A 54,177-nucleotide genomic window follows, 5' to 3' on the forward strand; every position below is an offset into this window, starting at 1 on the left:
ATGACTGGCTCTTGGAGCCCCCGAGCCTTGAGGAGGCTCGTTTGTTGTTTCCTCAGTTGGATGAGGAGAGGGCCTTGCTTCGCTATCAGCAACTCCGCCTGGAAATGCGGGAGCGAGACGGCCGCGGTTTTTGATCAGCCAGCCCACGGTGCAGCCGGTGCCCTGAGTCAATGCGCCAGTTAGCTCATGTATCGAGCTGAACATTTGAGCCATAACTGAGGTTCTACGGCACGGGCTAAGACCAGCTAGATCAAGGTGAATGCGTCAGCCGGGTTGCGATTGGAGACAGCACCCGGCTTTCTTATGCCGCAACGCTGCAGCCCGATCGAGCTCGCTTCTTGAGCCCAAAGCTTGCAGCGGGTCGGGCTACTCCTTGTCTTTCCTCAGCTTCTCGAAAGCTGCCATCACATTGGCAGTGGCTACCGCCTGCGTCTCTCCAGTGACCCGCATCCGCCTCTCAACCAGTTTCTCCACGAGCTTCTGGGTGGAGTCCATTCAGCGATGAACCAGAAGTGCCACGACGTAGCCGATCAGCAGACCTTTGACGAAGGTGATCCACAGCATTTGGTATTTGCTCAGACCAAAGCGTTGTCGAATCCGCTTGATGGCCGTCTTGTGCCACAGCAGGACAGAGCAGGTCTGCTTCGGCTTCTTCGCCTTCTTGGATTTCTTAGATGTCTTGCCCATCCATCCATCCTGCCCTCAACCAACCTCAGGTGCCCAGCCCAGCTCCTTTGGCCAGGTGGGCGCCCAGAGCTTGCAGCGCTTCATCTTTTTGAGCCAACACGGGGCACCGAGCGGAATCATCGCCGCGCATTGGCAATAAAAAAACCCAGCCAGAAGCTGGGCTTTTGTTGAATGGAGCCAAGGAGACTCGAACTCCTGACCCCCTGCATGCCATGAAAATACTGGCAAAGCTGAGATCGGTTGCGACGATTAGCTCTAACCCCTGTTGCACTAGCTCTTTTGGCGGAACACCCCCCTCACCTGAGACAAGTTGCTATGGCAAGGAAAGGCAGAAATCAGACTTGAAAATCAGACTCAATTTCGGCAAGCTCTGACCACCTGCAGGACAAGAAGGGGGGCATGGCTCAGGCACAGCTATGGCTGAAGACGCTGCGCCAGGCCGTGAAGGGTGACTACGGGCCGGGCTGGATCCTCAAAGAGCAGTACGACCGCTTCAAGATCGGCAGGGCTGAGGCTGGCAATGCCAGATACGGCAAAACCCAATTCGTCTCAACCGACCTGCCCTTTGCTCGTGGCAGCCACCGCAAGGTGCTGAACCTCATCGGCGAGATGGTCACCAAGATGCAGGACCCAGAATTGAACGTCGGCCTGGCCGAGGCTTACGAACTCGTCAGGGGCAGCACCGAAGACACCGGCGCCGCCATCAACTGGGAGGAAGTTCGCTCCCGATACAAGGCCAGCAGAGTTGATTCAGGCATTGTCAAAGCCAGCAACTACGCCGAGCACGAGGAATATCGAATCAACCGAGCCTTTGACCTGATCACGGCTCGCACTCGCGCAGCACACGATGGTGGCGGGCTCATGCGCCTTTATGCCCGCAAGCACCTAAAGGAGGTAGAGCCAGGCTCATCAGGCCGCAAACGCAACCTGCTGGATGTTGCACGGTTTTTGAGGTTTGCCGTCAACAAATGCGGCGCAGACAGGAAATGGCTGCCACTGGAGTGTGACGACATGAAGGAGCTGATTGGTCATCGTCAAACCGCCCCCAAACCAACGGCTCCGATCAAGCCAGAAGAGCTGATAACACTGTTGAACGGTCTTGAGTCAGACCCATCCCTCCGGCTTGCCGTCGGGCTTATTGCACTGTTCGGACTGAGGCCCGCAGAGCTGATGGTGCTCTCTGTTGACGATGGCAACTTGAAAATCGGCAACGTAAAACGCAACGCTCACAGCTCAGCAACACCCAAGCCACCGAGGACTGTTCAGGAGCTGCCCCTGAAGGAGCTTCAAGGTGAAGGAGCGCGGCTGGTGCAGCTCTTTCACTCCGGCTTGGTGAAGCTGCCAAAGAGCATCAGCAACCTTGAGGCTGGTGCGTTCAAGGCTTGCGGCCATGCCTTCCGGCAATATCTCGACCGCAATGCCACCTGGCAGTCGCTGAAGGCATCCAATCCTGAGCTGACGCCTTACTCACTGCGGCATGGCTACGCATGGCGAGCCGCCAAGTACTACCCACAACCGCTGCCCCTGCGAGACACCGCAAAGCTCATGGGCCACGATCTAAAAACTCACATTCGCCACTACGGGCAGTGGACAGACGATGCTTCTACAAAGTCGGCGGTAGAAGCCTCCATTCAGTCTTTGGCAGGCGCGAGCTAAGCAGGCCTCAGCAGCAATAAATGCAGCGTTAGTTCTGGATCATTTAGTCAATGCCCTTGCCTCATCTGCACGGCACTGCAACCCCAGCAGGGGTGATGGTGGCACTTGGAGTCCCCAAGACCTCCATCCCATGGTTTTTGTAGGAACCACTGGGCGCTGAGTGTCAGCGTTCGTTTCACGCCGACACAGCAAGCAACGGCCTGACTCCTCTTCTGAACGGGGGGGAGTCAGATCAGCGATTTCAGTTTCCAAAACCTTTCAGCGACTCATTTGGTCGCCGCTGTCGCCACATAAGGACGGCACTGCAGCAATGGCAGAGGCGATCGTTTCTTCGGAGGTTCCTTTGCTGGGCACTTCCACCCAATGGTTAGGCAATGCCATTGGGCGCTGATCAGAAGCTGACTCCCTTTCTTTCCGGTCGGGGAGTCAGTTCAGCGTTAGAAAACTCTCAACATCGCTTTGTTACCTGTGTCCACTCCAAAAGAACTTCAACGCGTTGAGCTTCTGAACTACACGAAAGCCAACGGAGACGAATTGGTTGGGCTCGCTGTGGAATTGGCTGAAGACTCCAGTGGCGGCGTACAGGTAAGGGTTCTTATGGATTCAAATGTCGTTAGCGGGGTAACAGTGGTCCCCCTGCAACAAGGCGGCTGCTGCGACTAATCAGCAGCAATCACAATTAGAGCAACATTGGTCATCACCGGCATGACCATCAGCACATGATTGGGAGCAATAAACTTTTCCTTCTTTCTCGACGGCTTTTTGAGGGGAAACAACGCAGCCGCAGGGCTCACACGCGCATTTCTGATTTGCAATTGGCATGGATTCGTCGATCAATTCCCTTCTTTTTAGGTCGAACAAACAACCAGTGCATCCAGTTGAACTTCACCTGACAGGCGGGGGACAGCGTCTCCAGCCCATCTTCTGCATCGTCTGCCAAGCCTCAATGGCGTTATGCCGCAGCAACCGTCGCCGAGTCATCGGCTCAGGGGGGCGGGGCGGAACGTAGCTATACGTCCTGATGGCCACCCATTGCGCGTGGACCGTCGCCGTGTCGGGCTTGAAGTGACAGAGCTTCTGTTGCTGCTCGGAATACAGCCACCCTTCACCACCAGCCTTCTGTAGCGACTCGTGGAAGCTGCGGTCCTTGTTGGGCATACCTGAAGTACTAGCCAGACTGGGTGGCGTACCGAGCCTTCTGCGATGAAACGGCTACTACTGATTTCGCTTCTCTGCCTGGCGCCTGGCTCTCAAGCTATGGATTACGTCCAATGCGAAGTCATACAAAGGGCTGCTGCACGCTTAAAGGCCGCCATGGATACCGAAGCTCTAGCGAGTCAAAACGCAATCGTCCTACCTGCAATGGAGAAAGCCAAGGAAAGATGCCATGCAGAATTTGTCAACGATGAAGTCCTTAACTGCATGGCGAGGAGAATGGCTCCCTTCGAGGCAGAAGGAGTATTAGCGAGAGAGTCAGTTGTCGAGAAATACGCCCCACGAGTAGATCGGGTACTAGACGATTATGAAGCCATGAGCTGCTACTGAAGATGAGCCCTCTTCTTCTGCTGTTTGGCTTAGGGCTTGGGGGTTATCTCGCCTTATGGCGCAACAAGCGCGCCTTAAAGGTCAAAGCAAGGCGCAGGCGTTAAAGAGGCTTCCTTAGGAACACGCTGTCCGAGCGCCACTGGCAGATGCACTGCAGCTTCTCCCTCAGCCCCTCTATGTCAACCAAACGCTGTCCCGTGTGCTGCTGCACATGGACATGCTCGTGCATGAAGCCGTCGTTGATAAGTCTGTAGAGCTGAGATCTGGACTTGTCTCCGAGGCGTCGTGCAGCCTTACTACTTAGGCAAAACACTGGCAACCTGAAGGGTCTTCAGGCAGCACTCGTTATCCCATCGGTCAGCAAATTCCAAGCACAGCCCACTCGACACACAGACAACAAAGCGTTTGTCGCCAAGCTGATGCACCATCGGCGGCGGCCGAGAAATCATGCTGAATTCTTGGATCATCTCTCTTCTGCTTTTCCTGATGGTCCGTTAATTCCTCGTCGTTAAATGCATGAAGTGCCACATATTGAAGACAACTAGCAGCCTCTGCGTCAATGCTGTCTACGGGGATATTGGCCATTGCTGTTTTTGCAGGAGCGTTCCCCTCGCTTCAACTTCATCCACATGGCCTTCTCAAGTGCGGTGAGCTTGGGGGAGGCTTCATTCAGCACTTCCAGCGCGCGAGCCTTTGCATCACGGATATACCTGGTTGTCCTGTCGAGTTCGTCGAATGCCAAAACCAGTAGCTAGGGGCATCACAAAACTAAAAACCCTTGAGGTTCAAAATTGCATCAAGTGGCACATACTGATCAAAACTGGCGGAAGCTTGATGAGATGTGTTATAGAAAACTTATGGACACCGAATTACTCAAACAATCCTGGGAGAAGTTGACCCAACGTGGCTACACGCTGAATAGCCCTGCCCCTGAAGTGGTGAACATCATCACACCGACGGGTTATTCGACTCAGATTCGATTGAAACGACTGCCCAGTTATGCCCGCTACGTGCGGTGAATTTCCACCAGCTTTTGAGCTGACGGCTTGGAATGGTGTGGGGAAGAGTCCATACGGTCCTCGATTCCCCGGTTAATAGGGAGGAGGCCAAGTGGTCCTCGACTCCCAAGTGCAGACCCCCTCGGGCTGCAGGTTCAAGATGCGCCTGCCACTTGAGCGCTCTACTTAAGCCCTCTGTTTTCTTCAGGCTGCCCCGCCGACTCACCAAACAAAGGCTTCAAGCCACACCAACGCCACTAGTGATGCTCCTGCAATCGCCATCGGTGCCCACTGGTCACGAAGAACTCGAGTCATCACCACAAAGCAGCTGACCCAATAAATCGCAACCAAACCAGATGGCAATCAGCACTCGGCTCTGCAGCCCCTTCCAACAGTCGGGCTGACTTCCAACAGCCTTACCGAATCAATGATGTGAGGCCACGGAACCGCGAGGAGAACGACGTTCTCCCCGAGCGATGCAGTATCCGCTGAAAACAAGTTCGTCGGTATACAAACCTTCGCCTCAAAAGGTACAAATTTCTTCCGATTTCTGAAAACCGCAGGAAGCGACCCCTGACAATCGCTCCTGCCAAGGGTTGCTTTGACTGCCAGCCGACGGGTCGCTCTCCCGTGCTGCCAAGACGGTGATAGGTGACACCATCTGGACACCAAATATGGGGGAAGTTCGGGAACCTTGCAGCAATTTTTCAATTCCCTGAAAAACCATTGAGCGACGTTCTTTTTGTATTGCCTACTACTGCGAGCGAACACTCATCACATCACTCCTAGAACGCCTAGATCGCGTTGCCTGGGTTCGACTGATACTGAGAGGCATCACCGAAAGCCAGTGTCGTGCTGAAGATCCTTGTCGGAGTAGGACTGGGGTTCCTGCTCTTCACCAACCCAGAGGCAAGACAGATCACCGCAGACCTCCTAAGGGCAACTGCCAGTGCGATTGCTCCTGAGCAAGACGACAAGACCTTTCAGGACAGGGTGAAGGATGCCGTGGTGGAGAAAATCATGGAGGAGCAATGAGAGCACTACTCATCCTGCTGCTCACAGCACACCCAGTAGCTGCAGTTCCAGTTCCATTGGTCTGCGAACTGACCAGTGAAGAGGTCCCTTCAATCATGGTGCTACTGACTGACAGAACTGCTCTCTCCCTAAAGGGTGAGTTGCTCCAGGGAAGCAGGCCCCTGGGAACCTTCCAAACAGGTCAATCCATCGGATACGGGAGTGTCTGGTGGTCCTTCCATGACCAGCACGACAAGAGTGATGGGACTTCAGTGCTCTTCAAGGACAATCAGCACTGGAATCCTCACCGACGTATTCCAAGACCCTCTGAGACAAACAGGGTGTTGTTCGTGGGGTTGGCTTCTGACCTCTGGTATTGGAAGAATCCCGAAACACCTGGTGTCTTCAGGGGGAACAGAGATCTCCTGAAGGCAGCTGCAGGGTTCTGGTCCATCTCTCCGCAATGCCTCGGTGGACGGATTTTACGTGGTTGAAACCACTCCTAACCAGTTCGGTATCGCATGGGTACTCAATTCAGAATTTATTCCGTGAATCTTCGGGGAGCATTTGCACAACAGGGATCTCAGCATCCCTAATTTGCAAAAAATACACCTCATACCTCATGTGCCCAACTGACATTTCCAGTCTCAAGTGGGGCGATGACGGTGACTTGTCTCCTAACGACACTCTGAATCTGGTGGAGAAATTGACCAGAGCAGAACAAGAGTCGAAAGAGGCAGGTGGAGCAAGCCTCAACTCCAGTTCTCTTTCTAAAGAGGATCCTTCTTATGGGTCGTAAGTGCTGGGCACCTCAAGGACATGGCAAGCGGGCAATTCCGAGTACAAGAACTGAACCCTTTCTTGGAATGGCACCTCCACACGACAGCAGCGACATTGGAGGTCGCCGCGGCAGAAGCAAAGAGGATCGCCAGAATGATCGGTAGGAAAACCAGGGTGCTCAGCGAGAGTGGATCAGTACTGTGTGAGGTGGATCCAATGAAGGTTCGTCGTACGGATTAATCGCCAAATGCTGCATGGTCAGCCCCTGAAGAAGAAGTGCAAGCTCTAGGCGCCAACGTGGCAGAAGGAGATGGGCTGGCCTCCGAAGCGGGCTAGCCCCAATGGGGAAGCCACTGGGGAAGAAGTCCAGCGCGAGCTAGCCCAATTACGACTGCCAGCGTCGCGAGCTTCATGCCCGTCAGGATGCCTGCCGTCTTCCAGGTGAACAGCGATTTCGACATGGCAATCACTGGGAATCCTTAGACAAAGGACATCATGTGCCATTGACGAGCACGGCTCGTAAGGCTGACTGAGTCCCTTGCTCAGTGGTTGCCAACTGAAGACATGATCCCGAAGCTCATTTGGAGATAGCAAGCGAGCAGCTCTGCCCTCTCCAAGCTGAGAACCTCAAGGGATACAGATGATGTTCTGCGTTCAACGAAACGATGGGCCCGACATTTGGGTTCAAGAGCAGTGCTTCGAGACTGAGTTCAAGGCTTTCACCAACGCCCGAGCCAAATCGCTGAATACTTTCGGGCTCTATCGAGTCATGTACGAAAGTCCCGGCAACTCAGGTGAGGTGCTGAGGATTTCAAAAGGGAAAGCGATCCTGGCTGAAGATGACCGACTCGTTGGATAAGTGCTGGTGCCTAAACAGCGGAAATTCCGTGCATTGGGCTGACGCATCAAAGGCATTGCTAGAGCAAGGGTCCAGGCAATAGCCGTGTACAACGTCGTCAAGCAAGAAGCTCCCGACCGTTGGGTCAAGGAGCTTTACTTCCAAACGGAATTCAGGGCTTACCTGTGTGCCCGCACAAAGTCGAAGGCGCTGATGTGCACTTACATGGTGGTTGACGCGACCACTAATGAAGTGACCTCGATCGTTCGTCACGGCAGACCCCTCATCGCATGAGTAATGCTGAGGGCGCCATCTGCCTGATCGACGATTACGACGATCAGAACCACACTCTTATCGAGGCTCGAAGAGGGCAGGAGGATTATGAGCGCAGCAGAGCCTGCTCCCCACTAGGAGTTGGTGGACTTGGCTAGCGCAAACTTCTTTTTACAAACAGGGGATCACCGCGTCTTCAAATAAGCTGGGTAGCCGTAGCGCATCGACCTTTCATAGCTAAAAAGTAACAAAACACGTATTGCCTTACCGAGAAAGAACGCGATCCTAAAGGGAAGCCTTGAGTCGCCACCTAATGTTCATCACTGTTTTTGGTCAGAAGGGTGGTGTCGCCAAAACATGTAGCAGTGTGCACATAGCAGCGTGCTGGAGCAACCAGAAAAAACGAGTAGTGCTTGTTGATGCCGACCGCAACCGCTCAGCAACTGCTTATGGTGCCAGAGGACTCTTACCTTGTCCTGTGGTGCCAATTGAGGCGGCAGCCAAAGCTACTCGATTAGCAGAGATCGTGATCACAGATGGGCAGGCAAGCAGCAACGAAGAAGAAATGAAAAACTTAGTGGAGGGGGCTGATTTCATACTGCTGCCTACGACTACGCAAAGCAGATCAATCGAATTGACGGTCGAGATGTCGCAAATGCTGAGACAATACAAAATCCCCTATGCAGCACTTTTGGTGAAAGTAGATTCACGCAAAGAAGCTGCAGCAAAGGAAGCCACAGAATTACTCCAGGAATTTGATATCAAAGTTCTTACAGCTCAAATCCCACTGCTTAGCGCCTTTGAACAGGCAGAAACAGAAGGAGTCACAGTTGATCAGGCTATTGACAAGCGTGGGCGCGCGAATCCTCGCAGAATGATGGGATGGACTGCATACAGTTCGGCCTGCAAAGAGATTGAAAGTCTGTTCGAGGAGCACCACAGACTGAGTCAGAGTCAGTCACCAATCGGATGGGACTTCACACCCATGGAGCAACGCAATGCGGCGTAAACACTATTATTGTTAAGTGTGATACTGATCTTGTACGGGCTAGCTATTCCTAAGAAAGACACTATCGACGCGCCACTGACATAAGCCCTGCAGAGTCTTCTGTAATCCATCAACGTCAAGTAAACGCTGCCCACTAGGCATCTGAACATGCACGTGGGCATCTAGCCAGCCGTCATTCATCAGCTTGTACAGCCGCGAACGGCTTTTATATCCGAGGTGCCTGGCAGCGGCACTCACACTCATGAGTTGCATTGGTATGTCTCCCGATGTCTCTAAGTGTCCAATGTTTTGACAACCACTGTCTAGAGGATCAACGCGCCTTCGAATGACCCACAGTGGTTGGCTTTAGAAGGACCCTGGCCTAATTAGATTTGCGTCAAAATCACTCGTCAATAAACTCTGTTGTTGGCATGCCTTCGACAGAAGCAACTGTCACCCAAACAATAGTTGGCTCTTCCCCAACATTTTCAACGTAATGAGGCTCGTTAGCGCCTTCAACAAACGCCTCACCAGGCTTGAACTCAGTTTTAATTTCAGTATCGTCAGGCTGAACTCGAGTATTAAGTAATGATCCAGATCTCACGCCTTGCACATATACCATCATTGGGGCCGGGTGAGTATGGAGAGGAATCTTTCCTCCAGCAGGAATTTCGACTCTATAAAGGCGCAACTCTGGCTTACCTGCCGGGTACTTAAGAGCAGTTCCATTCAAAGTCTCAGAACTGATGAAAACCTCTTGAATTGAAGGCTTTGTTGAAGCTGAAGATGTTTCAGATTTTTGATTTGGACTACATGCAACTAATGCCAAGGCAACCGTGCCAAATGCGAGAAGGCGCTTCATCCAAGTAGTGATGCTTGATTAATTCTGACCTACTCCCTCGAAACAAGCCATAGAAGAAAGCCCGAGGGTTCTGCATCCCCGCGTGCGCCATCTGCACCAGGCAGGTAACGGTCGTGGTTATGCGATCGCGTCCTGCATGGCTGCGAATGATTCAGCGTGACGAACAGCGATGTCGATCGGCTGCAGAGCACTTACACCAACGGTGCCCTTGGCGAAGTCGGTGTACGGGGCAACCAGGATCTCGAGCTGGCCGAACATGCCGATCAGCAGGTCTGCAAAGTTCCCGTAAATAACAGCCGAGAGGTTGGTCCCAGAACCCTTTGTGAGGTTTGAGGGGACGTTGTTGCTGACCTCAAAACGCCGCCCTGCAATCTGGCTACAATCAAGTTCAATTACATAAGGGCTGAGGAGGTACTTGCTCTGCGAGTCCTTGGCTTTGGCAAGAACGGACTCGACTTTTGCGTTCGTAAGGAAGCCACAGGTGGCAACGTCGGCGTTATCTACAGCGACCTCTTCTTTGAGGTCGAGGAGATGCTCGAGCGTCGGGGCAAATCCGTTTGTGCCGCCAGCTACCGCGCCAATACCTTTGGTGTTGAGGATGCCGGTTGGTTGGCTGCTGCTGCCCGATCGACCGAGTCGGCGCTGACGCTCGAGCCAATACTCAGATTTCGACTGGAAACTTTCAGGCAGTTGCTTTGACGACGAAAGTCATGACAAGGACTGCAATCGCGATGGTGCCACCGAAGTAGGCAACGTTCGTGTGGAGTCCCTTCATGCTGCATCTGCGGGTTGTAGGAGTCTGCTGTTTTTTCTCTGGCCGATGGCTAAGGCTTAATGCCTAAATCTCAGACACAGAGATGGCAGTCCTCCCTGACGGGAAGACGACCTGTCCCAAAAAGCGCATCAGTAGTGATTTAGGAGATTCACTTCTCCCCCGCCATTAGGGGGTGGCGATGGTCCACTGTGGAGAAGACCTTTGGTCCGAGGACCCAGCGAGAGAACTCAACAACCAAATCTCGGAACTTCAAGCGCGAGTCGCCTTCCCACAGCACTGGAGCAGCGGTGAGCATGAGCAGCACATCGAAAAGCTCCGTCAGCTCACCTACGAAAAAAGCCGTCTGACTGATCGATCAGGCTTCTCTCCTATGGAGCGAGCTCATCACTGAAGAACTCTCCTACAAGTCAGTTGGTGCATGGCTTGCCAACGAATCACAGCAGCTTTACTACCAATTCACCGCATCCAAGGATGGCTCTCAAGGCGAGTCGATCGTCATGCGCAGCTTCCATTGGCGACCACCTGACGACCCGATCCCTCAGGGGAGTCAACTGATGACACGACAAGAGGCGCTGGAGAAATGGAATGCACTCACATCCATGGGTTGGAGGAGATGCGCCGGTCCACTTCGATAGGGCAGTCAACGAGATAGCCAAGTCCGTGAAGGCAGTTGACAACAAAAGCAAAACCAGCAGTAGTCCAGAGTGCTGTCATGAAACAGCCGAACACTCAGCAACTCCGGGCTCTGCGGCTGTCTGGACTCGCGAGGGACAACAAGGTTGTCAATGCCATTCGCTGCTCGATCACTCAGGCCCCTGATGCTCTGGTTAAGGAGTTGATAGATGTTCATGGGTGGCCTGCGCATGTAGCTCTCTGTGCAGTTCAGCAGCTTCAGCAAGATGTCCTCGAGGACACGACGAAACAGGTATCTGCGTGAAGCAATCGCTCGCGGCAGCCAAAATTTGGTTGGGTGATTGCAGTCCTATTCACCTCTTGCCATCGCTTGAAGTGAGGGCTCACTGGCATTCGATGCACAAACGATTCGTATGTCTACGTTGCGAGTGTCGTCCTCTTCAGGGACATGGGATTCGACGGAGTAGACAAGACAGACCGTTTCATCATTGCCGCCAGGCGACGTGCCGAAGCTGCATTGCATGAAACTTCTCCAAAGCTGACAGCACTTGAGAAAGCGATGTGGCTCAAGTTGAAGCGAGGTGAACGCCCCTGCAAAAACAACAAGGCGTCCTAGGGAACTGCTCACCTGCACTTCAACAAAGGAGGAGGCCGCCCCTCCCAGGTGGAAGAGACGGCCTAGCTCGCTCGCTTGTGCATCTTTAAACCCGTAATGTGATCAGGGGTTGAGAGGCCAGCCCACCTACGAAAGGAATGGGGTGACCTCTCCTATTGCTCGCTTCCGACACCCCTGTAGTGGCAGAACAGGGGCCATGCCGTATGCCATTGCTGGGGTCGGGCGAAGTGTCGGGCTTTCAGGTTCCTGGGGCCATTACGTCCAGGTGTTGGGCTGGTCTCCTACGGGGCACCTACGAACGGTGCAGAGGAGAGTCGACTGTTCTGACGTACTGCAGTGTCATCACAGACGAGTAGCCCACGGTTGGGTGGAAACTGTTGGAGCAGGGACCTAAAAGTCAGGCGACTTCTGCGGATTGCTCAGGTGGAGTGTCGGCCGTCATTGGCTCCTCCGATCTCGATGGGCCAACTCTCGTCAGCGGGCACGCACAAGGCAATCAGCCTTAACGCTCATTGCCTTTAGGGCCCAAACCATCCGATGTTGGTTTCGATTTGCTTGACCAGGGAGACAGGGTCAAGGACTTGTCGTTCGACAGGAGCCAGCCGCAGGGTTAGGCACTCTCGAGCAATCGTCATTAATAAGCTGCACTGTTGACACTGATAGTTATTACTAAGTCTATGTCTATTGAAATGGCTGATTGACCAGAGCTAGTGATGAATTGTCGATGGAAATAAGACATGACTTCAGAAGCAACAGCACTACAAATGGCGCTGCCTCTGTTCAACACCAAGATCACAAGTCACAGGTGCAAGCACTGCGGAGGCAGTGGTTACAAGAAGAGCAGGTATGACGGCTACATGCACATCTGCAGCTACTGCAGCGGAACGGGCAGAAAGCTTGTCCTGACTCGGAAGCACGACATAGAAAAAGGGCCAACCCTCAACAGGTGACCCTTGAACAAACGTACTAATTATGGCGAAAAATAGGGCCAGCCCGACGCTGACCCCAAGCGCAAAGTCCTTACAAAGATCAGGACATCTTGGCGAAAAGCTTCTTGTGGTAATCAACCACATCCTGACAACCGATTACAGGAGTGAAGTCCATTTCAATGCCGAACTGAGCACGCCATGGCGCGAAGTGCTCAAAGATTTGAGCATCACTTTCAGCTTTGAAAAGGATGGTCACTCGGCCAGCGCCAGGAGCGTGCACGCGGAACAACATTTCAAAGCCATCAAAGTTGTCCAGCTTTGCCATTTCGCCTGAATCCCACAGCTCACAGAAGCTCTTGTAGGCAGCTAGTTGGCCTTCAATCTCAGGGAAAACGCAATCCGCGAGATACATCTGCATGGGAGCCCAAAAGGAAAGGGGACAGCCATGTCGTAGCCACCACCGTTGCTCTCAACTCATCAGGTGCTCGCGTCGTGACAAAAGAGATACGCGATCGGGGCCGAATGGATCTTTTGAGCGGCACACCAACACAGCGAGAGTCCAGGTCCACCTAAATCACCTTCAGACAAAGCTCAGCACAATTGCCAAAACAACTGTGCTGAGTGCCAGTCAGCTCAAACCCCTTGCCAGGAAAAGGTCAAGTCGACACAGGCTTACCTGGGGGCGCCTGTGTCTCCCGTGCCAGGCCAACGCCATTTACGAGTCGACTTAAGCCAGGACCTCTGGTGGCATTTCGCTCCTGAACAAAGCCCAACTCCCTAAGGCATTGAGCCATCTGTCGCATCTCCCGTTGCCCTGCCGGGCGCCCTTCGCAGACGCCTGACTCATCAAGGGCGTAGCGAGTGACGAAACCACTTGAGCATGCCTTGAGCTTCCCGAGGCATCTCTCCTCTACTGCTGAGAGGTAGATGTTCTCGCTGCGGAAGGCTTGATTCCGCTGATCGCTCAGGGCTTGCTCAGCCTGCAGCAAGCAAGGACGCTTCCCGGCCCTGTATTGGGCAATAGCAGCCTTCCAGATGCGATCCCGATCGTGGCTCAGCTTGTGGGTGTCGATGACATGCCGACCAAGATCAACGACCCAAAACCGGCGATCGCCCGTTTGGTCCTTGAGGAACTCATCGCCATTGACGGAGGCGACCATGCTTGAACGTCTCTTAGGGCGCTCATAGGACCTCCCTTAAGGCACACGACAGAGGTCTGTCCTGGTGGTTATGTGGTTTTTGAGAGCCCCTCTTGATCGCTTACCCGTGATGTGTTCCAGCTCTGCAAGCTCCGTAATCCAGACACGATGCGCAGCAACCGTCATGTCTTTGGCCTGATCGTGCGTAGAGGAAGAAAACCAATCAGGGTTAGGGACAAGCGCCTGAAAGCTTGAGCTTTTTCGGATGCCCTGAGCCCCTTTAAGCGTCAGGACAAAATCGAACTGACAACCCGGACGAAACACACGCCATACAGCTCCACGCAAAGCTGCAGCCCACATCGCGTCATACAGCGGGTCTGAAGTCCCGAAGTAATCCTCGGAGAAGTTCGATAGGTCGACAGATCGAATTGATTCGTCCTGTTCGAGGTCCTCGAAATACCTATGCACAGGGTGATAGCGCCCCTCCCGCGCAACTTTTAAAACCGTGTCAGCAGCTGTTTTGGGATTGGCCTCATAACCAACCTCAGACAGCCCGATGTACGCCTCCTCAATGTCCGCAACCGGTAGAGGTCTGCCATCAAGCTCAACCTCGTGAGTCAGCTCATTAAAAGCAAGCCGATACGGGGCATTTCGCCAAAGCGCGCATAGCTCAGCAGGCTTTAAATGCCGCTTCTTGGCTTCAACGCAAGGCATCAAGTCTTTAGTGAGATGTCTTATCGCTCAAGACACCCCCTGCTGAGAGCGAGCCTGAAGGCCACGCTTGTTGAACGCATCACGAATACGATCAACATCCCAGGTGATGGTGCTGTTCTTACTTGGGCCCAGGTTGTAGTGGACTTTGTTCTCTAGGAATCCACCTCTGAATTCCATTTTTCGCTTCAGCGTGTCCTTGCTTATGCCTAGCTCGCTAGCTGCGGCTGGCGTTTGCTTCCATTGCTGCATTGGTACTCAACGAAGGATCAGGATTCGTTGAGGGCAACTTTTCTCTGATTGCTGCTGCTACGTGGTCACGCTTGCCCTGATGGCTTCGTTGTCCAGCTTCCGAGCCAACAGGATGTCGTACAGCAACCGCAGTGCGCCGACGCTGGCTGAGAACTGCTTGTCGTGTTCGGCCTTAAGGCTGATGCGTTGAAGGCTGGTGCAGAGATGGGTCACCAGGTGCTGAGCATCGTGTGCATCAAGGCCCAGTTGAAGCTCGCCATGCGCCCAATGACGGTCCCGTCTTGCAGTTAAACGGGAGCACCCCCACTCCTGCATCACAAACGTCATGGTGTCGGCGAAGCCATACCCATCGCTGATCTTGGCCAGAGCAGCTTCCCTGCGGCGTTTGCGTTCTGCCTTGGTGGTTAGGGCCATTGCTATTTAGATGCAAATGACTGGATGGAGTTGGTGTGGGCTGGTCTGCTCCTGCTTGGGTTGGGCTTAGCGATGAGGACTACAGCGACCTGATCCGTAAGAAGGCTGTGGCAGTCACCAGACGCGACAAGAGGTGTGGTGGTGAGTACAGCGTCAAGGAAGCGATAGAAGCCATCAATCAGGCATTCCACCGCTGCAACGGCTTTGATCCTTACGACGGCTCCAAGCTGGATCCAAAGCTGCTGGGCACCTACAACAACGAGGAAGCCAAGGCTCAAGGCGCTGACTACAAAAAGCGTTTCGCCATGCTGCCGACCGTTGATCACGTCAAAGCTGAGCCGGTTCCTGACTTTGAAATCGTCAGCTGGCAGACCAATGACGCCAAAGGGGACATGCCCCCTAAGGAGTTCATCGCTTACTGCCGCCGTGTTGTTCGAATCGCAGAACAACATTGATCACAGCAGCCCGTGCGCTTGGAACATCTCAACCACCTGGTCTAGCTGCTCATCAGTCCAATGCGGTGACAGCTTGCTGATTCACCGCTGAACAGTGGCCTTGCTGACGATGGGTGGCTTAACCACCTCATCGCTCAGCAACGGCCCTGGCTAAACGAAATCAAGAACGTTTGGCATTAGTCACTTGAAGCACGATCACCCAGCAAGGAAAGTTGACCAGATGCAATTTTTTCCAGCCTTTCTAAACGTGCAAGAAGGGATGCATTTACTTGCTGCTGCATCAAACTCTCAGCTCGCATAGCTTTATTTTCTTCCCTGAGTTTAGCCACCTCATCGCTTAGTGCTGCAGCTTTACGTGCAGCAACTTTTGGCGAATCATCAACCTTTCCAAGCCTAAATGTGAAACCAGCACGCGCTGAAAGATTGTCATCCGTATCACCCGTTTGGTTATTGATGACCGTTGCCAAGGCTGCATTAAGGGAAACACGTTCAGACACTCTTGATGCACACCCAGCACTCAACGCGTATGCATTGCTGTGCGTACCTCCACCAAATCCACAGGTGAACTGCGAGTCAGCACTAATAGCAGGTATAGAGCCGAGCGCCGCAGACAAGGCACCAACATTGTCAATGCTTTTTTCAACATCACGCCCATTGATCAGCAAGCGCGTCCCATTCGTGTAATCGATTGGAATTGGATTTCCACTTGCATCTTTTGCGTACACTTTTTGTCTCCCCCCTCCTCTTTGGTAATCCACGAGTTTTCGCCAATGTGCAATTCATCTCCTACGTATTTGACGAGACTTTTACTACTGCTTCCTCCAGTGCTAATTCCATCACTGTCGACTCTTATGAGTTCACTCGTACCTGAACCCCCAAGTGATACAAATTCCGCATCACCGTCGGAACATGTGTCACCGCTTGTAATACATTTCTTTTCTGCTGTATCATTCCTCTTCGAGACAACGCCAATGTTAATTGGCACCGCCCCAGAAGGCAGGCCAGTAACAGTTACATAATCTTCAAATTCGTTACTTTCAATATCGTACTTTCTATAACGCCTTGCAGCACCACCTCCCCTATCATCCTCAAGAAAGTAAATTTTGCCCTTAGACTCATCTACCGCATAGTTGCTAGATGTAAATGAGTTTGTGCCAACATCCGGAAATATATCTTCCTGCAATAAAGTAACTGCTCCGTCAGACGAAAGCTTATATAAATTCGACGTAGTATTACCTCCGCTGTTTACCTTAGTAGGATCTTCGGCCACAAAAAAGCCAAGATCCGTCGTCCCGGTCGAAACCTCGTTAGCTCGAACCCCACTGTGACTTACAAATCCAAGTGCTATCGAAAAAAGAATGGCTTTGGATAAAATTTTCATCATAAATCGAGAATCCGAAATATAATCTCAACTGCCTACGATGATTAGACTTAGCCATATGTCACTTATGTAATTTGCACCTAAACCCTTCTGGAGGCGAAGGCTTCGTGGTAAGAAACGACTACCAGATATCTACTTGATCTCGTATTTGTCTCCTTAGCCCTGAATTTCCTCTTGTTCTACTCATAAGACTGACTCTTCAAGAGTCATAGGGAAAGAGAAACCCCCGCCGCGGGCAGGGGCTTGGGATCTTCTGATTAAGCCTTGATCACTTGGCGTAGGAAACGCCGCGGTAGGTCAGAGCAGGCTTGTCGGAAGCGCCAGCCACTTTCTGCTGGTCGTACTTCTGGCCGCGATAGGTCAGGGTCATTTGAGGTTCCTCAGAAATCCAGGTCCCCGTTCCTTGGCCTGGTGATCTGCGCCTCGCAGTAGCGAGGTGAACGTTGTTGGTAGCGGTTGCTACAGAACCTTTATAGGGGCAGCGCCAACCCCTTTGTCGTTCAGGCGGATACACAGCGCGTTTTTGGCACTAGCACCGCTCAGTCGATCACCGCTTAGGGGCATTTGGCGCACACTTTGGCGCACAAAAAATGATATTTAGCGATTTGACATCAAAAAGCGGCCCGTGTGGACCGCTCAAATGCCAGTTCTGGACTGGCTTTTCTTGTGAATGGAGCCAAGGAGACTCGAACTCCTGACCCCCTGCATGCCATGCAGGTGCTCTACCAGCTGAGCTATGGCCCCATGTCGACGTGGTGGCTTCAGAGCCGCCGTGGTCGTGACACAGCTTACACCGCGGGAGCCTCAGACCTGCCGCCAGACAGCAACCAAGCGACCCTGCACCTCCACCTGTTCGGCGGGGAGCTCAATCGGTTGATAAGCGGGGTTGGCAGCTTCCAGCACCACCGTCGGCCCCTGGCGATGGAAGTGCTTGAGGGTGGTGCCGCTGCCAGCCACCAGAGCACTCACCACCGTGCCGTTGCGCAGCCGCTGCGGATCCTGCACCGGCTCCATCAACACCACATCCCCATCGGCGATGTGGGAGTCGACCATCGAGTCACCATTCACCGTCAGGGCAAACAGGCCACGGGTCTCCAGCACGGGCGCCAGGTCGAGATGCTCCTGAACATCATCGAAAGCCGTCACCAGGCCACCGGCTGCAACGGCGCCCAGCACGGGAATCCCGGCGGCACCCACCATGTCGCCCAAGAGCTGCAGGGTGCGCGCCTGGCCTTCCTGCCAGGTGATCCATCCCTTCTGCTGAAGATGGCGCAACCGGCTCTGAATCGGTGCAGGAGAGCGCAGTCCCATCGCCTGCATCATCTGGCGAATCGAAGGGCTGTGGCGATGGGTGCCGATGTAGTCCGCCAGCCAGTCGTAAAGCTCTTGCTGAGCAGTGGTGAGGGGCTCCTGGGGGGCACGGGTCACCGCAAGAAAAGGTTCGGGCAATACATTTGTACCGTTCCTTGCCGTGTGCCGCAAGCGCAGGCTCAGCTCAAACCAGCTTCCACACCGCAGCCTCGGGAATGCTCGGCGCCAGGTTCAGGTCTTTGGGCTCCTTGAACACCACACGCCATTCCGGAACCCGGCAGGAGACATAGCCGGGATGCTCAATCAGCAGCCCCGGCTGCTCGGTTGTGCTGGCCACCCAGCCCGACATCCAGTGCCCCTCCTCAGAGAGGCCACCTTTGAACCAAACCCAGCAGCGTTCCTTACGCATCGCGATGCTTTTCAGCGGTTTTTATACGACTCAAGCTCTTGCGGACAGGCCGCCATCAGATATCCCATCAACTGCCCGGTGATACGGGACTTTTCCTGATCGGTTGGTGCGTTGGGAACATCCTCATAACGCATCGAGGTGTCGCGCTCGAACATGGTTTTGAGCTCAGGATCCGGCAAGGCGTAAAAGGCATCCACGCCCATTTCACAGATTTTCTCGGCCGTCCAGCGGGCGATGGTGCTCTGCTGTTGTTTGTCGGTGGCCTGATCCGCTGACGCTGCCACCGCATGGGCGGTGACGATCAACGGCACCAACCAGCGGTGGATCACCGTCACAGCCCACCCATCAACGCCGCCAACAGAGCCTGCTGGGCATGCAGACGGTTTTCGGCCTGATCAAAGATGCGGCTCGCCGTGCCCTCCATCACCTCGGCGCTGATCTCCTCACCGCGGTGGGCCGGCAGGCAGTGCAGAACGATCGCATCGGCTGCCGCCTGCTCCATCAGGGCTTGATCCACACAGAACCCTGCAAAGGCCTGCTCCCGCTGCGCCTGTTCGGCTTCCTGGCCCATGGAGGCCCAAACGTCGGTGTAAACGGCCTGGGCACCCGCCACCGCCTCACGAGGGTCAGTCACCACCTCAATCGAGGCACCGTGCTGTGCCAAAGATTGGGCTTGCTCAAGCACGCCCGGCAAGGGCTCGAAGCCCTCGGGGCAGCCGATCCGCACATTAACCCCCAGCAGAGCGCCGCAGAGCATCAGGGAGTGGGCCACGTTGTTGCCGTCGCCCACATAGGCCAGGGTCTGACCAGGAAGGGCGCCATGGGCTTCCTGCATGGTGAGGAAGTCGGCCAGGGCCTGACAGGGATGCTCCAGATCGGTGAGGGCATTGATCACCGGCACCGAGGCCCAATGGGCGTAGTCCACCAGTTCCTGCTGGGCGAAGGTGCGAATCGCCAGCACATCGCAGTAACGGCTCAGAACCCGGGCCGTGTCTTCCAGCGGCTCGCCGCGGCCCAGCTGGGTGACGGAAGGATTGAGATCCACCGTTTGGCCGCCGAGACGGGCCATGGCCACCTGAAAACTCACACGGGTTCGGGTGGAGGCCTTGCTGAAGATCAGACCCAGCACACGGTTGCCCAGATCTATCCGACGATCGCCGCTCTTCAGTTGTGCAGCCAGATCCAGCAACGCTGCTGTTTCCTCGGCGGAACAATCCGCTGAGGAAAGGAAGTCACGTCCACACAGCGGAGAGAGGACAGCAGCAACGCCCGCAGAAGCGGTAGCCATCGCGACGGTTCAAAGGACTGTTATCGGGGATGAGGCCCGCTGCCGTCAAGCGGTCACACCGGACGGCAGCACACTCGCCTCGAGCATCTGCTTGAGGTCATCCCCCTCGATCACCTCTTTCTCGAGGATCTTCTGGGCGATCGTCTCGAGCAGCGCCATGTTCTCCCGCAGGATTGCGAGGGCGTCGTCGTGGGCCTGGTCCACCAGCCCGCGGACTTCCTTATCAATGGCCTGAGCCGTGGCATCACTCACCGAGCGGCGTGGGTTGTTGCCTCCACCAAGGAAACGGCCACCGCCCTGCTTGTCGTAGGCCAAGGGCCCGAGGGTGTCGCTCATGCCGTAGGTGCCCACCATCTGCTCAGCCAGATCGGTGGCCCGCTGCAGATCGTTGGCAGCACCCGTGGTGATCTTGCCGAAGACGATCTCCTCAGCGGAGCGACCACCCAGAAGCGTGGCGATCTGGCCCTGAAGTTCCTCCTTGGAATTGAGGAAGCGCTCTTCGGTGGGCAGCTGCAGGGTGTAGCCCAGGGCGCTCATGCCACGGGGCACGATCGAGATCTTGGCCACCTTGCTGCCGCCAGGCATGAGGTGGCCCACGATCGCGTGGCCCACCTCGTGATACGCCACCACCTTCTTTTCATCGTCCTGAAGAACGCGGCTCTTCTTCTCCAAACCGGCCACAACCCGCTCGATCGCTTCACCGAGGTCCTGCTGCTCAACGCTGGTGCGCTGGGCACGCGCTGCGAGCAGAGCAGCTTCATTCACCAGGTTGGCGAGATCAGCGCCGGCAAAACCACTGGTGGCCTGAGCGACGCTGTCGAGGTCAACACCTGCAGCCAGCTTCACCTTCTTGGCGTAGATCTCGAGGATGGTCTTGCGGCCGGAGAGGTCTGGACGGTCCACCAGCACTTGCCGGTCGAAACGGCCTGGACGCAGCAGGGCTGCATCGAGCACCTCGGGCTGGTTGGTGGCCGCCAGAACGATCACCGGCTTGTCCTGGGCGGTGAAGCCATCCATCTCGGTAAGCAGCTGGTTGAGGGTCTGCTCCCGTTCGTCGTTGCCGCCGACAACGCCCATAGAGCCCGAACGGCTCTTGCCAATGGCGTCCAGTTCGTCGATGAAAATGATGCAGGGCGCTTTTTTCTTTGCTTCTTCAAACAGGTCGCGCACGCGAGCGGCACCGGCACCAACGAAGAGTTCCACGAACTCCGAGCCGGAAATGATGAAGAAGGGCACCTCGGCTTCGCCGGCCACGGCCTTGGACAGCAAGGTCTTACCGGTGCCGGGAGGGCCGACCAGCAGCACACCTTTAGGAATGCGCGCACCGATCTCGGCATAGCGCTCAGGGCGCTTGAGAAAGTCGACAATCTCTGTGAGTTCCTGCTTCGCCTCATCCACGCCCGCCACATCGGCGAAAGTGATCCGCGACTCCTCATCGGGCACGTACACCTTGGCCTTGCTCTTGGTGAAGCTCAACGCCCCCTGAGCACCACCGCCCATCGAGCGGCGAGCAAAGAACTGCAGCACCAGGATGAAGATCAGGGGCGGCACCACCCAGCTGAGGATGGTGGTGAAGATGTTCGGCTTCTTCGGGGGAGCTGCCGCGAACTCAACGCCCTTGGTCTCGAGGCGTTGGGGCAGATCCATGTCGAAGATCGGCGTGGTGGCCAGCACGGGAGGCGTTCCCTCCTCGGGATCGCTCAGCTCGTAGCGAATCTGGTCTTGCGTGATGAAGGCCCGCTTCACCGCACCGTCATTCACCTGGTCGATGAACAGGGAGTAGGGCACCCGCGGCACCTGCTGCATGCCATTGCTGGGGAGGAAGCTGCTGGCCAGCAGCAAAACCCCGAAGCCAATCAGCACCAGGTTGATGATCCCGAAGCGACGGTTCGGCTGGTTGTCGTCCTGGCGGATCGGCATGGATGGCCTGAGAGTCCCGACACGCTACGAGGGATCTCTGGCAATCAACGGGTGTGAGAACCGAACGGCGCCTAGCTTCTGTCCATGTGTGGTCGCTATTGCCTCGACACGCCTCGCGCGGAATTGCAGCAGCTGCTGCGCAGCTGGTTGCGGCCAGACGACAGCGCCTGGCTGGAGCATTACGCCCCCCGCGAGCTGATCCGCCCCCACGAACCGGTGCTGGCGGTACGGCGTGAGCACGGTGAAGACCATCTCTCCCACATGCTCTGGGGCCTCCTGCCGGGCTGGGTCAAGGACCCGCTGCAGGCGCTGCGACCGATCAATGCCCGCGCCGAAACCATCTCGGAGAAAGCCTCCTTTCGCGGGCCATGGCGTCATCACCGCTGCCTTCTGCCCAGCACAGGTTTTTTTGAAAAGGGGCATCTGATCCAGCGCAAAGACCGGCAGCTGTTCTGGCTGGCCGGTGTCTGGGACCGCTGGATCGGCCCCGATGGCAGTGAAGTGGAGACCTGCTGCGTGATCACGACGCAGCCCAACAGCCTGGTGGCCCCATTGCACGATCGGATGCCGGTGATCATTCCCGAGGGATTGGAGAGCATCTGGCTGGAACCGGGTGATGGAGCTCACCGACGCGCCCTCGAGCCGATGCTCACGCCAGCGCCAGCGGAGCCATGGGACTGCAGAGCGCTCAAGCCAGCGGCCCCCGCCAACAAGCACCAGCAGCTCTCCTTGCTCGATTGAGCAAGGCTTGACAGCCGCAGCTCACTGCCGAACCTGGGTGTAGCGACAGTGGCCAAGGTGCTGGTGGGACTGGTTCAGCGGCTCCTGCGGCGGGATGACACCCAGCTGAAGCTGCTGCTGCTCTGCACTGTGATTGCCACCGTGGGCTTCGCCTTTCCCCGCTTGGTGTGGGCGACCTACATCGGCTACAGCCTGATTGCCTTGCTGCTCACCCAGGTGATGGTGGTGAGCAGCATCGCTCCGAACTGGAGTGATGCGCTGTATCGGGGTCTGGGGCTGATGGCCGTGGTGACCATGTGGCTCTGGCTGCTCACGCCCCTGGAGCTGATCTACAGCGGCATGCCGCTGGCCCTGAGTTGGAGCGTGCTGGTGGGCTGGAGCGTGATCCGCCTGGTGACCCGCTTCGCCAGCACCAAGCGCGTCACCGAGGCGCTGCTGATGGGTGCCACTGCGGGATACCTGCACATCGGACTCGCCGCCGGCCTGGTGATGAGCGCCCTGGAAACCATCCAGCCGGGCAGCTTCCAACCCCTGGAGATGGCCAACATCGGCGATTCGAGTGTTCTGGCCAGCGCCCGCCTGTTTTCGACCATCAACTACTACGCCTTCGTCTGCCTCACCACCGTCGGCTTCGGGGACATCAGCCCGATGCTTCCCCTGTCACGGATGGTGAGTGTGGCCACCAGCGTTGCCGGACCGCTCTACCTCGCTGCAGTGATGGGGGTGCTGATCGGCCGCTTCGCCAGCAGCCTCGATCGGCAAAGCCGGGAGCGCTGAGCTCAGCTGCCGCTGCGCCAACGCAACAACCAGTCGTTGCCCATGGGCTCGCTCTGATGCCACTGCCCCTGCAGCACTTGATCCATAGCGCTGAAGTTCAGATCTCCAAGGGGGGTGCGGGCCGCCGTACCCCCCATCAGCTTCGGAGCCACCACCGCTGCAATCTCCTGCACGCAGCCCTGCCGGATCGCCGCGGCTGCCAGCTCAGGGCCGCATTCCCAAAGCACCTGGTTGCACCCCCGTTCCGCCAGGGCCTCCATCAACTGCTGCGGTTCACAGGCCGAGAGCGCAAGCCCCTCAGGGCCGACCGGCAGATGTTGGGGATCGGCATCAGGACCATGGGCCACCAGGGTCGACGCAATGGTGGTGTCCCAGAGCTGGGCCTGATCCGGCAGATCCAAACTGCGGCTCAGCACCACCCGCAGCGGTTCCGGTGAACGCCGGCCCCTGCTGGTGAGCAGCGGATCATCGCCGCGAACCGTGCCGCCCCCAACCACCACGGCATCCATGCCGCTGCGCAGCCGATGCACCCAATCGCGGGAGGGTGAACCGCTGATCCATTGGCTGGCGCCATTGGGCAAAGCGGTGCGGCCATCCAGGCTCATGGCCCACTTCAGAACCCCGAACGGGCGGCCGGTGCGAACGCGGTGCAGAAAGGCCCGGTTCTGCTGTCGGGCCTCCTCGCGCAGCACACCACTGATCACCTCCAGCCCCGCCTGCCTCAGCTGACGGATACCGCCCCCATCCACCCGGGGATCGGGATCCTCCAGAGCAATCACGACGCGGCGAATGCCCGCGCGCAGCACCGCCTCACTGCAGGGGGGCGTGCGGCCGTGGTGGCAGCAGGGTTCAAGGGTGACCACAAGGGTTCCGCCCCGGGCCGCATCACCGGCTTGCCGCAAGGCACCCACCTCAGCATGGGCATCTCCGGCCCGCGCATGAAAGCCTTCGCCCGCAAGGCGCCCTTCGCGATCAAGAACCAGGGCCCCTACGAGGGGGTTGGGGCTGGTACGACCTTCAGCAAGGGCGGCCAGGGCCAGGGCCCGCCGCATCCAGAGCTCCCACATCAGCTGAGGGGCAGCTCCTGCAGGGAGCGCCATTCACCGACGACGTAGGGAGGGATCGGCAACTCGGTGAAGACACCCGGCAACGCCAGACGCAGCGGTCGGTTGTTGCTGAGATCGTCCAGCAGAGGATCGAGGGCAAATTCAGCCGCTGCGTCACGGCCATCGGTGGCCAGCACCGGATTGGCCAGGGTGATGTCGTCCAGCTGCCATTCGCGCCGACCCGCCAACACCTGGAGGCTCACCGGATGATCGAGCCGCAGTTTTCCGGGGTAGCCCACCACGCGCAGCACCACCGGCTGGCCGGGAGGGCCTTCGCGGTAGGCCACCGCCTGCCAGCTGTCGTAATCGAGGTCCCGCAGGCTCTCCAGCGAACGGACCATGGCGACGCCATCCTCGTTCTCATGCTGGTGAACCTGGGCCCAGGCCGTACCCGGCGTGAGCAGCAGCAGCCCCAGAGCAGCCAACAAACAGCAGAGCAAACGGCGCATGGGCAGGAGGTGAGTGAGTGAATTCTCACAACAAACCTGCACAGAAGGCGATTCACGCCAACAATCAACCCCTGGAGGTTGCATTTCACTCTGCTCCGGGCCTCAACAAGAGCCTGCAGGCGGTGGGCTTCGAGATGGATGTCGCCCAATTGAGCCGGGGCCGGCTCAAAGGGAGCTTGCAGCTGGGTGGTTCACGGCAGCTGCCGGTTTTATCCATCCAGACCAATCAAGACCTGCTTCTTCAGGGCAACCGACGACCTGGGGGTGATGCCCCTCAGCTCCCCGGAGGTGCAGCAGACCATTGGCGGCAGCACCGTGCATGAAATTGCCTGCAATTACGGCTTCCAGAGCCGCAATCACTTCGCCAGGGATTACCGCAACCAGTTCGGTGAATCCCCCAGCGCCACGCTTCAACGGGCATCCGCTCCGGGGATGAGCGTCCAGTCGGTCTCCGTGGCCCAGAGCCCCCAGATGGCCATGGCCCTGAGGTAGTGACAGGCCCTGAATGTGTTCACCGCAGTGATCGCCTCAGGGGTGCGGAACTGCAGACCACCGGAATACACCTGCTCGACAACCGCTGAGCAGATCGCTTGCGCCGTCTGCTTGTCTCCCATCAGGCGGTAGTAGCTGGCGATCCCGAAGTTGATCCCCGTCCAGACCTCGAGCGGGTGGGTGCCATTGGGATCCAAAGGCGTGCCATCGCGGCGCAGGCCGTTGGCCACACCGAGGGATCCACCATCGAAAGCCTCGAAGCAGGCCTCCTTCACCGCCTTCAAGGTGCTGCGGCTGTTGGCATCACTCACCACCGGCGGCAGACCCAGGAGCCGTGCGTAGAAATCGCCGCAGAGCTGATCGGCCATCACCACCGGCGTGCCGCTCTCGGCATCAATGTCGTAGTACTCGCCGTTCCAGAGCAGCTTGTCGAAATTGCCCCGGGATTGCTCCAGCCAACCGCTGAATTCCCGTTGTTCAGCGGAGGTATCGAGCCCGGTGCTGAGCTGAAGCGTCTGGGCAATGGCCAGGGCAGCCTCAAGCGCAGCAATCCAGAGGGCACCGCAGTAGGCACTCACCCCTTTGAGGGGCCAGTCGTCGAAGGTCTGATCCGGAGCACCGCCGTTGTCGGGCAGGCCGTCGTTGTTCACGTCGAACGTCTTGAGGTAGCGCAGCGCCTCCACGGCCGCCGGCCAGCAATCAGCGAGGAAGCGGATGTCTTCACCACTGGGGGCGAGCTTGAACGTGCGCCACACCTGCAGCACAAAGTCGCTGCCGAGGTCCTTCCAGAGGTTGCAGTCTTGATAGGCGGTGTAGTTGGTCGCATCCCAGGGGATCTCGTTGGGAGCCCCCAGGTCGTGGGGGGTGGCTCCTTTCACCTTGCGGTCAGCTTCCACCCGGCCCTTGCCCTGGGTGAAATACCAACCGATTGGGCGCTGGGTGGCATCTGCGGCTGGAATCGCCCGGGCAAAGCTACGCAGCACGGCCTTGTCGAGTTCCGGCCAGAGCTGCAGCAGGGCCAGGGATCCGTAGAGACGAACGTCAAGACTTTCGTACCAGGCGTAGTCGAGGCACTCGAGAACGCCGAAACGACCGTAGGGATCCTCCGGTGATGCCGCACTCCAGAGACTGCCGCCACTGCAGAGGTCGTAGAGCTCATTGAACAGGGCCATCCGCAGCGGTTCCGGCAGGTCCTGGCGTTGCAGCACCGGCTGCTGCCAGGCCTCGATCTGCTGTCGCCAACTGCGCCAGTCACGCAGCGCTTCAGCGGCAATGGCAACCGCCTGGTTGGCATCAGCAGCAAAGAAATCGGTGTAGCGGCGCAGCGCCTGGCTGCCGGTGGCAAAAGCCGTCACAGGCAGATCCCAGCTGATCACCAGCGGAATCTCAATGCTCTGTCCGGGGGCCAGCTGACACTGCACCGCCAGCGCCGCACTGAGGGGATCGTCGGATCCACTGCTTCGGTCGTTGTTGCTTTCAGGGATAGAGCCATCAGCACTGAAGCTGTCCCACAGCTCACGCCCATCACCGCTGGGATTCCAACGACTGCAGCGCTGGATCGTGACCCCGGGCTGCTCGGCTGTGGCAATGCACCACTGGCCCTCACCTTCGGCAACGGGGTTGGAGACGTTGCCCTCCAGCACCACTCCCTTGAGGGAGCCATCGTCAATGCAACGGTTGCGCTGGCCGGTGGTGCTGCCGATGGCCGGGGCGTAGTTGTGCTCGGGGCTGCCGTCATCGCGGAAGTGAACCTCCGCCGAGGCATCGGTGTTGGTGAACCAGCCTGTGGTGTTGCGCCAACTCAGCAGCAATGACAAATCAAGAGGCTGATCCGTGGGATTGCGCAGCGTCCAGACGAACACCGCCACCGGGTAGCTGGTGCGCTTGTAATCACCCGGCAAGATCGGGCTGAAGGCCTCACAACGCACCTCGGCGTCATACACGCCCTCATAGCTGGTCCAGCTGAGGGGATAACGGGCGGAATAGGTGCCGGTACTGCGAGCCGACGTACTGGCCGGGTACCACTCCCAAGCCTTCAGCGGCTGGCCAGCCTCCGGCCGCGAGGCATCCCGATCCGGCTGAACTGCCAGGGCGTGGGCGCGCTTGCCGCGACCATTCCCTTCAAACAGAGCGAACTGGCAATCGGGCAGCACCCCAAACCAGTGCTCGCCGCCATCGAGGTGCCAGAGGTTGATGTTGCCGTCGGGCGCCCGCCCGAAGCAGCCAGCTCCGAAGCCCCCCAGCGGCATGCCGTGGTTGGAGCCGTCGTCGAGGTTGCTGGCATAGCGAACCGTGTAGGGCTTATCCCAGCCCAGGCCAAAGGGTCGGCTCCAGGAGGCCTCCGGTGGCTGCCAGCCCTTGGCTTGCTTGCCGCGACCCAGCAGGGAGTCCAGAGCGGACCAACCGAACGAAGCCATGCAGGGGCCGAGAGTCGCCCCAGATTGCCAGGTTTGACGCGATCAGCCAGCCGTTGCGATCAGCCTGCAGACATCAACCTGCAGACAGTGTTGAGGGATTGTCTTCGGCATCCAGCAGGGCATCCAAGGTGACCGCCGTGCGGACCAAGGCTTGGTAGCGATGCAGGCTGCGGCGGTTCTGATCCAGCCAACGGCCAGGGGCCGTCCCCTCCAGGTCGGGCTGCTCGGGATCGAGCAGGGGCAGATCGTCCTGCTGAGCAATCAAGGCAATCACAAGCTCGTGCAAGCGTTGGCGACGATCGTGGGCTGGGGTCATGCCTCCTCCATCAGGTCGTTCAGGCGCTGTTCCGCCGCCAAGGGCAGGGGCACCGGATCAGCGGTGTAGCTGCGGGCCTGGGCAATCCGAGCCTGCAGCGGGGCCTGCGCCACTGGCCAGCTGCTGAGCCCGAGTTCGTCATAGATCCGTTTCAGCGCAGCGAGGGGGTGGCGGATCAACTCCTGATAAGGCAATTCAACCAACTGCCCCGCAGGAATCCGGTGCCGAGACGCCTCGAAGGCCTCAAGCAGCTTGCGATGGGCAGCCACCGTTTCCTCCACCTGGGTGACGGCATCGGGCAGGGGCTGAAGCCCCACCAGTGAACCCAACCGCTGCTTCACCTGAACCAGCGAGCGGATGGAATCCTGCCGATCACGCCGCAGGAGCACAAAGCGCGCCCTGGGGAAGTGGCGCAGCACCAACTCCACCCGGGCGGAATGAGCGCTGTTCTTGATAAGAAGTCCCGCCTTCCCATGCCCGTCATGGAGCCAGGTGAGCTTGGTGAAGTGCAGCCACTGCCGCTCGAAGGCAGCGGAGGAACCCAGAACGTTGCGCCGGAAAAACCAGGAATAGGCCAGGGGGAAGGCCATGCCCGCCATGTTGGTGTCGATGCTGAGTCGGGCCAGACCGAGCTCATCCTCCTGGGGGTCATTCGGACCCCAGGGCACCGCGTCGATCGGCCGCTTCCGCGTCATCCACGCTTGGAGTGCCCAGCGAATCCAGGGTTTGAGCAGCAAGGCCACCTGCGGCGCCGTGGTGAGCGAATTGCGCGCCGTGGCCAGCGTGGGGTCACAGGCCAGCAACTGACGCAGATACGTAGTGCCACTGCGCCAGTGACCAATCACCACAATCGGATCGTCCGGCAGTTCAGCCTTCCGCAAGCGGCGAGCCCACAGCCACGACTGCAGCCAAGCCAGGGGCTCCGCCAGCAGGCCACTGAGTCCCATCAAAAGGCCCACCCTCCAGCAGGAGAGGGCCGGGCGACGCAGCTGCAAGCCTCGAAGCAGCACCGCAGGGCGCAGGAACCCCCCGGCCACCAAGCGATCCACCAGCAGATCACCCCCTGCCATGGCCCCACAAACCCTCACACCAGAATGACGGGATGATCGATGTGATCGGCACCGACGCCGGGGCACCCGCCTCGTTGCCCGCTCCACAGCAGACATTGCTGCGGGCGGCGGCCGTGATTGCAGCACCGCAGCGGTTGCAAGCTGCTCTGCAGGACTGGCTGGGGGACGCCAAGCCCGAGCTGATCAGCAGCGATGACCCGCGGGCTCTGGTGGACAGCCTGCAATCCAGGCCTGCTGATCAAGCTGTGGTGGTGCTGGCCAGCGGCGATCCGCTCTGGTTCGGCCTGGGACGCATCCTTTGCGACCGCATCGGGGCAGAGCGGCTACGGTTTCATCCCGCCCCCACATCGCTGCAGCTGGCCTTCTCCTGCATCGGGCGCCCCTGGCAGGACGCCGACTGGGTGAGCCTGCACGGACGGGACCCCGAAATCCTGGCCAGCACCCTGCAGAAGCGACCCGCAGCCCTGGCGGTGCTGACGGATCCGAACCAGGGGGGCGCCATTACCGTGCAGCAAATATTGCGCAGCAGCGGCCTGGAGGCCAGCACAGACCTGTGGCTCTGCGAAAACCTCGGCCACCCCGATGAACGGGTGCAGCTGATCGCCCCACACGCCGCACTACCAACAGATCTGCAGCCGCTGCTGATTGCACTGCTGATCGCCCGCGAACCCCCCGCACCGGATCCGCATCAGCTGCCGTTGTTCGGGCTCGATGACGGGCTCTACCTGCAGCACAGCGATCACCCCGGATTAATGACCAAGCGGGAGGTGCGCATCCAACTGCTGGCCGAACTCGCCTTGCCGCCACAGGGCGTGCTCTGGGATCTGGGGGCCGGCACCGGCAGCGTTGGTCTCGAGGCACTGCGCTTGCGCCCAGGGCTGCAACTGCTGGCGGTGGAACGCCGCGCCGGTGGCGCGCAACTGATTCAACGCAATGCACAACGGCTCGGCGTCAGCCCTGCGGCGGTGCTGGAGGCCGACGCCAACACGGTGCTGAACGGCGGGCTCCCGAGCCAGCTCAGCCAGCCCGACCGGGTTCTGCTCGGGGGCGGGGGCGCCCAACGGGAGCGCCTGCTGCAGGAGGTGCTGACGCGGCTGCGGTGTGGCGGTGTTGTGGTGATCCCCCTGGCGAGCATCGAGGCCTTGGCCAGCGTTCGGCCACTGCTCGAGAACGCTGGATTAGCCGTGCGCGTGCAGCAAATGCAGGCCTGGCGGGGACAACCGCTGGGGGATGGCACCCGCCTGGCTCCAATGAACCCCACCTTGATCGTGACGGGAACGAAGCCGGCTCAAGCCGGCTTCACGGGGAAGACTTGAGCGGGTTGATCCGAACCGGATCGCCGATGCCAATGCCAAGCCGCTGCGCCTCACCGGCACCGATCTCAATCACCGCATCAACGAAATCAGCCCGTCCATTGCCATCGGCATCGGCGGCGTAGGAGCGGCAAGGCAGGGCAGCACAGGTGGGAACGGCAGGCACTAGATCGAGCACCCGCCCATCGCGCACAAAGATCATGTCCAATGGCGCAAGGGTGTTGAACATCCAGAAGCGCTGCGGCTGGGGGGTGGCAAAGGGAAACCACATCCCGCGCAAGGGCGGCAGAGCCGGCCTCTGCATCAAGCCCAGCCGCTGCTGCTCCGGACTGCGGGCCACCTCGAGATCAATGCAACGCTGCTGGGCCACGCACCAGCGGGCCTCAACCGGCAGCCATTGCGGCGGTGACTCAGGGGGCAGAGCATCCATGGCCGCTCAAGCCTCGGGCAACACCTGCCCGAGGCAATAGCCCCGGCCGCGCACGGTGTGCAGCAAACGGCGTTCTCCACCGGCCTCCAGCTTCTGGCGGAGATAGCGCACGTACACCTCCACAACATTGCTGCTGGAACGCTCGCCCTGCCACACCTCCTGAAGCAGCAGCTCGCGGCTCAACACCTGGCCGCGCCGCCGCAAGAGCACCTGCAACAGCATGAATTCCCGGGCCGTCAACGCCACCACACGGTCTCCCCGCCGCACCGTTCGGTTGGCGGGATCGACACTGAGATCGTCCAGCTCAAGCAGCGCCGGTCGCTGCCCCGAGCGCTGTTGAATCGTGCGGTGCAGGCGCAGACGCAACAACAGATCGCTGGGCCCGATCTCCGAGAGCCAGAAATCATCGGCACCGCTTCCCAGGCAGGCGGCGCGGGCCTCAACGCTGTCGCGTTCCAGATCCAACAGGATCGGCATGGCCCCGAAACGGCTGCGCAGGTCTTGAATCAAGGCGGCCTGATCGGCCGCCAGCACAGCGGCCACTGGAGATTCACCCGGTTCAGGGGCATGGGCCGATGGCCCGGCACTGAGCCAATCGAGCGTGGCGTAGCCCGATGCAGCCAGACGGGGCGCCAGCGACACCGCCGAAGGGCCTGCCAACAGCAACAGGGGATCAGGGTTCATTCCCGCTCGGGCTTGGCGATGTGGGGCAGGCCCCAACCCAATTTGTTGCGCAGCACCTGGAAGAACTCATGGTCGGCGAGGCGCACAAAGCGCACCGGGTGATCGCTGCGGCGGATCAGCACCCGATCTTCCGGCCAGACGTAGCAACCGGCACTGCCGTCCACCACCATCATCAGCCGCTCCGGCGTGGCTGGAAAAACCGTGACGGGTTCACGGTCGCTGAACACCAGGGCGCGGGAGGCCAGGGAATGGGGCGCGATCGGGGTGAGTTGCAGCACCGGACAATCCGAAGTGATCACCGGCCCACCGGAGCTGAGGGCGTAGGCCGTCGAACCCGTCGGCGTGGAGAGGATTACACCATCGGCGGCGATGTCCACCGGGGCGTGGCGGCCGATGGCGATCTCGAAGTGGCACATGCTCGTGAGCGGCTCACGGTGCAGGGCCATCTCGTTGAGGGACAGCGCCTCCCAGCGGCGCTGATCACCCCGCATCACGCTCACCACGAGGTTGCTGCGTTCCTCGATCGTCCATTGCTGGGTGAGCACCACATCGAGGGCGCGATCCAGATCATCGAGATAGGCCTCGGCCAGAAATCCCAGGTGGCCGGTATTGATCGTGAGAATCGGAATCCCCACTGGGGCGGTCTGCCGCGCGGCGGAAAGCACTGTGCCGTCACCCCCCAGCACGATGGCCAACACCATCGATTGATCGAAGCCCTTGGGCACACAGGCGCTGTAGCCGCGCAGGCGCAGGTGCTGATCGGGGTTGGCAAAGCCCACCATGCCCCCGGAACTGCTGGCCCGCTCCACGGCATAGCCGGCAGCCTCCAGGCGCTGCTGAATCGTGTCCGCCGTCTGCACCGCCAGCGGCTTGCCGTCATTGACGATCAGTCCGATCCGGGGCACTGATCCACGACGGGTAGAGGTCAGCCTCAGCCTATGGGACGCGCGAGAACAGAACGCCGCTCAGTTACGAAGGTTCCCGATCAGAACTGCTCGAGGAAGCGCAGATCGCTGGTGTACAGCCGGCGGATGTCGTCTATGCCATGGCGCACCATGCAGAAGCGCTCCACCCCAAGGCCCGCGGCAAAACCGCTGTAGCGCTCCGGATCGAGGCCCAGCCCTTCCAGCACGGCGGGATCCACCATGCCGCAGCCCATCACCTCCAGCCAGCGGCCGCGCCACTGCACATCCACCTCGGCGGAGGGCTCGGTGAAGGGGAAATAACTGGCCCGGAAACGCACCGGCAGGTCACCGAAGAAAGCCTTGAGGAAGGCCATCACCGTGCCCCGCAGGTGGCTGAAATCGAGCCCTTCATCAATGGCCAGCACCTCCACCTGGTGGAACACCGGCGAGTGGGTGGCATCAACGGCATCACGGCGATACACCCGTCCGGGAGCCACGATCCGCACCGGCGGCGGGTTCTCTTCGAGGTGTCGAATCTGCACCGGGGAGGTGTGGGTCCGCATCAGCAAGTCACCCCCGAGATAGAAGGTGTCCTGCATGTCCCGGGCCGGATGGTCCTCGGGGATGTTCAGAGCGGTGAAGTTGTAATGGTCCCGCTCCACCTCAGGCCCCTCGGCCACGCTGTAGCCGAGGCCCAGGAACAGATCGACGATCTCTTCGGTGGTGGTGATCAGGGGATGGCGATGCCCCATCGGAACCCCGGACGCCGGAGCGGTGACATCGAGGCTTTCCCTGGCGATGCGCTCCGCCATGGCCGCCTGCTTCACGGCCTGAAGCCGCTCTCCCAACAGCGACTGCACCTGCGTTTTCAGGACGTTGGCGCGCTGACCCACCAGGGGACGCTCCTGACCGGGCAACTTGCCCATCGCCCCGAGCACACCGGAAATGCGGCCCTTCTTGCCCAGCAGCCCGACCCGCAGTTGCTCGAGCGCAGCGGCGTCGGCCGCCTCAGCGATCTCCGCCGCGGCCTGCTGCTCGAGGGCATCGAGTTGATCGGTGAGCTGCTGCAGGGTGACCGGTGCGCTCACAGGGATGGAACAGACAGCTGCCGACTGTAAGCAGCCGTGCCGCTTAGGTTCACCTCAGTGCAATTGACCCCATGGCCCCGCTGCGGATCCTGATCAGCAATGACGACGGGGTCTTCGCCGACGGCATCCGAACCCTGGCCGCCGCAGCGGCAGCCCGCGGCCATCAGGTGACGGTGGTCTGCCCGGATCAGGAACGGTCGGCCACAGGCCATGGCCTCACCCTGCAGACCCCCATCCGCGCCGAACGGGCCGATGAACTGTTCGCCCCAGGGGTCACCGCCTGGGCCTGCAGTGGCACCCCCGCCGACTGCATGAAGCTGGCCCTGTTCGAACTGGTGAAGGAGAAGCCAGACCTGGTGCTCTCCGGCATCAATCACGGCCCCAACCTGGGAACCGATGTGTTCTGCTCCGGCACCGTTGCGGCAGCGATGGAAGGCACCCTTGAGGGCATTCGTTCCCTGGCAGTAAGCAGCGCCTGCTTCCAGTGGCGTCAGTTCCAGGCGGCCGCCGATCTTGCCCTGGAGGTGAGTGAACAGGCCATCGCCGACCAGTGGCCCGACAACCTGCTGCTCAACCTCAACATCCCCCCCTGTACCAGGGAGGAGATGGGGGCATTGCGCTGGACCCGTCTCTCGATCCGGCGCTACGACGAGCAATTCAGCCGTCGGGAAGACCCCCGTGGCCGCGCCTACTACTGGCTGGCCGGAGAAGCCGTTCAGGATCTGGAATCAGCCGGTGAAGGCCCCCGGGACTGGCCCAGTGATGTGGCCCAGATCCATGCCAATTCCCCCTCACTCACGCCAATCCAGCCCGACCTGTTCTGGCGGGGCCCCCTCAGCGGACTGCCGCAGCTCAAGCTCAAGGATCAACTGGTGCGGTAAACCCGCTGCAGCAACCAGAGGGAGAACAACACCCCGATCAGGTGGGCGAACAGCACCTGGGTGTTGCTGAGCACGGACAGCATTTCCAGGGAGGTGATCGCCAGGTTGTCGGCCATGCCGCGGCCGCCGATGGCAATGCCGGGAGTCTGCATCGAGGCCTGCACGAACAGGCTGCCGGCGAGGGCCTGATAGCCGATGGTGGCGAAGGTGAGGCCCAGGAGATCCGCCAACAGCCCCCGTTTGATCAGCCGCGCCACCTCGCCCCGACTGGGACGGGCCGCACTATCGATCGCCCGACCGGTCCGCACGATCAGCCAGCCCTGCCAGAGGCTGAACAGCAGCACGAGAAAGGCCAGGGACGTGAGCGACAAGCCAGGCCCCAAGCCCACAGCGCGTTCGGAGTTGCGGGCCAGGCTGCCGCCGATGTTGTTGAACAGCAACACACCCACCACAACGATGCCGAGGACCACCTGGATCCAGAACCGGATCCATCCCATCCGACGCACGCCGAACGACAACTTCTGGAAATCGAGGCGGTCGGCCATGCCCTGGTGCTCTGTCGTTCAAACTTGCCACCAAAGCGCACCTTCTGCACCTCCTTGATCCCGCTCTGTTCTCCAGAGGAGGCCCGTCGGCCCACTGCCCTGGCGCTGGGAAGCTTCGATGGCCTGCATGCCGGCCACCGCCGCGTGATCGCTGAGGCCATTCAGAACCGCCCGAAGGAGGCCGTTGCCTCGGTGGTGAGCTTCTGGCCCCATCCTCGTGAGGTGTTGTTCGGGGAGGCACGCCTGAGGTTGGATCTACCCAGCGAAAAACTCGCTCTGCTGGAACCGCTGGGGATCCAACAGCTCGTGCTGGTGCCCTTCACCCGCGAGCTGGCTCAGCTGAGTGCCGAAGACTTCGTCACCAACGTGCTGCTGAACACGCTTCAGGCACGGCGCATTGCCGTTGGCACCAACTTCCGCTTCGGTCATCAGCGGCGCGGTGACGCCGAGATGCTGGAGCGGCTGGCGGCTCGAAGCGGCGTTGAGGTAATGGTGGTGCCCATCGTTGAAGACCAAGGGGGTCGGATGAGCAGCAGCCGCATCCGCGCGGCCCTCGATCAAGGGGATCTAGCGACCGCCAAAGCCTTGCTGGGCCGGGCCTACCGCTTTCAGGGACGGGTGGTGCGGGGCCGAGGCCTGGGCCGTGAACTGGGCTGGCCCACCGCCAATCTCCAGGTGGATGGGCGAAAGGCCTTGCCAGGCCTTGGCGTCTACGCCGCCTGGGCCCAACTGGATGGGGATGGCGATCGTCTGCCAGCTGTGATGAACCTCGGGCCCCAACCCACGATCGATCCCACATCTCCCTCCGCCGTGGAGGTGCACCTGCTGGATCAGAGCCTGGAGCTGGAGGGCCGGCAGCTGAGTGTTGAACCGGTGCAGCGCTTGCGCGGCCAGACCAAATTCAGTGGACTCGAGGAGCTCAGCAGCCAAATCGGTCGCGACGCAGCCCAGGCCCGCGCGATCCTTCAGACCGGTTCTCAGGCCGCGGTCGGATAGGCATTCACTAGCCCCCAGACAATGAACACGCCGATGCCGCCGAGAAGGACGATTCCCCAGACCAGAACGTGCATGGTGCTCTCAGAACCACCGTTCTCCATGACCGACGCCGAAACCGTTGCCCACAGGGTGCCATGAATCCAAACCCAAGCGATGCATCCCTGGATCCACGGGTGGCACGCCTGATCGACGCCAACCTCGACCGTGCCCGGGAAGGCCTGAGGGTGGTTGAGGACTGGTGCCGCTTCGGGCTGGAGCAACAGGATCTGGTGGTGCGCCTCAAGGACTGGCGTCAACGGCTGGGGCGACTGCATCACGACAGCTACAAGCAGGCCCGCTCCACCAGCACCGACACCGGCGCTGGACTAGAGCATCCGGCCCAACTCGATCGCCACAGCCCCGACCATGTGGTGGCGGCCAACTGCGCCCGGGTGCAGGAGGCGTTGCGGGTGTTGGAGGAGTACGGCCGCACCATCGCTCCTGCGCTGGCCGCTGAAGCCGCAGCGATCCGCTACGGGCTTTACGACCTGGAGGTGACCTGCCTCAACGCCACCCTGGGAGCACGGCGACGCAACAAGCTCAAGGACGCTCGCCTTTGCCTGATCACGACCCCCTGCGATGACCTGAGCGATCGGGTGGAGGCCTCCCTGCGGAACGGCGTGGGCATGGTGCAGTACCGCTGCAAAGCGGGGAGCGACTGCCAACGCCTGCAGGAGGCTCAGCAGCTCAGGCAGCTCTGCAACCGCTTCGGGGCGCTGTTGTTCATCAATGACCGTGTGGACCTGGCCCTGGCGGTGGATGCGGATGGGGTGCACCTCGGCCAGGACGACATGCCCAGCGAGGTCGCCCGCGATCTGTTGGGCGTTGATCGTCTGCTGGGCCGCAGCACCCACAGCATCGATCAGGTTCATCAGGCTCAGCAGGAGCCGGTTGATTACCTCGGCTTCGGCCCGATCCATTCCACGGCCGTCAAACCCGAGCGGAAGCCTGTTGGTGTGGAGCTCCTGGCGCAGGCCACTGCGATCAGCCAGCGTCCCGTCTTCGCCATCGGTGGAATCACCTCGGCCAACCTGCCGGCCCTGCTCACGGCCGGGGGCCAGCGCGCGGCGGTGATCGGCGCGATCATGCATGCCAATGACAGCGGGCAGGCCACTCGGCACCTGCTCCAGCAGCTGGACCACTCCACGCTCTGAGCCATGCCTCTCACCCTGATGGTCAACGGTGAAACCCGCGTGCTGGACACAGCACCGGAGCCCGCCAGCCTGGCGGCCGTAGTTGCCTTGCTGGCCAACAACCCCCAGCTGGTGGTAGCCGAGCACAACGGCGTGATCGCACCCCGCAGCCGCTGGGACAGCATCGTGGTGAAGGATGACGACACCCTTGAGATCGTCACCATCGTTGGTGGTGGTTCCTAGAGTCGCTCGATCAATGCTGTGGGCGCTGCCGTGGCCACTTCCCGACTGTTGACACGATCCCGACGACTGCTCGCATCACTGCTGTTACCGCTAGTGATTGTGGGGCTCTGCCTGTTCCAGGCACAGCCGGCTGATGCCGCCCGCGGTGGGCGCATGGGCGGGGGCAGCTTCCGCGCTCCCTCGATGCCCCGATCAGGTGGCAGCTACGGGGGTGGCAGCTACGGCGGCGGTTACCGCGGGGGTGGCTACCGCGGCGGCGGACTGGGCTTCCCCTTCCTCATCCCCATCTTCGGCTTCGGTGGCGGCGGACTCTTCGGTCTGCTGATCCTGATGGCCATTGCAGGCGTGCTGGTGAACGCCCTTCGTGGCGTTGGCAATGCCCCCTCGATCGGAGGTGCTGCTGCAGCGCCGGCCATGCCGCGCAACGTGAACATGATTCAGGTGCAGGTGGGCCTGCTGGCCAGTGCCAAATCCCTGCAGGACGATCTGCGCTCACTGGCTTCCTCGTCAGACACCAGCAGTTCCGCCGGTCTGCAGAGGCTGCTGCAGGAAACAACCCTGGCCCTGCTGCGCCAACCGGACCTCTGGGTTTACGCCAATACCGAGAGCGGCAGTGTCCCCTTCAGCTCAGCTGAATCGACGTTCAATCGCCTCTCGATGAACGAGCGCAGCAAGCTGGATGCTGAGCTCACCAGCAACGTCGGCGGACAGCGGACGACAGACACCAGCAACAGCACTGGAGACGCTGATGCCACCAACGAATTCATCGTTGTGACTTTACTGGTGGCCTCCACGGCATCGGCCAAGCTCGCCGGAGCCGACACCGGAGAAGATCTGCGCCAGACCCTGCGCATCCTTGGTTCCACAGCCTCCAGTGAAATCATGGCCCTGGAAGTGATCTGGCAACCGGAAGGCCGCGGAGATGTGCTGAGCGCCAACGACCTGGTGACGGCCTACCCCAACCTCCAACACCTCTGAGACGCCTAAGCCTTCATGGCTCATCTACAGGTTTTCTGAGTATTTCTCCCCAGCGATCAGGCCTAGCTTTGCTTGATCAGACTGCGAACCTCCAGCGTTGGCTCCCGACCCCCGCTCCATGCAATGGCAACAGGACGGTGAGCTGGCGCGTGCTGATCTCGATGCTCTTGTGCATGCGCTTCAGCAGGTCGAATGCGACCACAATCGTGCTGAGCTGCAGCGTCTCGGCCAGATCGATCCTTCCGCTGCGGCTTGAAGCCTCAGCTTGAAGCGTCCGGGGCACAGCCCCTGAGCATCCGCAATGCAGCCATGGCTGCGCCGTAGCCGTTGTCGATATTCACCACCGTCAGGCCTGGGGCACAGCTGGCGAGCATGCCTTCTAAAGCGGTTCGTCCCCCTGCGCTGATTCCATAGCCAACGGAAACCGGGACCCCGATCACGGGTTGCGGCACCAGACCAGCGAGCACCGTCGGCAACGCACCCTCCATTCCCGCGCAGGCGATCAGGATCCGCGCCGTGGCCAGACGGGGCAGTTGATCCAGCAAGCGGTGCAATCCAGCCACCCCCACATCCATCACAGGATCAACGCCGATGCCGTGGCAACGCAGGGCCAAGCTGACCTCCGCCACCACCGTGCGATCGCTGCTGCCTCCACTGAGCACCGCCACCGCAGCCGGTGACGCAGGCACAGGAGGCAGTGCACCGAGGGTGAGACAGCGAGCATCGGCATGCAGCTCCACCGCCGGCAACGCCTCACACACCCGAGACGCCTTTTCGGGAGCCACCCGGGTCACCAGACCCAGTTCTCCTGCTGCGGCAAAGCTCTCAAGGATGGCGACGATCTGATCGGCTGTCTTGTGTTCTCCCCACACGGCCTCGACCATGCCCAAGCGCTGGCGGCGCTGCAGATCGAGGCGAGCGTCCGGCGTGGTCACTGCGGCAACAGTTCCCCTTCAAACACCAGCGGAAACGGGTTGCCCTGACGCTTCCCCGTTGCCTCACGAGCCAGCGTCTCGAAGCGGTCCTGAACCGTCTCCACCTCGGCCATGGGGATGGATTTCCAAGCCTGACGACTGCTCCAACGAATCAGCAGCGTTCCCTCCTCGGTGGCCGGATCCCAGAACAGATCACGGCCCAGAAAACCAGGCTGTTGCTTCAGCCAAGGCTCCCAGCTGCCGCGTTCCGCCACCATCCACTGCTCACGGCTCTCCCGGGGGACCTGCAGCCGCAGGTGCTCCACCACAGCCACAGCATCATCAAGATTCGGGCTGGCCTCTGCCCGAACCTCTGTCTCCGAAAGCCCGCCCAACAACAGAACCAGCGCCAAACAAGGTGCAATGACCCTAAGCAGAACAGACCTGAGGCGATGCACGGTTCAGCTCCGCTGCAGCAGGGCCACAGCCTGGCAACTGATGCCCTCTTCCCGTCCCTCCGGACCCAAGCCTTCGTTGGTGGTGGCCTTCACACCCACGGCATCGGGGGCAATGCCGATCGCTGACGCCATCCGGCTGCTCATCTCCGCAATATGCGGCTTGAGCTTGGGGCGCTCGGCAATCACCACCGCATCGATGTTCACCACCGACCAGCCGCGCTCCTTCACCAGCTTCACCACCTGATCCAGCAGCTTCAAGCTGTCGGCCCCTTTCCATTGGGGATCGGTGGGGGGGAAGTACTTGCCGATATCACCGAGGGCGAGGGCCCCGAGTAGGGCATCCATCACGGCATGCACCAGCACATCGGCATCGCTGTGGCCATACAGACCAAGACCATCGGGATGGTCCAGGGTCACACCCCCGAGGATGAGGGCCCGTCCGGGCACCAGCCGATGGATGTCGTATCCGTTGCCGATGCGCAGCTCCATGCCGGGATCTGAAGGGTCATCCATTGTCGCGGTCTGCCAGCGGGCAAACAGATCGGGCCGCCGCTCGCGGGTGCGCTGCTCCCGCTGCTCCTGGCGCCATCGGGCGATGGCACCGTGGTCGCCACTGCGCAGCACATCCGGAACGGTCATGCCGCGGAAGTCGGCAGGGCGGGTGTAATGCGGGTGTTCCAGCAGGAGTGCACTGTGGCTTTCCTCCACAAGGGAATCGGCGGTCCCCACCGTGCCGGGCAGCAGGCGCACCACACCATTGATCACCGTCATCGCCGGCAGCTCACCACCGGTGAGGACGAAATCACCCATCGACACCTCCTCATCGGCCAGGCCGCGAATCCGCTCGTCGAAGCCCTCGTAGTGACCGCAGAGGAAAACCAGTTGATCGTGGTCACTGGACCAACGCTGCAGATCCGCCTGATGGAGGAGACGCCCTTGCGGTGACATCAACAGCACCCGGCTGCGGGGACTGCGGGGAATCGCCTCGATCGCGGCGAACACCGGCTCGGGCTTGAGCACCATGCCGGCACCGCCCCCGTAGGGCTCGTCGTCCACCTTGCGATGGCGATCCGTGGCGAAGTCCCTCGGGTTGTGCAGATGCAACTCGGCGATGCCCGCGTTGAAGGCACGACCGATCACCCCCAGCTCCAGCAGAGGAGCAAACGCCTGCGGCGCCAGGCTCACCACATCAAGGCGGTAGGGGGCCATGCCGCCTCAGGCCGCGGGTTTGGACACCCTGCGGATGTCCGTGCAGAAACTGCCCTGCACCGGTGTTCCCTGGGCGTCCACCGCCGTGGTGCTGCGCAGGCGCAGGTTGGCCCGCGTGAACCAGATCCGCTCCTGAACCTGCACGCCGTCAGCCCGGTTGAGATTCAACTCCATGCTGCCGTCAGGCCAGAACCTCCAGTTGCCTGGGGAATCACCATCGAGGATCAGCTGTCCATCAGCGGCGAAGGTGAGGGTGCTGCTGGTTCCACCAGGGGCCTGCACCTGCAGTTGGCCTAGAGCCCCCTGCTCGCTTACGCAGCGAACGGTGAGTTCACCCCGTTCACTGCTGTGCCACTCGTCATCACCACAGGTAGCTAGCTCAAAGCAACTGCGCAGGCTCATCCACTCCCCGTCGCAGAGGCTCAGAAAGGAGCCAGGGTCTTCCGGGGGAAAGGCTTGTTCACTCATACGCCCATCCTCTCAGCCGTAGGGCAGGCATTTCTTGTTATTGATCCCCTGTGTAACCCAGCTCAGCCAGGCGGGCCGGTTTGCTGCGCCAATCAGGCACCACCTTGACGAACAACTCCAGATACACCGGGCCATCAATCAGCACCTGCATCTGCAGCCGCGCCCCCTGGCCGATCGTCTTGAGCATCGCCCCGCCTTTGCCGATCAGGATCCCCTTCTGACTCTTCCGTTCCACCAGAACCGTGGCCAAAACGGCCGTGCGCCCCGCACCCTTGCCCTTGGCCGGCAACTCCTCAACGCGATCAATGGTGACGGCAACGCTGTGGGGCACCTCCTCCCGCGTGTGCAGAAGCACCTGCTCGCGAATCAGTTCCCCCAGCAGCACCCGCTCCGGTTGATCACTCACCATCTCGGGCGGATACAGCTGTGGCCCCAAGGGCAACTGAGCCGCCATCGCTGCTGTGAGTTCTGCGCAGCCATCGCCTGACAGGGCGCTGCAGCGGTGCACCGGCCAATTCGTCTCCTGCAGCAGGGCGGCATAGGCCTCTTCCGCTTCAGAGCGGTGCTCCTCCGCCAGCTTGTCCCACTTGTTCAGGGCCACCAGCACCGGCAGGGACTGCTGCTGCAGCAGATTCACGATGAAGGCATCACCACGCCCCGGGCGTTCGCAGCCCTCCAACAGCAACACCACCAGGTCCACTTCACCGATGGCGCTGCGGGCACTCTTCACCAGCCGTTCCCCCAGCAAGTGGTGGGGTTTGTGGATGCCAGGCGTATCCACCAGAACCATCTGGGCCACCTCCGTGGTGAGGATGGCCCGCAGGCGGTTGCGGGTGGTCTGGGCCACGGGCGATGTGATGGCCACCTTCTCCCCCACCAGCTGATTCACCAGCGTGGATTTGCCCACGTTCGGGCGACCGATCAGTGCGATGAAGCCAGAGCGGTAATCCTCTGGCAGGGGAGTTGCGTGCATGCTCTAAGTCTGCGCCGCCATTGGATCGACCCGTTGGATCGGCCCGTTGAATCGACCCATAGCCTTAGGGCAGGAATTGAACAGGTCCATGGCGGATCAGCAGCCCACCTTCCAGCAGGCCATGGAGATCACAGCGGCCTGGCTGCAGCAGTGGGACAACGAGGAGATCAGCGATGAGGTGCTGGCCGACCGCATCGGTGAAATGGTGGCCAGCCGCGATGGTGCCCGGGGATTTTTCGTGGTGAGCCTGGCGGGCGAGAGCGTGCTGATGGATCGTTTGCCCGATGCCGTCGTGGGGCAACTACGGGGCGCCGGGGCTGGCGTTGTGGATCTGAGCGTCCGCAATCTGGCCATGAGCACCGCCATGGCCGTGCATCACCGGCGCGCGGGAGATGAGGCCCAGCAGGCCGGCTCGGAGCGGGTCAGCAGCCGTTGCATCGAACTGCTCAGACTGCTGGAACCAGCGGAGGTGAAGGAGCGCCTGGAGCAACTACTGGCCGCAGCCCTCGACAACCGCGGTGAAGACGTCGCCTTCCTGGATAAGTGGGGGTACGACGTCGAGCAGAAACAAGCCATCGGAGACAGCGTCTATGCCGTGGCTGAGGGCTGAGCCACAAAAAAAGCCCCGGACAGACCGGGGCGAAGGTTGATTCGATTGGGTTGGCATCGTCAGTCGCGACGATCAGTCGCGAAGGCCAGTCGCGAAGATCAGTCGCGACGACCACCTCCGTTGAGCACGATGATCAGGCGCAGGATGAAGATGAACAGGTTGATGTAGGTGAGGTACATGCTCAGGGCACCTGCCAGGTATTGGTCATCCCGGTAGGAGCGGGGCATCGTGTAGAAGTCGACGAAGGCGGCGCCCACGAAGAGAACGGTGCCGAATCCGGCGATCATCAGCTCGAAGCTGGTGCCATGGAACATGGCCGGGGCAAAGATGCCGCCGATGAACTGGACGACCATCGCCAGGATCAAGCCGATCAATCCAAGACCCACCACTCCGGAGAGCGCCTGGCCAACGGAATCGCTCATGCGACGGCCAACGATCGAGGCAATCACGAAGGTGATTCCGGTAGCCAGTGCGGCGGTGCCGACTGCACCCACACCCGCAACGGCTCCCGCCAAAGCCACTAGACCACTCAGGGTAAAACCGGTGATCAGGCTGTAGACCGACAGCAGCGGCAAGGCTGTGGCGTTGTTGCCCTTCAAGGCGACGTTCTGCGCCACGAAGAACAGCACCAGGTTGCCGATCACAGCCACCCAGAACAGGGGCATGAACAGCGGTGTGGCCATCATCGAGAGGCCACCAATCACCCCGATTGAGGTGAGCACCATGCCGCCGCCGACGTAAGGCAGCGCTTTATTGACGACGTTGGGGCCGACGAGGGCGCTCGATTGCGCCTCGCGGATCGCCTCCTGGAAATTGCTGCTTGCTGGCATGTCGACCAGGTCACCAAAGACTCATCACATCCTGCCAGCGGTGACAAGGGATTGGGGTGTGGATCTCCCTATCGACGCTGAACTTTGGGCGTTTTGCGTTCGTCCCGGCGGGCATAGGCCTCCACCACCCGCTGCACGAGGGGATGGCGCACCACATCCGCAGCGGTGAGGCGGCAGACCGCAACCCCTTCAACGCCCTCCAACACCTCGGACGCCTCCACCAAACCGCTCTGCACGGTGGACGGAAGATCCACCTGGGTGATGTCTCCGGTCACCACCATTCGCGAACGCTCCCCCAGGCGGGTGAGCACCATGCGCATCTGAGCCGGCGTGGTGTTCTGAGCCTCATCCAGGATCACAAAGGCATCGCTCAGGGTGCGGCCTCGCATGTAAGCCAGGGGAGCGACCTCGATCACGCCCTTCTCCAACAGCACAGTGGTTTTCTCCGCTCCGAGCAGGGAGTGCAAAGCGTCGTAGAGCGGACGCAGATAGGGGTCCACCTTCTGCTGCAGGTCGCCCGGCAGGAAGCCCAGGCGCTCCCCGGCTTCAACAGCCGGCCGGGTGAGAATCAAACGCTCCACCTTGCGTTCGGTGAGCATCCGAACCGCGAGAACGGTGGCGAGAAAGGTTTTGCCGGTGCCGGCAGGACCGAGGGCAAAGGTGAGGTCGTGGCGCTCCATGGCGTCCACATATTTCTTCTGGCGCAGAGTGCGCGGGCGCAGCAGGTTGCCCTTCTGGCTTTTCGCCAACACCTGCTCGCCCATGGCGGCATGGTCATCGCCGCGGCCGGTATTGAGTGCTCCCAGCGCCGACTGGAGGTCCACCGGTGACACCGACTGGCCGTCCTGCCAGATCGGGCGCACCAATTCAACAACCGCAGCAGCCCTCTCAATCTGCGTTGGCCGCCCGGTGATCACCAGTTGAAGACCCCGTAACACCATGGAGGCTCCTGTCAGAGCTTCCAGGCGATGCAGGGTTGTTTCCGCTTCACCGGCGAGGGCCAGTGCAGCATCGGGATCAGGCAGGTCGAGAACGAAACGGCCACGTTCGCCGTCGTCAGACACCGGAATGATCAGCCCTCGGTGGATTCGGATTCTGCGGAATCAGAGGCTTCAGCTTCTGCAGCCTTCTCCTCAGCGGCTGCAGCCTTGGCCTCAGCAGCCTCCTTGGCGGCTTGCTTGGCATCAGCTTCACGCTTGGCCGCTTGCTTGGCCTTGCCCACGGTCTCTGCAGGACGCACGGTCTTTTCCAGAAGACCGCCGCGCTCGAGCAGCGTGCGAACCACATCGGTGGGTTGGGCACCCTGACCCAGACGCTCACGGATGGCCTCGGTGTCGAGGCGCGTTTCCTTCGTCCGCGGGTTGTAGAAGCCCAGCTCCTGCAGGGGACGACCGTCCCGACGCGAGGTGCTGTTGCAGGCCACGAGGCGGAAGCTCGCTTCCCGCTTCTTGCCAAACCGCTTCAGGCGGAGCTTGATCATCGTGGCCCTGGAATGAAGGAAAAGAGGTGGTCCGGCGACGCCCAAAGGCCCGCCAAACAACCACCATACCGTTCCGCCCTCACAGATCCCCGAAGCCCTTCTTCTTCTTGGCGGGTCGCTGCCGCTTCGGTGGTCCACCGCGACCGGGACGACCTCCACCTCCGGGCATGCCACCCATTCCAGGCATGCCTGGCATTCCGCCCATGCCCGGCATGCCTCCCATTCCTGGCATCCCAGGCATTCCACCCATCCCGGGCATGCCTCCCATACCGGGCATGTTGCCCTGGCTCATCTGCTGCATGAAGCCGCGCATTTTCTGGAAGTCGGCCAGCACCTTGTCCACATCTGCGGCCTGATGGCCGCTGCCGCTGGCAATCCGGCGTCGCCTTGAGGGTTGACTCGCCAGGAGGTCGGGATTTTCCCGCTCCTGCTGGGTCATCGAGCCGATCATGGCCTCGATGCGCTTGAGCTGCTGCTCCCCCTGCTTGAGCATGCCGTCATCGATCTTGTTCATGCCCGGGATCATTTTCATCAGCCCCCCCAGCGAACCCATGCGCTTGATCAAGCGCATCTGCTTCACGAAGTCCGAAAAATCAAACGTCGCCTCCTGCAGCTTCTTCTGCATCTTTTCGACGTCGGCGAGTTCGACCTCCTTCTGGGCCTTCTCCACCAGCGTCAGCACATCACCCATGCCGAGGATGCGGCTGGCCATCCGTTCGGGATGGAACGGCTGCAGGGCCTCCACCTTCTCTCCGGTGCCGATGAACTTGATCGGCTGACCGCTCACCTTGCGGATCGAAAGGGCGGCACCACCGCGGGAATCACCATCAAGCTTGGTGAGCACCGCTCCGGTGATGCCCACCTGGTCGTGGAAGGCGCGGGTGAGTTCGGCCGCTTCCTGACCGATCATCGAATCCACCACCAGCAGCACCTCATCGGGCTGCACAGCGGTGCGGATCCGCACCATCTCCTCCATCATCTCGGTGTCGATCTGGAGGCGACCGGCGGTGTCGACCAGGAGCGTGTCGAAGCCTTCCTCTTTCGCCTTGACCAGACCAGCAGCTGCAATGTCTTCCGGTTTGGCCTCAGCACCGAGGCTGAACACCTCCACATCGATCTGAGCCCCGAGCGTTTTCAACTGCTCGATGGCGGCTGGTCGGTAAACGTCTGCGCCCACCATCAGGGCTCGTCGCCCCTGATCCTTGAGGTGGAGGCCCAGCTTGGCCGTTGCGGTGGTTTTACCGGCACCCTGAAGGCCGGCCATCAACACGACGGTGGGAGCTTCAGCTGCCTTGGCCAGAGGAGCGTTATCGCCCCCCATGACCTCCACGAGCTGTTCATGGACCACCTGGATGAACTTCTGATCCGGGCTGACCCCGCGCACCACCTCCGCACCAACGGCTTTGTCGCGGACCTCAGCCACGAACTCCTTCACCACCGGCAGGCTGACGTCAGCTTCCAGCAAGGCCCGACGGACGTCCTTCAGGGCTCCATCGACGTTGGTTTCGCTGATGCTGTCTTGGCCACGCAGCCCCTTGACCGCATCCTCAAAACGGGCTGAAAGCTCGTCGAACATCGGCGTTACGCCCCTAGATCAATGTGGTGATCGTAAAAAGCGACGGTCAAGCAACCCGGGCAAGCAACTCAGGAGCCCGGGATGTAGTCGTGCAAACGCCATTGGGTTCCATCTCTGCCGAGCACGTAGGTCACGCTGAAATCAGTCGGTGCCGTCTCATCAATGACGGTTCCATCAGCAGCCTGAAGGCGATCGCTGTAGGCCACCTGGGCCAGCAGTTCAATCCTCTGAGGCTTGCGGTCGACCACCTCGATGCTGGTGATGGAGGCATCAATCGACTTGGATCGCCCTGCAGCCTGATCAGCTTCCCGCTCAAGCTCCACGCGCTTCACCAGGGGCTCCCTCGCCACGACGGAAAGATCAGCCGGCTCACCGGAGAGCATCAACGCCTTGGCATCAAGCCATCCCTGGAGCAAAGCCTGAAGCTCAGCTTGGGTGGGGGCCTCACTGAGCAGTGGTTCTGTGGGCGCTGAAGGCTCAAGGTCGGGCTTCAGGCTGGCGATGGGCTCGTCATCCACCAGCTCGTCATTCACCGGAGACGAAGCATCATCAAGCTCCTGCGTCTCGTCAACCTCGTCGCCTGCCTGCTGCTCAGCGGAGAGTGAAGCGGTTTCCGGCAACAGCGGCGCAGGATCCCAGGTGCGTCGAACCAGGCCGAAACCCGCAACGGTGATCCCGACCAGGGCAACAGCGGCAGCAGCGGGTCGGAACCAACTTTGATGCCAAAAACGTCGCTGCCAGAAACGTTGTTGCCAGAACGGCATGGCATCCGCGTCTTCGGCGTCAACGTCCTGGTCTGATTCAGCTGCGCCGCTCGAGGCCGCAAGGGATGCATCGCCTGCCGTTGCCCAGGCCAGGCTGATCTCTTCAGCACCGATCAGGCGCGACGCCTTGCGATCGAGACGATCGACAAAACCCTGCACATCACGATCAGCGAACCAGGCATCCAGATCAGCACCGGACGCATCGACGTCGCGATATCCCGGTAGGACATCGCGTTCAAGCCAGGCCCGGCAGTATTCGCATTGCGCGGCCAACCGATCACCAGGGTGGTTCAAAAACCAGGCCTGCAGATCCGGATCTCTCAGGACGGCGAAATGCCGATCCGCATCCTTGACGTTGCCCAACAGCAGATCCAGGCAGCCAAGCAGCGGCATGGGATCGAGGTCGGCATTGGCAAGCATCTGTAGCCGGTCGCGGGCCTGCTCGAGGAACTCAGGCTTGCGCCGCGAGAACCCTGCTGCGGTGAGGGCCAGAACTGTGAGGAAACCGGCATCAGCTGCGCCCCGCTCAAACCAGCGGCTGAACAGATCGATCTGCTCCTGAACTGTGAGGAAGCGGCGAATCTGTTGGAAGAACGATTCGAAATCCTCCTGGTTGAGGCTGCCGGGCTGAACGCCATAGGCATCGGTCGCCTCGAGACCACCACGGGCCACGACCAGCTCATCCAACAGCGTCAACCCCCGTTGATGGGAATCCTGATCACCAAGATCTCGGCTGAGCAGATCGAGAATTCTGAAAGGAGTCAGCCCCTGCAGGGCGTCTTCCAGCTGGCGCTGGTGGTCGGGCAGCTTGCCCATCCGCTGTTGCAGCTCAATGCCGTCGATCAAAAGTTGGGCCGCCGACTCATAGCGCCGTTGGCCCTGTTCTTCCACGGCAGCATCGCGGCAGGCCAGGGCAGCCAGGAGCGTCAGGTCCGCTTCACGGCCACTGCCGAGGGCCGGGGCCTGAGGCGGTTGGAGGCCCTGGCGTGCCAACTGAAAGGCCTCGAGAGCGCCATTGGCCTCCCAGAGCAGCATCAGGCCCGCCACCTCACTGCTGGTGGGGAGGTCCAGGCCCACCGTGCCGTTGGGATTGGATTCACTGAGGCGCAACAGGGCTGCTTCGTACTCGGCCCTGTCGGCGGGATCGGTCAGCAGATCGGCGGAGCGGCGCAGCAGATCGGCCCTTAGGAGCAGAACCTCGTGGGTGAAGCCCTGATCCGGAGGACTGTCACAGCGGGTTTCCAAGCGGCGCAGAATCGCCTCTGGCGCTGCCGATGGACTGACGCCCAGAAGTCGGAAATGATCGATGGGCAGATCCAACAGCTCCGCTGCGAGGAGACGCGGATCTTAGTCAGTGTCAGGGGTTTTGCCCATCGCTCGTCGGTTGGCCCTTAAAGTTGATTGCAATCCCTTAGGTGGACATGGGTCAGGACCTCGCTGTCGATTCCGCTCCGATTGGCACTGCGACTGCTGGTCCCCATGCCGAACGGCTCTCCAAATTGGTGACGGCACAACGGGCCAGCGTGGACCGGGAGACCGGTCTGGAGCTGTACCGGGACATGACCCTGGGCCGGCGCTTCGAGGACAAATGCGCCGAGATGTACTACCGGGGAAAGATGTTTGGCTTCGTGCACCTTTACAACGGTCAGGAAGCGGTCAGCACCGGTGTGATCGGTGCGATGAAGCGTCAGCACGACTGGTTCTGCAGCACCTACCGCGACCATGTGCATGCTTTGAGTGCCGGCGTGCCGGCCCGCGAAGTGATGAGCGAACTCTTCGGCAAGGAGACCGGTTGCAGCAAGGGTCGTGGCGGCTCAATGCACCTTTTCTCCAAGGAGCATCACCTTCTTGGCGGCTTTGCCTTCATCGCTGAGGGCATTCCCGTGGCACTCGGATCTGCCTTCACCAGCCGCTACAAGCGCGACGCCCTCGGTGATGCCTCCAGCAACGCCGTAACAGCAGCGTTCTTCGGCGATGGAACCTGCAACAACGGTCAGTTCTTCGAGTGCATGAACATGGCGCAGCTGTGGAAGCTGCCGATCATTTTCGTGGTCGAGAACAACAAGTGGGCCATTGGCATGGCCCACGACCGGGCCACCAGTGATCCGGAGATCTGGCGCAAGGCCAGCTCTTTCGGCATGGCCGGAGAAGAAGTGGATGGCATGGACGTTCTGGCGGTGCGGGCAGCGGCCCAACGCGCGGTGGAACGGGCCAGGGCGGGTGAAGGTCCGACCTTGCTGGAGTGCCTCACCTATCGCTTCCGGGGCCACTCCCTGGCCGACCCGGACGAACTGCGGGCGGAGGAAGAAAAGCAGTTCTGGGCCAAGCGTGATCCCCTCAAAGCCCTCGAGCGGGACCTGACAGAAGCGGGTCTGGTGAACAGCGAAGAGCTGCGCGCCATCGAAAAGGAGATCGACGGCATCGTTCAGGACTGCGTTGACTTCGCCCTCTCGGCACCCGAGCCAGATCCCGCAGAACTCACGCGTTACATCTGGGCGGAAGACTGATTCAACCGAACGGGATCCGTTGAAACCAACGTCTCCCGAGGCGGCTCAGATGCCGCTCGGGAGACGGCGGGTGAGGTTGCGCAGCTTGCGCAGCGCCTTGAGCTCAACCTGACGCACCCGCTCGCGGGACACCTCCATTAGGCGTCCGATTTCAGCCAGGGTGTGACGCTCGTTGCCCTCAAGCCCGAAGCGCATGCGCAGAACGTGCTGCTCCTGTTCGCTGAGGTGACTCAACCAGCGGCCCAGCTGCTCGTGATGAATCCGCTGTTCCACGATCTCGAGCGGTTCATCGAGGGATGAATCAGCGATCAGATCCCCAAGGAAGCTGCGCCCCTCCTCACCGTTGACGGGAGCATCCAGGCTGCTGGTGGTGAGCGCCTGACGTAGCAGGGAATCCAGCTCATCCAAGGGGATGTCCATGGCTTCGGCAATCTCCACACGGCTGGGCATGGCGCCGAGCTTGTGAGCCAGATCAAGACTCACCTTGCGGATCGTGGTGAGCCGCTCACTGAGATGAACAGGGAGCCGAATCGTGCGCGACTGGCAGGCAATGGCGCGGGTCATGCTCTGGCGGATCCACCAGAAGGCATAGGTGGAGAACTTGTACCCCCGAGTGGGATCGAACTTCTCGACAGCACGTTCCAGGCCGAGGGAGCCCTCCTGAATCAGGTCGAGCAATTCCAGACCTTTGCCTTGATATTTCTTGGCAACGCTGACCACAAGACGAAGGTTGGCCTTCATCATCCGGTCTTTGGCACGGCGACCGATCCTCAGAAGACGGCGCTGTGCAGTGGTGAGTTCTCCATCCTCGATCTCACGGGAACCGTCTTCGGTGAGGGCCATCATGGCCTGCACCTGATTGCCCAGCTCGATTTCTTCAGCTGGGGTGAGGAGTGGAATTCTGCCGATGGTGGCGAGATACCAACTGACGGGGTCGCTGCTGCGCCGGCGTTGCGTCTCCAGCGGCTTGGAAGCTGTGGACACCTTGGTTGCTGCGGAAGTGAGTTGACTTTCCTACGAACAGTAAAGAATGTCGAAGTGTTTTCGGCAACCCTTCAGATTCAGAACAGCAAACCGCAACATTTCAGATTTACGAAAGATTTAAAAACCAAGAAAAGCTCTTTTGGGACCTGCCAGCCGAGGCAATCAAACGAATCATTTGTTCAGACTTCGTTGAACATCGTTGTTTGCTTTTTCTGACACCGCGCTGTATTGATTTTCAAACAATCCGCAATCGCAGAAGCATCACTGGAGCGAGCACGAACGGCCGCCAAACCTTGCAAAGCCGCAGCGGCAGTGAAGCTTTCCAGCCCAGGCTGCTGCTGTGCTGCAACCGCCTGGGCACCCCAACCGGTGGCAAAACCGGCCAGCACGTCACCAAGGCCGGTGCGGGCCACCCGTGGGGTCGTGCCGGTCAGCACCACGGCTGCACCCGATGGATCCGCCAGCACCGAATGCGCCCCATTCAGCAAAATGCAGCAACCGCTGCAGCGGGCTGCGGAGATCGACCTTTCCAGCGCGTCACCTGCTCCACAGTCTGGAAACAACCGCGCAAACTCGGCCGCATGGGGCGTGAGCCAGGTGGGCCCCCGCCGCTTCAACAACCAACGCCACCCCTCCGGACTGGCCGCCAGACCGTTGATGCCATCGGCATCGAGCACCAGCAAACCAGCGACGCTGAGCATCTGCTCCGACCACTGGCTCCACCAATGGCTGGACTCCCCCAGACCGGGACCGACCAAAACCGCATCCAGCCGCTCTGGAATCACCGCGTCCTCCAGTTGCATCACCTCCGGCAACACCTGCCACAAGCCGGATTGCAGACGGGGCGGCACAACGGCCTGAACACATCCGCAGCCACTGGCCATGCCCCCCCCCCCCGCAGCGCCAGATGTGCTGCGCCGGGATAACGATCACTGCCCGCCACCACCAGGCAGCGGCCGCGTTCGTACTTCATCGCCGTGGGCGGCAGCGGCGGTAACGGGGCCTAGCAGGCCTCTGTCACCGGCAGGCGGCGCGGCAAGACCGCAGCGGCGTTGCTCATCACCGAAGGCGGCAAGCCCAGATCGATCCGCACCAGCGCACCCACCCAGGGACGGGCCGGGTCCAGGCACAACCCGCGCTTGATCCAGCCAACGCTGAGGGTGACCGAGGGACAGGCTGCCTGCTCGCCCAGCACGGTTTCTTGGTCGGAACAAAGGCCTGACGGCAGATCCAGACTGATCAACGACCCAGGCTGCAGCTGCTGCCGACGCCGGAACAAATCCGCCAAGAACTCAGGCAGCGGCCGACTCTGGCCGAGACCGAACACCGCATCAAGCCAAAGTGCGGCTCCGCCGGGTTCGGGCTCGTCAGCCAGGCGCTGCAGACCAAGCCACTCGCCATGGCGCAGATGTTCAGCGGTGAGGGGCTTGCGAATCGGCAGGGGACACCACAAGGACACCTCAACGCCAGCCAGGTGCAACTCCCGAGCCACCACCAAACCATCGCCACCGTTGTGACCGGGCCCCACCAGGACAACCACGCCATGGCGCAGCAGATCCCGTCGCGCCAGCAGCCAAGCCGCCATGGCCAGCCCCACCTTCTCCATCAAGGCCGCAACAGGCATGCCGCTGTCGAACAACCTCTGTTCGTAGGCGGCAATGGACGCGGCATCCACAAGCAGATGATCGGAATCAGCGGGAGGCCACACCAGTTGCGGTTGCCGGGACCTCACTATGGAGAGAACTCCCTGCGCCGCCCATGGCCGTTGGATCCACCACAACCCGCGCTGGAGAGGCTGCTCTTGAGCGCCTGCGGCAATGGCCCGGGGAGCACCGCGTGGCCGTTGGTCTCTCTGGAGGCGTCGACAGTTCCCTGACGGCGGCACTGCTGGTGGAGGCGGGCTGGCAGGTGGAAGGCCTGACGCTCTGGCTGATGAGCGGGAAAGGGGCCTGTTGCGCCGAGGGGCTTGTGGATGCAGCCGGCATCTGTGAGCAGCTCGGCATTCCCCATCACGTGGTGGACACACGGGAGACGTTCCAGCAGGAGATCGTGCAACGGCTGGTGGATGGTTATCGCGATGGGATCACGCCATTGCCCTGCTCCCAGTGCAATCGATCGGTGAAATTCGGACCGATGCTTGATTGGGCCCTGCAGGAACGCAAGCTGCCCCGCATCGCCACCGGCCACTACGCCCGGATCCGCCATGGCGGCGATCAAGGGCGCCATCAGCTGTTGCGGGGCCTCGATACCCGCAAGGACCAGAGCTATTTCCTCTACGACCTGCCCCAGGAGGTTCTGGGGCGCATCGTTTTTCCCTTGGGGGAACTGACCAAACCCGACACAAGGCTCGAAGCCGCCCGCCACGGTCTGCGCACCGCAGAAAAACCGGAAAGCCAGGATCTTTGCCTGGCTGACCACCACGGATCGATGCGGGCGTTCCTGGATGCCTATCTGCCCCCGCGGCAGGGGGAAATCGTCCTTTCGGACGGGACTGTTGTGGGCGAGCACGACGGCATCGAACACTTCACCATCGGCCAACGCAAAGGGCTCGGTGTGGCCTGGCGCGAACCGCTTCACGTCATCCGCCTTGACGCTGCGATGAATCGAGTGGTCGTCGCACCCCGGGCTGAAGCCGGCCGAGACAGCTGCGTGGTGGGGGCGGTGAACTGGGTGTCGATTGACCCGATCGAGGCGCCACGAACCGTTGAGGTGCAAGTGCGCTACCGCAGTGCGCCGGTGCGTGCGGAGCTTTCACCCCTCCCAGCCACCGAGGCCGATCAGCAGCGGCAGCGGCCCCACCGCTGCCACCTCAGCTTCGAGGAGGAGCAGTTCTCGATCACGCCAGGCCAGGCGGCGGTTTTCTACGACGGCGACACCGTTCTGGGTGGGGGGCTGATCCAACGGGAATAGGGCGTGACGCGCTGGCG

At 60.4% G+C, this 54,177-nt stretch carries 62 protein-coding genes, 1 tRNA gene and 1 pseudogene (2 of these 64 cut by a window edge); 21 read left to right on the forward strand and 43 right to left on the reverse strand.

Annotated features, from left to right (window positions below; genetic code table 11):
• On the forward strand, positions 1 to 134 hold the 3' portion of the coding sequence (locus SynTAK9802_RS07840; RefSeq protein WP_186495662.1) for a hypothetical protein. Its footprint begins 109 nt before the window's first position; 134 of the gene's 243 nt are visible here — the last part of the coding sequence; its start codon lies beyond the left edge, outside the window; the stop codon is at positions 132 to 134.
• Between the two features lie 232 nt (positions 135 to 366).
• On the opposite strand, the gene SynTAK9802_RS12615 is transcribed toward SynTAK9802_RS07840, so the two are convergent.
• Both SynTAK9802_RS12615 and SynTAK9802_RS07845 read right to left on the reverse strand, forming a co-directional pair.
• Positions 367 to 495 (reverse strand): hypothetical protein, encoded by a 129-nt coding sequence (locus SynTAK9802_RS12615; protein ID WP_255487723.1) that lies wholly within the window; start codon positions 493 to 495, stop codon positions 367 to 369.
• Positions 496 to 687, reverse strand: coding sequence for a hypothetical protein (locus SynTAK9802_RS07845; protein ID WP_186495663.1), 192 nt, complete (start codon positions 685 to 687; stop codon positions 496 to 498).
• A 588-nt stretch (positions 688 to 1,275) separates the two neighbouring features.
• Here SynTAK9802_RS07845 and SynTAK9802_RS07850 point away from each other — a divergent pair.
• Entirely contained in the window at positions 1,276 to 2,343 is a 1,068-nt protein-coding gene (locus SynTAK9802_RS07850) for a site-specific integrase (RefSeq protein ID WP_186495664.1), read from the forward strand.
• A 663-nt stretch (positions 2,344 to 3,006) separates the two neighbouring features.
• On the opposite strand, the gene SynTAK9802_RS07855 is transcribed toward SynTAK9802_RS07850, so the two are convergent.
• Positions 3,007 to 3,165: a metallothionein gene (locus tag SynTAK9802_RS07855; RefSeq protein ID WP_186498113.1), complete on the reverse strand. Its 159-nt coding sequence runs from the start codon at positions 3,163 to 3,165 to the stop codon at positions 3,007 to 3,009.
• Positions 3,166 to 3,228: 63 nt separating this feature from the next.
• The gene (locus tag SynTAK9802_RS07860; RefSeq protein ID WP_186495665.1) at positions 3,229 to 3,501 is read right to left on the reverse strand and encodes a DUF1651 domain-containing protein; all 273 of its coding nucleotides are present in this window, start codon (positions 3,499 to 3,501) and stop codon (positions 3,229 to 3,231) included.
• A gap of 99 nt (positions 3,502 to 3,600) precedes the next feature.
• Between SynTAK9802_RS07860 and SynTAK9802_RS07865 the strand changes: the two genes are divergently transcribed.
• The 3 genes from SynTAK9802_RS07865 to SynTAK9802_RS07875 all read left to right on the forward strand — a co-directional run bounded on the left by SynTAK9802_RS07865 (position 3,601) and on the right by SynTAK9802_RS07875 (position 8,800).
• Positions 3,601 to 3,888, forward strand: coding sequence for a hypothetical protein (locus tag SynTAK9802_RS07865; protein WP_114988375.1), 288 nt, complete (start codon positions 3,601 to 3,603; stop codon positions 3,886 to 3,888).
• Between the two features lie 1,850 nt (positions 3,889 to 5,738).
• The gene (locus tag SynTAK9802_RS07870; RefSeq protein ID WP_186495666.1) at positions 5,739 to 5,921 is read left to right on the forward strand and encodes a hypothetical protein; all 183 of its coding nucleotides are present in this window, start codon (positions 5,739 to 5,741) and stop codon (positions 5,919 to 5,921) included.
• 2,183 nt (positions 5,922 to 8,104) lie between these two features.
• Complete coding sequence (locus SynTAK9802_RS07875) at positions 8,105 to 8,800, forward strand: ParA family protein (protein ID WP_186495667.1); 696 nt, start codon at positions 8,105 to 8,107, stop codon at positions 8,798 to 8,800.
• 382 nt (positions 8,801 to 9,182) lie between these two features.
• On the opposite strand, the gene SynTAK9802_RS07880 is transcribed toward SynTAK9802_RS07875, so the two are convergent.
• Both SynTAK9802_RS07880 and SynTAK9802_RS07885 read right to left on the reverse strand, forming a co-directional pair.
• A complete protein-coding gene (locus SynTAK9802_RS07880) occupies positions 9,183 to 9,641 on the reverse strand; it encodes a cupin domain-containing protein (RefSeq protein WP_186495668.1) in 459 nt (152 codons plus the stop codon).
• A gap of 117 nt (positions 9,642 to 9,758) precedes the next feature.
• Positions 9,759 to 10,241 carry a phage major capsid protein gene (locus tag SynTAK9802_RS07885; RefSeq protein WP_370586392.1) on the reverse strand — a complete coding sequence of 161 codons (483 nt, stop codon included), beginning with the start codon at positions 10,239 to 10,241 and terminating at the stop codon, positions 9,759 to 9,761.
• Here SynTAK9802_RS07885 and SynTAK9802_RS12620 point away from each other — a divergent pair.
• Positions 10,173 to 10,340: a hypothetical protein gene (locus SynTAK9802_RS12620; protein WP_255487724.1), complete on the forward strand. Its 168-nt coding sequence runs from the start codon at positions 10,173 to 10,175 to the stop codon at positions 10,338 to 10,340. The genes SynTAK9802_RS07885 and SynTAK9802_RS12620 overlap by 69 nt on opposite strands.
• A 459-nt stretch (positions 10,341 to 10,799) precedes the next feature.
• Positions 10,800 to 11,051: a DUF1651 domain-containing protein gene (locus SynTAK9802_RS07890; RefSeq protein ID WP_255487905.1), complete on the forward strand. Its 252-nt coding sequence runs from the start codon at positions 10,800 to 10,802 to the stop codon at positions 11,049 to 11,051.
• Between the two features lie 1,643 nt (positions 11,052 to 12,694).
• On the opposite strand, the gene SynTAK9802_RS07895 is transcribed toward SynTAK9802_RS07890, so the two are convergent.
• From SynTAK9802_RS07895 to SynTAK9802_RS07915, 4 genes and pseudogenes are all read right to left on the reverse strand, one after another.
• The gene (locus SynTAK9802_RS07895) at positions 12,695 to 13,012 is read right to left on the reverse strand and encodes a DUF3303 domain-containing protein (protein WP_011364204.1); all 318 of its coding nucleotides are present in this window, start codon (positions 13,010 to 13,012) and stop codon (positions 12,695 to 12,697) included.
• 238 nt (positions 13,013 to 13,250) lie between these two features.
• A pseudogene (locus tag SynTAK9802_RS12625) lies at positions 13,251 to 14,447 on the reverse strand (VapE domain-containing protein).
• A gap of 27 nt (positions 14,448 to 14,474) precedes the next feature.
• Positions 14,475 to 14,696, reverse strand: coding sequence for a hypothetical protein (locus SynTAK9802_RS07910; protein WP_186495671.1), 222 nt, complete (start codon positions 14,694 to 14,696; stop codon positions 14,475 to 14,477).
• Positions 14,697 to 14,753: 57 nt separating this feature from the next.
• Positions 14,754 to 15,110, reverse strand: a complete 357-nt coding sequence (locus SynTAK9802_RS07915) for a hypothetical protein (protein WP_186495672.1) — start codon at positions 15,108 to 15,110, stop codon at positions 14,754 to 14,756.
• Positions 15,111 to 15,217: 107 nt separating this feature from the next.
• Here SynTAK9802_RS07915 and SynTAK9802_RS07920 point away from each other — a divergent pair, with 107 nt between their 5' ends.
• Complete coding sequence (locus tag SynTAK9802_RS07920; RefSeq protein WP_186495673.1) at positions 15,218 to 15,565, forward strand: hypothetical protein; 348 nt, start codon at positions 15,218 to 15,220, stop codon at positions 15,563 to 15,565.
• A gap of 176 nt (positions 15,566 to 15,741) precedes the next feature.
• Here SynTAK9802_RS07920 and SynTAK9802_RS07925 read toward each other — a convergent pair whose 3' ends face one another.
• From SynTAK9802_RS07925 to ftsH, 9 genes are all read right to left on the reverse strand, one after another.
• Positions 15,742 to 16,230 carry a YadA-like family protein gene (locus SynTAK9802_RS07925; RefSeq protein WP_186495674.1) on the reverse strand — a complete coding sequence of 163 codons (489 nt, stop codon included), beginning with the start codon at positions 16,228 to 16,230 and terminating at the stop codon, positions 15,742 to 15,744.
• Entirely contained in the window at positions 16,224 to 16,835 is a 612-nt protein-coding gene (locus SynTAK9802_RS07930) for a hypothetical protein (protein WP_186495675.1), read from the reverse strand. The genes SynTAK9802_RS07925 and SynTAK9802_RS07930 overlap by 7 nt, the downstream gene beginning before the upstream one ends.
• Positions 16,836 to 17,214: 379 nt before the next feature.
• Positions 17,215 to 17,316: a DUF4278 domain-containing protein gene (locus SynTAK9802_RS07935; protein WP_186495676.1), complete on the reverse strand. Its 102-nt coding sequence runs from the start codon at positions 17,314 to 17,316 to the stop codon at positions 17,215 to 17,217.
• 301 nt (positions 17,317 to 17,617) lie between these two features.
• Positions 17,618 to 17,690: transfer RNA gene (locus SynTAK9802_RS07940), tRNA-Ala, on the reverse strand.
• 60 nt (positions 17,691 to 17,750) lie between these two features.
• Positions 17,751 to 18,374 carry a transcriptional repressor LexA gene (gene lexA / locus SynTAK9802_RS07945; protein ID WP_114988630.1) on the reverse strand — a complete coding sequence of 208 codons (624 nt, stop codon included), beginning with the start codon at positions 18,372 to 18,374 and terminating at the stop codon, positions 17,751 to 17,753.
• A gap of 67 nt (positions 18,375 to 18,441) precedes the next feature.
• Positions 18,442 to 18,666, reverse strand: coding sequence for a hypothetical protein (locus tag SynTAK9802_RS07950; RefSeq protein ID WP_011363914.1), 225 nt, complete (start codon positions 18,664 to 18,666; stop codon positions 18,442 to 18,444).
• Positions 18,667 to 18,677: 11 nt separating this feature from the next.
• On the reverse strand, positions 18,678 to 19,001 hold the full coding sequence (locus SynTAK9802_RS07955; RefSeq protein WP_255487725.1) for a hypothetical protein: 324 nt from the start codon (positions 18,999 to 19,001) through the stop codon (positions 18,678 to 18,680).
• A complete protein-coding gene (gene argF, locus SynTAK9802_RS07960; protein WP_186495677.1) occupies positions 18,998 to 19,954 on the reverse strand; it encodes an ornithine carbamoyltransferase in 957 nt (318 codons plus the stop codon). The genes SynTAK9802_RS07955 and argF overlap by 4 nt, the downstream gene beginning before the upstream one ends.
• Positions 19,955 to 19,999: 45 nt before the next feature.
• Positions 20,000 to 21,874 (reverse strand): ATP-dependent zinc metalloprotease FtsH, encoded by a 1,875-nt coding sequence (ftsH, locus tag SynTAK9802_RS07965; RefSeq protein WP_006851758.1) that lies wholly within the window; start codon positions 21,872 to 21,874, stop codon positions 20,000 to 20,002.
• 84 nt (positions 21,875 to 21,958) lie between these two features.
• Here ftsH and SynTAK9802_RS07970 point away from each other — a divergent pair, with 84 nt between their 5' ends.
• Together SynTAK9802_RS07970 and SynTAK9802_RS07975 are read left to right on the forward strand one after the other, a co-directional pair.
• The gene (locus tag SynTAK9802_RS07970; RefSeq protein WP_186495678.1) at positions 21,959 to 22,615 is read left to right on the forward strand and encodes an SOS response-associated peptidase; all 657 of its coding nucleotides are present in this window, start codon (positions 21,959 to 21,961) and stop codon (positions 22,613 to 22,615) included.
• 48 nt (positions 22,616 to 22,663) lie between these two features.
• Positions 22,664 to 23,392: a potassium channel family protein gene (locus SynTAK9802_RS07975; protein ID WP_186495679.1), complete on the forward strand. Its 729-nt coding sequence runs from the start codon at positions 22,664 to 22,666 to the stop codon at positions 23,390 to 23,392.
• A gap of 2 nt (positions 23,393 to 23,394) precedes the next feature.
• Here the strand turns inward: SynTAK9802_RS07975 and ribD are convergent, their stop codons facing one another.
• Both ribD and SynTAK9802_RS07985 read right to left on the reverse strand, forming a co-directional pair.
• A complete protein-coding gene (ribD, locus tag SynTAK9802_RS07980; protein ID WP_186498121.1) occupies positions 23,395 to 24,459 on the reverse strand; it encodes a bifunctional diaminohydroxyphosphoribosylaminopyrimidine deaminase/5-amino-6-(5-phosphoribosylamino)uracil reductase RibD in 1,065 nt (354 codons plus the stop codon).
• Positions 24,459 to 24,947 carry a DUF3122 domain-containing protein gene (locus SynTAK9802_RS07985; RefSeq protein WP_186494913.1) on the reverse strand — a complete coding sequence of 163 codons (489 nt, stop codon included), beginning with the start codon at positions 24,945 to 24,947 and terminating at the stop codon, positions 24,459 to 24,461. Before SynTAK9802_RS07985 ends, ribD begins: the two co-directional genes overlap by 1 nt.
• Before the next feature lie 267 nt (positions 24,948 to 25,214).
• Between SynTAK9802_RS07985 and SynTAK9802_RS07990 the strand changes: the two genes are divergently transcribed.
• Positions 25,215 to 25,439: a helix-turn-helix domain-containing protein gene (locus tag SynTAK9802_RS07990; RefSeq protein ID WP_186495680.1), complete on the forward strand. Its 225-nt coding sequence runs from the start codon at positions 25,215 to 25,217 to the stop codon at positions 25,437 to 25,439.
• Here SynTAK9802_RS07990 and SynTAK9802_RS07995 read toward each other — a convergent pair.
• The 3 genes from SynTAK9802_RS07995 to SynTAK9802_RS08005 form a co-directional block, all read right to left on the reverse strand.
• Entirely contained in the window at positions 25,358 to 27,856 is a 2,499-nt protein-coding gene (locus SynTAK9802_RS07995) for a GH116 family glycosyl hydrolase (protein ID WP_186495681.1), read from the reverse strand. The genes SynTAK9802_RS07990 and SynTAK9802_RS07995 overlap by 82 nt on opposite strands.
• 73 nt (positions 27,857 to 27,929) lie before the next feature.
• Positions 27,930 to 28,172: a hypothetical protein gene (locus tag SynTAK9802_RS08000; RefSeq protein ID WP_186495682.1), complete on the reverse strand. Its 243-nt coding sequence runs from the start codon at positions 28,170 to 28,172 to the stop codon at positions 27,930 to 27,932.
• A complete protein-coding gene (locus SynTAK9802_RS08005) occupies positions 28,169 to 29,242 on the reverse strand; it encodes a sulfotransferase (protein ID WP_186495683.1) in 1,074 nt (357 codons plus the stop codon). The genes SynTAK9802_RS08000 and SynTAK9802_RS08005 overlap by 4 nt, the downstream gene beginning before the upstream one ends.
• A gap of 32 nt (positions 29,243 to 29,274) precedes the next feature.
• Here SynTAK9802_RS08005 and cbiE point away from each other — a divergent pair, with 32 nt between their 5' ends.
• On the forward strand, positions 29,275 to 30,558 hold the full coding sequence (gene cbiE, locus SynTAK9802_RS08010; RefSeq protein WP_186495684.1) for a precorrin-6y C5,15-methyltransferase (decarboxylating) subunit CbiE: 1,284 nt from the start codon (positions 29,275 to 29,277) through the stop codon (positions 30,556 to 30,558).
• Here cbiE and SynTAK9802_RS08015 read toward each other — a convergent pair.
• From SynTAK9802_RS08015 to pheS, 4 genes are all read right to left on the reverse strand, one after another.
• Positions 30,542 to 30,985, reverse strand: coding sequence for a DUF192 domain-containing protein (locus SynTAK9802_RS08015; protein ID WP_186495685.1), 444 nt, complete (start codon positions 30,983 to 30,985; stop codon positions 30,542 to 30,544). The two genes, cbiE and SynTAK9802_RS08015, sit on opposite strands and share 17 nt — an antisense overlap.
• 6 nt (positions 30,986 to 30,991) lie before the next feature.
• Positions 30,992 to 31,669, reverse strand: coding sequence for a winged helix-turn-helix domain-containing protein (locus tag SynTAK9802_RS08020; protein WP_186495686.1), 678 nt, complete (start codon positions 31,667 to 31,669; stop codon positions 30,992 to 30,994).
• Complete coding sequence (locus tag SynTAK9802_RS08025) at positions 31,666 to 32,574, reverse strand: NAD(+) kinase (protein ID WP_186495687.1); 909 nt, start codon at positions 32,572 to 32,574, stop codon at positions 31,666 to 31,668. Before SynTAK9802_RS08025 ends, SynTAK9802_RS08020 begins: the two co-directional genes overlap by 4 nt.
• An 80-nt stretch (positions 32,575 to 32,654) precedes the next feature.
• Positions 32,655 to 33,662 carry a phenylalanine--tRNA ligase subunit alpha gene (gene pheS, locus SynTAK9802_RS08030; RefSeq protein ID WP_186495688.1) on the reverse strand — a complete coding sequence of 336 codons (1,008 nt, stop codon included), beginning with the start codon at positions 33,660 to 33,662 and terminating at the stop codon, positions 32,655 to 32,657.
• Between the two features lie 71 nt (positions 33,663 to 33,733).
• Here pheS and surE point away from each other — a divergent pair, with 71 nt between their 5' ends.
• Complete coding sequence (gene surE / locus SynTAK9802_RS08035) at positions 33,734 to 34,543, forward strand: 5'/3'-nucleotidase SurE (RefSeq protein WP_186495689.1); 810 nt, start codon at positions 33,734 to 33,736, stop codon at positions 34,541 to 34,543.
• Here surE and SynTAK9802_RS08040 read toward each other — a convergent pair.
• The gene (locus tag SynTAK9802_RS08040; protein ID WP_186495690.1) at positions 34,528 to 35,088 is read right to left on the reverse strand and encodes a DUF3611 family protein; all 561 of its coding nucleotides are present in this window, start codon (positions 35,086 to 35,088) and stop codon (positions 34,528 to 34,530) included. The two genes, surE and SynTAK9802_RS08040, sit on opposite strands and share 16 nt — an antisense overlap.
• Positions 35,089 to 35,142: 54 nt before the next feature.
• On the opposite strand from SynTAK9802_RS08040, the gene SynTAK9802_RS08045 reads away from it, so the two are divergent.
• The 5 genes from SynTAK9802_RS08045 to SynTAK9802_RS08065 all read left to right on the forward strand — a co-directional run bounded on the left by SynTAK9802_RS08045 (position 35,143) and on the right by SynTAK9802_RS08065 (position 38,733).
• On the forward strand, positions 35,143 to 36,084 hold the full coding sequence (locus tag SynTAK9802_RS08045; RefSeq protein ID WP_186498123.1) for a bifunctional riboflavin kinase/FAD synthetase: 942 nt from the start codon (positions 35,143 to 35,145) through the stop codon (positions 36,082 to 36,084).
• 134 nt (positions 36,085 to 36,218) lie between these two features.
• Positions 36,219 to 37,277 carry a thiamine phosphate synthase gene (locus tag SynTAK9802_RS08050; protein ID WP_186495691.1) on the forward strand — a complete coding sequence of 353 codons (1,059 nt, stop codon included), beginning with the start codon at positions 36,219 to 36,221 and terminating at the stop codon, positions 37,275 to 37,277.
• A 3-nt stretch (positions 37,278 to 37,280) separates the two neighbouring features.
• Entirely contained in the window at positions 37,281 to 37,499 is a 219-nt protein-coding gene (thiS, locus tag SynTAK9802_RS08055) for a sulfur carrier protein ThiS (protein ID WP_186495692.1), read from the forward strand.
• Positions 37,500 to 37,517: 18 nt separating this feature from the next.
• Positions 37,518 to 38,477: a DUF1517 domain-containing protein gene (locus tag SynTAK9802_RS08060; protein WP_186495693.1), complete on the forward strand. Its 960-nt coding sequence runs from the start codon at positions 37,518 to 37,520 to the stop codon at positions 38,475 to 38,477.
• A 97-nt stretch (positions 38,478 to 38,574) separates the two neighbouring features.
• Positions 38,575 to 38,733, forward strand: coding sequence for a hypothetical protein (locus SynTAK9802_RS08065; protein WP_186498249.1), 159 nt, complete (start codon positions 38,575 to 38,577; stop codon positions 38,731 to 38,733).
• Positions 38,734 to 38,737: 4 nt separating this feature from the next.
• Here SynTAK9802_RS08065 and larB read toward each other — a convergent pair whose 3' ends face one another.
• From larB to era, 5 genes are read right to left on the reverse strand one after another with little or no spacing between them, the layout of a single operon-like run.
• On the reverse strand, positions 38,738 to 39,412 hold the full coding sequence (gene larB, locus SynTAK9802_RS08070; RefSeq protein ID WP_186495694.1) for a nickel pincer cofactor biosynthesis protein LarB: 675 nt from the start codon (positions 39,410 to 39,412) through the stop codon (positions 38,738 to 38,740).
• The gene (locus tag SynTAK9802_RS08075; RefSeq protein WP_370586352.1) at positions 39,409 to 39,804 is read right to left on the reverse strand and encodes a TIGR03792 family protein; all 396 of its coding nucleotides are present in this window, start codon (positions 39,802 to 39,804) and stop codon (positions 39,409 to 39,411) included. Before SynTAK9802_RS08075 ends, larB begins: the two co-directional genes overlap by 4 nt.
• A 48-nt stretch (positions 39,805 to 39,852) precedes the next feature.
• Complete coding sequence (gene trmD / locus SynTAK9802_RS08080; protein WP_186495696.1) at positions 39,853 to 41,058, reverse strand: tRNA (guanosine(37)-N1)-methyltransferase TrmD; 1,206 nt, start codon at positions 41,056 to 41,058, stop codon at positions 39,853 to 39,855.
• 6 nt (positions 41,059 to 41,064) lie between these two features.
• Positions 41,065 to 41,526, reverse strand: a complete 462-nt coding sequence (locus SynTAK9802_RS08085) for a phycobiliprotein lyase (RefSeq protein WP_186495697.1) — start codon at positions 41,524 to 41,526, stop codon at positions 41,065 to 41,067.
• A gap of 37 nt (positions 41,527 to 41,563) precedes the next feature.
• On the reverse strand, positions 41,564 to 42,499 hold the full coding sequence (era, locus tag SynTAK9802_RS08090) for a GTPase Era (protein WP_115081983.1): 936 nt from the start codon (positions 42,497 to 42,499) through the stop codon (positions 41,564 to 41,566).
• An 88-nt stretch (positions 42,500 to 42,587) separates the two neighbouring features.
• Here era and SynTAK9802_RS08095 point away from each other — a divergent pair, with 88 nt between their 5' ends.
• Positions 42,588 to 43,109 (forward strand): hypothetical protein, encoded by a 522-nt coding sequence (locus tag SynTAK9802_RS08095; RefSeq protein ID WP_186495698.1) that lies wholly within the window; start codon positions 42,588 to 42,590, stop codon positions 43,107 to 43,109.
• Positions 43,110 to 43,207: 98 nt separating this feature from the next.
• Here the strand turns inward: SynTAK9802_RS08095 and SynTAK9802_RS08100 are convergent, their stop codons facing one another.
• The 5 genes from SynTAK9802_RS08100 to SynTAK9802_RS08120 all read right to left on the reverse strand — a co-directional run bounded on the left by SynTAK9802_RS08100 (position 43,208) and on the right by SynTAK9802_RS08120 (position 49,079).
• A complete protein-coding gene (locus tag SynTAK9802_RS08100) occupies positions 43,208 to 43,939 on the reverse strand; it encodes a Bax inhibitor-1 family protein (protein ID WP_114988417.1) in 732 nt (243 codons plus the stop codon).
• Positions 43,940 to 44,007: 68 nt separating this feature from the next.
• Positions 44,008 to 45,003, reverse strand: coding sequence for a PhoH family protein (locus tag SynTAK9802_RS08105; RefSeq protein WP_186495699.1), 996 nt, complete (start codon positions 45,001 to 45,003; stop codon positions 44,008 to 44,010).
• 8 nt (positions 45,004 to 45,011) lie between these two features.
• The gene (gene rpsP / locus SynTAK9802_RS08110) at positions 45,012 to 45,419 is read right to left on the reverse strand and encodes a 30S ribosomal protein S16 (RefSeq protein ID WP_115133001.1); all 408 of its coding nucleotides are present in this window, start codon (positions 45,417 to 45,419) and stop codon (positions 45,012 to 45,014) included.
• Positions 45,420 to 45,498: 79 nt separating this feature from the next.
• Entirely contained in the window at positions 45,499 to 46,995 is a 1,497-nt protein-coding gene (gene ffh, locus SynTAK9802_RS08115; protein WP_186495700.1) for a signal recognition particle protein, read from the reverse strand.
• Positions 46,996 to 47,063: 68 nt separating this feature from the next.
• Positions 47,064 to 49,079 (reverse strand): ARC6/PARC6 family protein, encoded by a 2,016-nt coding sequence (locus SynTAK9802_RS08120; protein ID WP_186495701.1) that lies wholly within the window; start codon positions 49,077 to 49,079, stop codon positions 47,064 to 47,066.
• 101 nt (positions 49,080 to 49,180) lie between these two features.
• Between SynTAK9802_RS08120 and pdhA the strand changes: the two genes are divergently transcribed.
• On the forward strand, positions 49,181 to 50,266 hold the full coding sequence (gene pdhA, locus SynTAK9802_RS08125; RefSeq protein WP_186495702.1) for a pyruvate dehydrogenase (acetyl-transferring) E1 component subunit alpha: 1,086 nt from the start codon (positions 49,181 to 49,183) through the stop codon (positions 50,264 to 50,266).
• A 45-nt stretch (positions 50,267 to 50,311) separates the two neighbouring features.
• Here the strand turns inward: pdhA and SynTAK9802_RS08130 are convergent, their stop codons facing one another.
• The 3 genes from SynTAK9802_RS08130 to SynTAK9802_RS12635 all read right to left on the reverse strand — a co-directional run bounded on the left by SynTAK9802_RS08130 (position 50,312) and on the right by SynTAK9802_RS12635 (position 52,958).
• Positions 50,312 to 51,250 (reverse strand): RpoD/SigA family RNA polymerase sigma factor, encoded by a 939-nt coding sequence (locus SynTAK9802_RS08130; RefSeq protein WP_186495703.1) that lies wholly within the window; start codon positions 51,248 to 51,250, stop codon positions 50,312 to 50,314.
• Positions 51,251 to 51,429: 179 nt separating this feature from the next.
• A complete protein-coding gene (locus SynTAK9802_RS12630; RefSeq protein ID WP_255487727.1) occupies positions 51,430 to 52,134 on the reverse strand; it encodes an ADP/ATP-dependent (S)-NAD(P)H-hydrate dehydratase in 705 nt (234 codons plus the stop codon).
• A gap of 119 nt (positions 52,135 to 52,253) precedes the next feature.
• Positions 52,254 to 52,958, reverse strand: a complete 705-nt coding sequence (locus SynTAK9802_RS12635) for an NAD(P)H-hydrate epimerase (RefSeq protein ID WP_255487728.1) — start codon at positions 52,956 to 52,958, stop codon at positions 52,254 to 52,256.
• Between the two features lie 50 nt (positions 52,959 to 53,008).
• Between SynTAK9802_RS12635 and mnmA the strand changes: the two genes are divergently transcribed.
• Positions 53,009 to 54,160, forward strand: coding sequence for a tRNA 2-thiouridine(34) synthase MnmA (mnmA, locus tag SynTAK9802_RS08140; protein WP_186495704.1), 1,152 nt, complete (start codon positions 53,009 to 53,011; stop codon positions 54,158 to 54,160).
• Here the strand turns inward: mnmA and SynTAK9802_RS08145 are convergent.
• Positions 54,112 to 54,177 carry the 3' end of an apolipoprotein N-acyltransferase gene (locus SynTAK9802_RS08145; protein ID WP_186495705.1) on the reverse strand. It continues 1,350 nt past the right edge of the window, so only the last 66 of its 1,416 coding nucleotides appear in the window; its start codon lies beyond the right edge, outside the window; its stop codon occupies positions 54,112 to 54,114. The two genes, mnmA and SynTAK9802_RS08145, sit on opposite strands and share 49 nt — an antisense overlap.

Source organism: Synechococcus sp. TAK9802 (genome assembly GCF_014279535.1).
Lineage (GTDB): Bacteria > Cyanobacteriota > Cyanobacteriia > PCC-6307 > Cyanobiaceae > Parasynechococcus.

What these genes read in the sequence shown, in the direction of transcription:
- SynTAK9802_RS07860 (WP_186495665.1), bottom strand. Translation starts at nt 3,501, where the DNA reads ATGCCCAACAAGGACCGCAGCTTCCACGAGTCGCTACAGAAGGCTGGT.
- argF (WP_186495677.1), bottom strand. Translation starts at nt 19,954, where the DNA reads ATGGCTACCGCTTCTGCGGGCGTTGCTGCTGTCCTCTCTCCGCTGTGT.
- SynTAK9802_RS07910 (WP_186495671.1), bottom strand. Translation starts at nt 14,696, where the DNA reads ATGCAGCAATGGAAGCAAACGCCAGCCGCAGCTAGCGAGCTAGGCATA.
- SynTAK9802_RS08040 (WP_186495690.1), bottom strand. Translation starts at nt 35,088, where the DNA reads ATGGCCGACCGCCTCGATTTCCAGAAGTTGTCGTTCGGCGTGCGTCGG.
- SynTAK9802_RS07970 (WP_186495678.1), top strand. Translation starts at nt 21,959, where the DNA reads ATGTGTGGTCGCTATTGCCTCGACACGCCTCGCGCGGAATTGCAGCAG.
- mnmA (WP_186495704.1), top strand. Translation starts at nt 53,009, where the DNA reads ATGGCCGTTGGATCCACCACAACCCGCGCTGGAGAGGCTGCTCTTGAG.
- SynTAK9802_RS07855 (WP_186498113.1), bottom strand. Translation starts at nt 3,165, where the DNA reads ATGCCAATTGCAAATCAGAAATGCGCGTGTGAGCCCTGCGGCTGCGTT.
- SynTAK9802_RS12620 (WP_255487724.1), top strand. Translation starts at nt 10,173, where the DNA reads ATGCTCGAGCGTCGGGGCAAATCCGTTTGTGCCGCCAGCTACCGCGCC.
- cbiE (WP_186495684.1), top strand. Translation starts at nt 29,275, where the DNA reads ATGATCGATGTGATCGGCACCGACGCCGGGGCACCCGCCTCGTTGCCC.
- pdhA (WP_186495702.1), top strand. Translation starts at nt 49,181, where the DNA reads ATGGGTCAGGACCTCGCTGTCGATTCCGCTCCGATTGGCACTGCGACT.
- SynTAK9802_RS07935 (WP_186495676.1), bottom strand. Translation starts at nt 17,316, where the DNA reads ATGACCCTGACCTATCGCGGCCAGAAGTACGACCAGCAGAAAGTGGCT.
- SynTAK9802_RS07950 (WP_011363914.1), bottom strand. Translation starts at nt 18,666, where the DNA reads ATGCGTAAGGAACGCTGCTGGGTTTGGTTCAAAGGTGGCCTCTCTGAG.
- trmD (WP_186495696.1), bottom strand. Translation starts at nt 41,058, where the DNA reads ATGGCCCCCTACCGCCTTGATGTGGTGAGCCTGGCGCCGCAGGCGTTT.
- SynTAK9802_RS07880 (WP_186495668.1), bottom strand. Translation starts at nt 9,641, where the DNA reads ATGAAGCGCCTTCTCGCATTTGGCACGGTTGCCTTGGCATTAGTTGCA.
- SynTAK9802_RS08000 (WP_186495682.1), bottom strand. Translation starts at nt 28,172, where the DNA reads ATGACCCCAGCCCACGATCGTCGCCAACGCTTGCACGAGCTTGTGATT.
- ftsH (WP_006851758.1), bottom strand. Translation starts at nt 21,874, where the DNA reads ATGCCGATCCGCCAGGACGACAACCAGCCGAACCGTCGCTTCGGGATC.
- SynTAK9802_RS08095 (WP_186495698.1), top strand. Translation starts at nt 42,588, where the DNA reads ATGGCGGATCAGCAGCCCACCTTCCAGCAGGCCATGGAGATCACAGCG.
- SynTAK9802_RS07845 (WP_186495663.1), bottom strand. Translation starts at nt 687, where the DNA reads ATGGGCAAGACATCTAAGAAATCCAAGAAGGCGAAGAAGCCGAAGCAG.
- SynTAK9802_RS08020 (WP_186495686.1), bottom strand. Translation starts at nt 31,669, where the DNA reads ATGAACCCTGATCCCCTGTTGCTGTTGGCAGGCCCTTCGGCGGTGTCG.
- thiS (WP_186495692.1), top strand. Translation starts at nt 37,281, where the DNA reads ATGCCTCTCACCCTGATGGTCAACGGTGAAACCCGCGTGCTGGACACA.
- era (WP_115081983.1), bottom strand. Translation starts at nt 42,499, where the DNA reads ATGCACGCAACTCCCCTGCCAGAGGATTACCGCTCTGGCTTCATCGCA.
- rpsP (WP_115133001.1), bottom strand. Translation starts at nt 45,419, where the DNA reads ATGATCAAGCTCCGCCTGAAGCGGTTTGGCAAGAAGCGGGAAGCGAGC.
- ribD (WP_186498121.1), bottom strand. Translation starts at nt 24,459, where the DNA reads ATGTGGGAGCTCTGGATGCGGCGGGCCCTGGCCCTGGCCGCCCTTGCT.
- SynTAK9802_RS08100 (WP_114988417.1), bottom strand. Translation starts at nt 43,939, where the DNA reads ATGCCAGCAAGCAGCAATTTCCAGGAGGCGATCCGCGAGGCGCAATCG.
- SynTAK9802_RS07895 (WP_011364204.1), bottom strand. Translation starts at nt 13,012, where the DNA reads ATGCAGATGTATCTCGCGGATTGCGTTTTCCCTGAGATTGAAGGCCAA.
- SynTAK9802_RS08015 (WP_186495685.1), bottom strand. Translation starts at nt 30,985, where the DNA reads ATGGATGCTCTGCCCCCTGAGTCACCGCCGCAATGGCTGCCGGTTGAG.
- SynTAK9802_RS07915 (WP_186495672.1), bottom strand. Translation starts at nt 15,110, where the DNA reads ATGGCCCTAACCACCAAGGCAGAACGCAAACGCCGCAGGGAAGCTGCT.
- ffh (WP_186495700.1), bottom strand. Translation starts at nt 46,995, where the DNA reads ATGTTCGACGAGCTTTCAGCCCGTTTTGAGGATGCGGTCAAGGGGCTG.
- SynTAK9802_RS07865 (WP_114988375.1), top strand. Translation starts at nt 3,601, where the DNA reads ATGGATTACGTCCAATGCGAAGTCATACAAAGGGCTGCTGCACGCTTA.
- SynTAK9802_RS08085 (WP_186495697.1), bottom strand. Translation starts at nt 41,526, where the DNA reads ATGAGTGAACAAGCCTTTCCCCCGGAAGACCCTGGCTCCTTTCTGAGC.
- SynTAK9802_RS07995 (WP_186495681.1), bottom strand. Translation starts at nt 27,856, where the DNA reads ATGGCTTCGTTCGGTTGGTCCGCTCTGGACTCCCTGCTGGGTCGCGGC.
- SynTAK9802_RS08050 (WP_186495691.1), top strand. Translation starts at nt 36,219, where the DNA reads ATGAATCCAAACCCAAGCGATGCATCCCTGGATCCACGGGTGGCACGC.
- SynTAK9802_RS07990 (WP_186495680.1), top strand. Translation starts at nt 25,215, where the DNA reads ATGCCCCTCAGCTCCCCGGAGGTGCAGCAGACCATTGGCGGCAGCACC.
- surE (WP_186495689.1), top strand. Translation starts at nt 33,734, where the DNA reads ATGGCCCCGCTGCGGATCCTGATCAGCAATGACGACGGGGTCTTCGCC.
- SynTAK9802_RS12630 (WP_255487727.1), bottom strand. Translation starts at nt 52,134, where the DNA reads ATGGCCAGTGGCTGCGGATGTGTTCAGGCCGTTGTGCCGCCCCGTCTG.
- SynTAK9802_RS12615 (WP_255487723.1), bottom strand. Translation starts at nt 495, where the DNA reads ATGGACTCCACCCAGAAGCTCGTGGAGAAACTGGTTGAGAGGCGGATG.
- SynTAK9802_RS07985 (WP_186494913.1), bottom strand. Translation starts at nt 24,947, where the DNA reads ATGCGCCGTTTGCTCTGCTGTTTGTTGGCTGCTCTGGGGCTGCTGCTG.
- SynTAK9802_RS08005 (WP_186495683.1), bottom strand. Translation starts at nt 29,242, where the DNA reads ATGGCAGGGGGTGATCTGCTGGTGGATCGCTTGGTGGCCGGGGGGTTC.
- SynTAK9802_RS07875 (WP_186495667.1), top strand. Translation starts at nt 8,105, where the DNA reads ATGTTCATCACTGTTTTTGGTCAGAAGGGTGGTGTCGCCAAAACATGT.